The 53159-nt window shown below is 69.9% G+C and carries 52 protein-coding genes, 1 tRNA gene and 6 pseudogenes; 39 read left to right on the forward strand and 20 right to left on the reverse strand.

Features of this window, described 5'->3' with window-relative positions; genetic code table 11:
* The 4 genes from ACIDOCELLA78_RS000000108945 to ACIDOCELLA78_RS000000108960 all read right to left on the reverse strand — a co-directional run.
* Positions 1 to 1507, reverse strand: a 1507-nt coding sequence (locus ACIDOCELLA78_RS000000108945) for a valine--tRNA ligase (protein WP_201729289.1), incomplete at its 3' end; no start/stop codon positions are given.
* Between the two features lie 51 nt (positions 1508 to 1558).
* On the reverse strand, positions 1559 to 2125 hold the full coding sequence (locus ACIDOCELLA78_RS000000108950) for a DUF2497 domain-containing protein (protein ID WP_201729290.1): 567 nt from the start codon (positions 2123 to 2125) through the stop codon (positions 1559 to 1561).
* A complete protein-coding gene (locus ACIDOCELLA78_RS000000108955) occupies positions 2122 to 3630 on the reverse strand; it encodes a TolC family outer membrane protein (protein ID WP_249676324.1) in 1509 nt (502 codons plus the stop codon). The genes ACIDOCELLA78_RS000000108950 and ACIDOCELLA78_RS000000108955 overlap by 4 nt, the downstream gene beginning before the upstream one ends.
* Positions 3631 to 3721: 91 nt before the next feature.
* Positions 3722 to 4384, reverse strand: coding sequence for a protein-L-isoaspartate O-methyltransferase (locus tag ACIDOCELLA78_RS000000108960; RefSeq protein ID WP_201729292.1), 663 nt, complete (start codon positions 4382 to 4384; stop codon positions 3722 to 3724).
* Positions 4385 to 4506: 122 nt separating this feature from the next.
* Between ACIDOCELLA78_RS000000108960 and ACIDOCELLA78_RS000000108965 the strand changes: the two genes are divergently transcribed.
* Positions 4507 to 4580 (forward strand) — tRNA-Cys (locus ACIDOCELLA78_RS000000108965).
* Positions 4581 to 4711: 131 nt separating this feature from the next.
* Positions 4712 to 6606, forward strand: a pseudogene (locus ACIDOCELLA78_RS000000108970) (AMP-binding protein).
* A gap of 55 nt (positions 6607 to 6661) precedes the next feature.
* Here ACIDOCELLA78_RS000000108970 and gloB read toward each other — a convergent pair.
* On the reverse strand, positions 6662 to 7393 hold the full coding sequence (gene gloB, locus ACIDOCELLA78_RS000000108975) for a hydroxyacylglutathione hydrolase (RefSeq protein WP_201729293.1): 732 nt from the start codon (positions 7391 to 7393) through the stop codon (positions 6662 to 6664).
* A gap of 32 nt (positions 7394 to 7425) precedes the next feature.
* Here gloB and ACIDOCELLA78_RS000000108980 point away from each other — a divergent pair, with 32 nt between their 5' ends.
* Positions 7426 to 8130 carry a methyltransferase domain-containing protein gene (locus ACIDOCELLA78_RS000000108980; protein ID WP_201729294.1) on the forward strand — a complete coding sequence of 235 codons (705 nt, stop codon included), beginning with the start codon at positions 7426 to 7428 and terminating at the stop codon, positions 8128 to 8130.
* A 7-nt stretch (positions 8131 to 8137) separates the two neighbouring features.
* Here ACIDOCELLA78_RS000000108980 and ACIDOCELLA78_RS000000108985 read toward each other — a convergent pair whose 3' ends face one another.
* Positions 8138 to 8659: a Spy/CpxP family protein refolding chaperone gene (locus tag ACIDOCELLA78_RS000000108985; RefSeq protein ID WP_201729295.1), complete on the reverse strand. Its 522-nt coding sequence runs from the start codon at positions 8657 to 8659 to the stop codon at positions 8138 to 8140.
* 203 nt (positions 8660 to 8862) lie between these two features.
* Between ACIDOCELLA78_RS000000108985 and ACIDOCELLA78_RS000000108990 the strand changes: the two genes are divergently transcribed.
* Genes ACIDOCELLA78_RS000000108990 through rimI form a run of 4 tightly spaced genes read left to right on the forward strand, consistent with a single transcriptional unit; the run spans position 8863 to position 11178 of the window.
* Positions 8863 to 9420, forward strand: a complete 558-nt coding sequence (locus ACIDOCELLA78_RS000000108990) for a NifU family protein (RefSeq protein WP_201729296.1) — start codon at positions 8863 to 8865, stop codon at positions 9418 to 9420.
* A gap of 57 nt (positions 9421 to 9477) precedes the next feature.
* Positions 9478 to 10062 (forward strand): malonic semialdehyde reductase, encoded by a 585-nt coding sequence (locus ACIDOCELLA78_RS000000108995; protein WP_201729297.1) that lies wholly within the window; start codon positions 9478 to 9480, stop codon positions 10060 to 10062.
* A 1-nt stretch (position 10063) separates the two neighbouring features.
* The gene (tsaB, locus tag ACIDOCELLA78_RS000000109000) at positions 10064 to 10735 is read left to right on the forward strand and encodes a tRNA (adenosine(37)-N6)-threonylcarbamoyltransferase complex dimerization subunit type 1 TsaB (protein ID WP_201729298.1); all 672 of its coding nucleotides are present in this window, start codon (positions 10064 to 10066) and stop codon (positions 10733 to 10735) included.
* Positions 10736 to 10773: 38 nt separating this feature from the next.
* Positions 10774 to 11178: a ribosomal protein S18-alanine N-acetyltransferase gene (gene rimI, locus ACIDOCELLA78_RS000000109005; RefSeq protein WP_201729331.1), complete on the forward strand. Its 405-nt coding sequence runs from the start codon at positions 10774 to 10776 to the stop codon at positions 11176 to 11178.
* Here rimI and ACIDOCELLA78_RS000000109010 read toward each other — a convergent pair.
* Complete coding sequence (locus ACIDOCELLA78_RS000000109010; protein WP_201729332.1) at positions 11159 to 11422, reverse strand: sulfurtransferase TusA family protein; 264 nt, start codon at positions 11420 to 11422, stop codon at positions 11159 to 11161. The genes rimI and ACIDOCELLA78_RS000000109010 overlap by 20 nt on opposite strands.
* Before the next feature lie 158 nt (positions 11423 to 11580).
* Here ACIDOCELLA78_RS000000109010 and ACIDOCELLA78_RS000000109015 point away from each other — a divergent pair, with 158 nt between their 5' ends.
* Both ACIDOCELLA78_RS000000109015 and ACIDOCELLA78_RS000000109020 read left to right on the forward strand, forming a co-directional pair.
* Positions 11581 to 12027, forward strand: coding sequence for a MucR family transcriptional regulator (locus tag ACIDOCELLA78_RS000000109015; protein ID WP_201729299.1), 447 nt, complete (start codon positions 11581 to 11583; stop codon positions 12025 to 12027).
* A gap of 169 nt (positions 12028 to 12196) precedes the next feature.
* Complete coding sequence (locus ACIDOCELLA78_RS000000109020; protein ID WP_201729300.1) at positions 12197 to 12991, forward strand: DeoR/GlpR family DNA-binding transcription regulator; 795 nt, start codon at positions 12197 to 12199, stop codon at positions 12989 to 12991.
* 211 nt (positions 12992 to 13202) lie between these two features.
* Here ACIDOCELLA78_RS000000109020 and ACIDOCELLA78_RS000000109025 read toward each other — a convergent pair.
* Positions 13203 to 13867, reverse strand: a pseudogene (locus ACIDOCELLA78_RS000000109025) (alpha/beta hydrolase).
* Positions 13868 to 14347: 480 nt separating this feature from the next.
* Here ACIDOCELLA78_RS000000109025 and cysE point away from each other — a divergent pair.
* The 7 genes from cysE (at position 14348) to ACIDOCELLA78_RS000000109060 (ending at position 20361) form a co-directional block, all read left to right on the forward strand.
* Entirely contained in the window at positions 14348 to 15067 is a 720-nt protein-coding gene (gene cysE / locus ACIDOCELLA78_RS000000109030; protein ID WP_201729301.1) for a serine O-acetyltransferase, read from the forward strand.
* Complete coding sequence (locus ACIDOCELLA78_RS000000109035) at positions 15042 to 16208, forward strand: cysteine desulfurase family protein (RefSeq protein WP_201729302.1); 1167 nt, start codon at positions 15042 to 15044, stop codon at positions 16206 to 16208. Before cysE ends, ACIDOCELLA78_RS000000109035 begins: the two co-directional genes overlap by 26 nt.
* Positions 16209 to 16260: 52 nt before the next feature.
* A complete protein-coding gene (locus ACIDOCELLA78_RS000000109040; RefSeq protein WP_201729303.1) occupies positions 16261 to 16593 on the forward strand; it encodes a ferredoxin family 2Fe-2S iron-sulfur cluster binding protein in 333 nt (110 codons plus the stop codon).
* Positions 16594 to 16597: 4 nt separating this feature from the next.
* Positions 16598 to 17635, forward strand: coding sequence for a tRNA 2-thiouridine(34) synthase MnmA (gene mnmA, locus ACIDOCELLA78_RS000000109045; RefSeq protein WP_201729304.1), 1038 nt, complete (start codon positions 16598 to 16600; stop codon positions 17633 to 17635).
* Between the two features lie 240 nt (positions 17636 to 17875).
* Positions 17876 to 18187 (forward strand): RNA chaperone Hfq, encoded by a 312-nt coding sequence (hfq, locus tag ACIDOCELLA78_RS000000109050; protein WP_201729305.1) that lies wholly within the window; start codon positions 17876 to 17878, stop codon positions 18185 to 18187.
* 6 nt (positions 18188 to 18193) lie between these two features.
* On the forward strand, positions 18194 to 19504 hold the full coding sequence (gene hflX, locus ACIDOCELLA78_RS000000109055) for a GTPase HflX (protein ID WP_201729306.1): 1311 nt from the start codon (positions 18194 to 18196) through the stop codon (positions 19502 to 19504).
* Positions 19505 to 19530: 26 nt separating this feature from the next.
* Positions 19531 to 20361, forward strand: a complete 831-nt coding sequence (locus tag ACIDOCELLA78_RS000000109060) for an inositol monophosphatase family protein (RefSeq protein ID WP_249676327.1) — start codon at positions 19531 to 19533, stop codon at positions 20359 to 20361.
* A gap of 45 nt (positions 20362 to 20406) precedes the next feature.
* Here ACIDOCELLA78_RS000000109060 and mazG read toward each other — a convergent pair whose 3' ends face one another.
* Complete coding sequence (gene mazG, locus ACIDOCELLA78_RS000000109065) at positions 20407 to 21189, reverse strand: nucleoside triphosphate pyrophosphohydrolase (RefSeq protein ID WP_201729308.1); 783 nt, start codon at positions 21187 to 21189, stop codon at positions 20407 to 20409.
* Between the two features lie 99 nt (positions 21190 to 21288).
* Between mazG and msrP the strand changes: the two genes are divergently transcribed.
* Positions 21289 to 22287, forward strand: a complete 999-nt coding sequence (msrP, locus tag ACIDOCELLA78_RS000000109070) for a protein-methionine-sulfoxide reductase catalytic subunit MsrP (RefSeq protein WP_201729309.1) — start codon at positions 21289 to 21291, stop codon at positions 22285 to 22287.
* Here msrP and ACIDOCELLA78_RS000000109075 read toward each other — a convergent pair.
* Positions 22280 to 22717, reverse strand: a complete 438-nt coding sequence (locus ACIDOCELLA78_RS000000109075; RefSeq protein ID WP_201729310.1) for an NUDIX hydrolase — start codon at positions 22715 to 22717, stop codon at positions 22280 to 22282. The genes msrP and ACIDOCELLA78_RS000000109075 overlap by 8 nt on opposite strands.
* Positions 22714 to 24777 (reverse strand): ATP-dependent DNA helicase RecG, encoded by a 2064-nt coding sequence (gene recG, locus ACIDOCELLA78_RS000000109080; RefSeq protein ID WP_201729311.1) that lies wholly within the window; start codon positions 24775 to 24777, stop codon positions 22714 to 22716. The genes ACIDOCELLA78_RS000000109075 and recG overlap by 4 nt, the downstream gene beginning before the upstream one ends.
* A 42-nt stretch (positions 24778 to 24819) precedes the next feature.
* Between recG and ACIDOCELLA78_RS000000109085 the strand changes: the two genes are divergently transcribed.
* From ACIDOCELLA78_RS000000109085 to ACIDOCELLA78_RS000000109100, 4 genes and pseudogenes are all read left to right on the forward strand, one after another.
* A complete protein-coding gene (locus ACIDOCELLA78_RS000000109085) occupies positions 24820 to 25128 on the forward strand; it encodes a succinate dehydrogenase assembly factor 2 (protein ID WP_201729312.1) in 309 nt (102 codons plus the stop codon).
* A pseudogene (gene mfd / locus ACIDOCELLA78_RS000000109090) lies at positions 25125 to 28558 on the forward strand (transcription-repair coupling factor). Before ACIDOCELLA78_RS000000109085 ends, mfd begins: the two are co-directional and overlap by 4 nt.
* 213 nt (positions 28559 to 28771) lie before the next feature.
* Positions 28772 to 29188 carry a DUF4168 domain-containing protein gene (locus ACIDOCELLA78_RS000000109095; RefSeq protein ID WP_201729313.1) on the forward strand — a complete coding sequence of 139 codons (417 nt, stop codon included), beginning with the start codon at positions 28772 to 28774 and terminating at the stop codon, positions 29186 to 29188.
* A gap of 281 nt (positions 29189 to 29469) precedes the next feature.
* Positions 29470 to 30360 (forward strand): N-formylglutamate amidohydrolase, encoded by an 891-nt coding sequence (locus ACIDOCELLA78_RS000000109100; protein WP_201729314.1) that lies wholly within the window; start codon positions 29470 to 29472, stop codon positions 30358 to 30360.
* Between the two features lie 10 nt (positions 30361 to 30370).
* Here ACIDOCELLA78_RS000000109100 and ACIDOCELLA78_RS000000109105 read toward each other — a convergent pair whose 3' ends face one another.
* Positions 30371 to 32338, reverse strand: coding sequence for a sigma-54-dependent Fis family transcriptional regulator (locus ACIDOCELLA78_RS000000109105; RefSeq protein WP_201729315.1), 1968 nt, complete (start codon positions 32336 to 32338; stop codon positions 30371 to 30373).
* A gap of 285 nt (positions 32339 to 32623) precedes the next feature.
* Here ACIDOCELLA78_RS000000109105 and adh point away from each other — a divergent pair, with 285 nt between their 5' ends.
* The 7 genes from adh (at position 32624) to ACIDOCELLA78_RS000000109140 (ending at position 38762) form a co-directional block, all read left to right on the forward strand.
* Positions 32624 to 34156, forward strand: coding sequence for an aldehyde dehydrogenase (adh, locus tag ACIDOCELLA78_RS000000109110; protein WP_201729316.1), 1533 nt, complete (start codon positions 32624 to 32626; stop codon positions 34154 to 34156).
* A 2-nt stretch (positions 34157 to 34158) separates the two neighbouring features.
* The gene (locus tag ACIDOCELLA78_RS000000109115; RefSeq protein WP_201729317.1) at positions 34159 to 34554 is read left to right on the forward strand and encodes a DUF779 domain-containing protein; all 396 of its coding nucleotides are present in this window, start codon (positions 34159 to 34161) and stop codon (positions 34552 to 34554) included.
* Between the two features lie 62 nt (positions 34555 to 34616).
* Complete coding sequence (locus ACIDOCELLA78_RS000000109120; RefSeq protein ID WP_201729318.1) at positions 34617 to 36329, forward strand: methanol/ethanol family PQQ-dependent dehydrogenase; 1713 nt, start codon at positions 34617 to 34619, stop codon at positions 36327 to 36329.
* Between the two features lie 166 nt (positions 36330 to 36495).
* A complete protein-coding gene (locus tag ACIDOCELLA78_RS000000109125) occupies positions 36496 to 37218 on the forward strand; it encodes an ABC transporter substrate-binding protein (RefSeq protein WP_249676330.1) in 723 nt (240 codons plus the stop codon).
* 27 nt (positions 37219 to 37245) lie between these two features.
* The gene (locus ACIDOCELLA78_RS000000109130; protein ID WP_201729320.1) at positions 37246 to 37686 is read left to right on the forward strand and encodes a c-type cytochrome; all 441 of its coding nucleotides are present in this window, start codon (positions 37246 to 37248) and stop codon (positions 37684 to 37686) included.
* Between the two features lie 315 nt (positions 37687 to 38001).
* Positions 38002 to 38655, forward strand: coding sequence for a hypothetical protein (locus tag ACIDOCELLA78_RS000000109135; RefSeq protein WP_249676333.1), 654 nt, complete (start codon positions 38002 to 38004; stop codon positions 38653 to 38655).
* Positions 38595 to 38762 carry a response regulator transcription factor gene (locus ACIDOCELLA78_RS000000109140; RefSeq protein WP_249676338.1) on the forward strand — a complete coding sequence of 56 codons (168 nt, stop codon included), beginning with the start codon at positions 38595 to 38597 and terminating at the stop codon, positions 38760 to 38762. Before ACIDOCELLA78_RS000000109135 ends, ACIDOCELLA78_RS000000109140 begins: the two co-directional genes overlap by 61 nt.
* A 30-nt stretch (positions 38763 to 38792) precedes the next feature.
* Here ACIDOCELLA78_RS000000109140 and ACIDOCELLA78_RS000000109145 read toward each other — a convergent pair whose 3' ends face one another.
* The 6 genes from ACIDOCELLA78_RS000000109145 to hemF form a co-directional block, all read right to left on the reverse strand.
* Positions 38793 to 39527, reverse strand: coding sequence for a hypothetical protein (locus tag ACIDOCELLA78_RS000000109145; protein ID WP_249676341.1), 735 nt, complete (start codon positions 39525 to 39527; stop codon positions 38793 to 38795).
* A 160-nt stretch (positions 39528 to 39687) separates the two neighbouring features.
* Positions 39688 to 40233, reverse strand: coding sequence for a 2,4'-dihydroxyacetophenone dioxygenase family protein (locus ACIDOCELLA78_RS000000109150; protein ID WP_201729321.1), 546 nt, complete (start codon positions 40231 to 40233; stop codon positions 39688 to 39690).
* Positions 40234 to 40314: 81 nt separating this feature from the next.
* Positions 40315 to 40467 carry a hypothetical protein gene (locus ACIDOCELLA78_RS000000109155; protein ID WP_374223261.1) on the reverse strand — a complete coding sequence of 51 codons (153 nt, stop codon included), beginning with the start codon at positions 40465 to 40467 and terminating at the stop codon, positions 40315 to 40317.
* A gap of 4 nt (positions 40468 to 40471) precedes the next feature.
* Complete coding sequence (locus tag ACIDOCELLA78_RS000000109160; protein ID WP_249676353.1) at positions 40472 to 40753, reverse strand: hypothetical protein; 282 nt, start codon at positions 40751 to 40753, stop codon at positions 40472 to 40474.
* Positions 40754 to 40839: 86 nt separating this feature from the next.
* On the reverse strand, positions 40840 to 41631 hold the full coding sequence (locus ACIDOCELLA78_RS000000109165) for a hypothetical protein (protein WP_249676343.1): 792 nt from the start codon (positions 41629 to 41631) through the stop codon (positions 40840 to 40842).
* Positions 41632 to 41649: 18 nt separating this feature from the next.
* On the reverse strand, positions 41650 to 42549 hold the full coding sequence (gene hemF, locus ACIDOCELLA78_RS000000109170) for an oxygen-dependent coproporphyrinogen oxidase (protein WP_201729334.1): 900 nt from the start codon (positions 42547 to 42549) through the stop codon (positions 41650 to 41652).
* A 136-nt stretch (positions 42550 to 42685) separates the two neighbouring features.
* Between hemF and ACIDOCELLA78_RS000000109175 the strand changes: the two genes are divergently transcribed.
* The 10 genes and pseudogenes from ACIDOCELLA78_RS000000109175 to ACIDOCELLA78_RS000000109220 form a co-directional block, all read left to right on the forward strand.
* Positions 42686 to 42895, forward strand: a complete 210-nt coding sequence (locus tag ACIDOCELLA78_RS000000109175; protein ID WP_201729322.1) for a hypothetical protein — start codon at positions 42686 to 42688, stop codon at positions 42893 to 42895.
* Positions 42896 to 42897: 2 nt separating this feature from the next.
* Positions 42898 to 44082 (forward strand): cytochrome b N-terminal domain-containing protein, encoded by a 1185-nt coding sequence (locus ACIDOCELLA78_RS000000109180; RefSeq protein ID WP_201729323.1) that lies wholly within the window; start codon positions 42898 to 42900, stop codon positions 44080 to 44082.
* Positions 44082 to 44813: a cytochrome c1 gene (locus ACIDOCELLA78_RS000000109185; RefSeq protein ID WP_201729324.1), complete on the forward strand. Its 732-nt coding sequence runs from the start codon at positions 44082 to 44084 to the stop codon at positions 44811 to 44813. The genes ACIDOCELLA78_RS000000109180 and ACIDOCELLA78_RS000000109185 overlap by 1 nt, the downstream gene beginning before the upstream one ends.
* Positions 44810 to 45697 (forward strand): S-methyl-5'-thioadenosine phosphorylase, encoded by an 888-nt coding sequence (locus ACIDOCELLA78_RS000000109190; protein ID WP_201729325.1) that lies wholly within the window; start codon positions 44810 to 44812, stop codon positions 45695 to 45697. The genes ACIDOCELLA78_RS000000109185 and ACIDOCELLA78_RS000000109190 overlap by 4 nt, the downstream gene beginning before the upstream one ends.
* A gap of 145 nt (positions 45698 to 45842) precedes the next feature.
* Complete coding sequence (locus ACIDOCELLA78_RS000000109195) at positions 45843 to 46490, forward strand: peroxiredoxin (protein ID WP_201729326.1); 648 nt, start codon at positions 45843 to 45845, stop codon at positions 46488 to 46490.
* A gap of 141 nt (positions 46491 to 46631) precedes the next feature.
* The gene (gene pstB, locus ACIDOCELLA78_RS000000109200) at positions 46632 to 47435 is read left to right on the forward strand and encodes a phosphate ABC transporter ATP-binding protein PstB (RefSeq protein ID WP_201729327.1); all 804 of its coding nucleotides are present in this window, start codon (positions 46632 to 46634) and stop codon (positions 47433 to 47435) included.
* Positions 47436 to 47445: 10 nt separating this feature from the next.
* A complete protein-coding gene (gene phoU, locus ACIDOCELLA78_RS000000109205; protein WP_201729328.1) occupies positions 47446 to 48165 on the forward strand; it encodes a phosphate signaling complex protein PhoU in 720 nt (239 codons plus the stop codon).
* A 14-nt stretch (positions 48166 to 48179) separates the two neighbouring features.
* Complete coding sequence (gene phoB / locus ACIDOCELLA78_RS000000109210) at positions 48180 to 48890, forward strand: phosphate regulon transcriptional regulator PhoB (protein WP_201729329.1); 711 nt, start codon at positions 48180 to 48182, stop codon at positions 48888 to 48890.
* A gap of 238 nt (positions 48891 to 49128) precedes the next feature.
* Positions 49129 to 49263: pseudogene (locus ACIDOCELLA78_RS000000109215) on the forward strand (DUF1275 family protein); the annotation flags it as partial.
* A gap of 103 nt (positions 49264 to 49366) precedes the next feature.
* Positions 49367 to 49564, forward strand: a pseudogene (locus tag ACIDOCELLA78_RS000000109220) (DUF1275 domain-containing protein); the annotation flags it as partial.
* Positions 49565 to 49929: 365 nt separating this feature from the next.
* Here the strand turns inward: ACIDOCELLA78_RS000000109220 and ACIDOCELLA78_RS000000109225 are convergent.
* On the reverse strand, positions 49930 to 50478 hold the full coding sequence (locus ACIDOCELLA78_RS000000109225; RefSeq protein WP_201729330.1) for a GXWXG domain-containing protein: 549 nt from the start codon (positions 50476 to 50478) through the stop codon (positions 49930 to 49932).
* Between the two features lie 1209 nt (positions 50479 to 51687).
* Here ACIDOCELLA78_RS000000109225 and ACIDOCELLA78_RS000000109230 point away from each other — a divergent pair.
* The gene (locus ACIDOCELLA78_RS000000109230) at positions 51688 to 52092 is read left to right on the forward strand and encodes a DUF4334 domain-containing protein (RefSeq protein WP_283770856.1); all 405 of its coding nucleotides are present in this window, start codon (positions 51688 to 51690) and stop codon (positions 52090 to 52092) included.
* 49 nt (positions 52093 to 52141) lie between these two features.
* On the opposite strand, the pseudogene ACIDOCELLA78_RS000000109235 reads toward ACIDOCELLA78_RS000000109230, so the two are convergent.
* Positions 52142 to 52920: pseudogene (locus ACIDOCELLA78_RS000000109235) on the reverse strand (YoaK family protein).
* Positions 52921 to 53159: the final 239 nt, after the last annotated feature.

A 53159-nucleotide genomic window follows, 5' to 3' on the forward strand; every position in this document is an offset into this window, starting at 1 on the left:
TGATGTCGAACCCCGTCACCAGCACGTCGCCCGGATAGTAGCGCGCCAGCTCCGCCGTCGTCTCCGGCCAGCCGAGCGTGGAGAACGGCCACAGCGCGGAGGAGAACCACGTATCGAGCACGTCCTCGTCCTGCCGCAGTGCCACCGCCGCGCCGAACCGCGCCTCGGCCTGCGCCCGGGCCTGCGCCTCGGTCTCGGCGACGAACACGCTCCCATCCGGCGCATACCAGGCCGGAATCCGGTGCCCCCACCAGAGCTGGCGCGAGATGCACCACGGCTCGATGTTGCGCATCCAGGCGAAATACGTGTTCTCCCACGATTTCGGCACGAACTGCACCCGCCCGTCCTCCACCGCCGCGATCGCCGGCCCCGCCAGCGCCTCGGCGTTGCAGAACCACTGCTCGGTCAGCAGCGGCTCGATCACCGCGTTCGAGCGGTCGGCGTGCGGCACCGCGTGCACATGCGGCTCGATCGTCTCCAGCGCGCCGGTCTCCTCCAGATGCGCCACGATCCGCCGCCGCGCCTCGAACCGGTCGAGCCCGTCAAGACTGTCGAGAAACGCCGCGTCTTGCGGCGCGCATTCGGCGCGGATCTCGGCCAGCGTGATCCGCGCCTCGCGGTCCAGCACCGAGGGCATCGCCAGCCCATGCCGCTGACCCACGCCGAAATCGTTGAAATCATGCGCCGGCGTGATCTTCACCGCGCCCGAGCCCTTCTCCGGGTCGGAATGCTCGTCGGCGACGATCGGCACCCGCCGCCCGGTGATCGGCAGGATCACGGTGCGGCCGACGAGGTCGGCATAGCGTTCGTCGGTCGGGTGCACCGCCACCGCGGTATCGCCGAGCATCGTCTCCGGCCGCGTCGTCGCCACCGTGATGGTCCGCGCCGTCCCCTCGATCGGGTAGCGCAAATGCCAGAGATTCCCCTTCACCTCGCGCATCTCGACCTCGAGGTCGGAAATCGCCGAGCGGAACACCGGGTCCCAGTTCACCAGCCGCTTGGCGCGGTAGATCAGCCCGTCATTGAACAGCCGGACGAAGATGGTCCGCACCGCCTGCGACAGCCCCTCGTCCATGGTGAAGCGCTCGCGCGACCAGTCCGGCGAGGCGCCGAGCCGGCGCAGCTGGCGGGTGATGTTGCCGCCCTGCTCGGCCTTCCAGCTCCACACCCGCTCCAGGAAGGCGTCGCGGCCGATCTCCTGGCGCGATGTGCCCTCGCGCTGGAGTTCGCGCTCCACCATCAGCTGGGTGGCGATGCCGGCATGGTCGGTCCCCGGCTGCCACAGCGCGTCCCGCCCGCTCATCCGGTGATACCGGATCAGCGCGTCCTGCAACGTCATCGTCAGCGCATGGCCGACATGCAGGCTCCCCGTCACGTTGGGCGGCGGGATCATGATGGTGAAGGGTGCGGCCGCGCGCGAGGGATCGGCGGCGAAGGCGCCGGCGTTTTCCCAGATTTCATAGAGCCGCGTCTCGAACGCGGCGGGGTCGAAAGTCTTGTCCAGCATGAGGCTCTTATGCGCGAAACCGGGCAGGGGCGAAAGCCCGCCAGGCGCGCCTTACGGGCCGTCCTCGCCGATCAGCCGCTCGATTTCCGACCGCACGATCCGCTCCACCACATTGGGCAGATGATCGTCGAGCCAGGCCTTCAGCAGCGGCCGCAATTCCGCCCGCACCATCTCCTCGATGGTGATGTCGCCGCGCCCGAGTGCGAGCCCCCGCTCCGGTGCGACCGTGCGGCGCAGCGCGCCGATATGCTCGGCGGCGCGCTGCGCGGCCTCGGGGCTGACCAGCCGCTCGGGATCGCGCAGCGACACCGCGGCGGCGTCGATCGTCTGGTCCAGCGCCATGCCCGGCGGCGTCGCGCCCGACAGCACCGCCCCCGCCGCCATGGCGCCGCCCTGTGCGAGCGCGTCGCCCGTCTCCGGCTTCGGGGTGACGCGCCCTTCCGCGACCATCATCGTCGGGTCGAGGTCGAGCACCGGCCCGGCGGCCGGGGCCGCCGCCGTCTCCGTCTCCGCCGCCGGCATGGCGACGGCGTCATCGTCCTTGAGGATGCGGCGGATGGAGGAAAGGATTTCGTCCATCGAGGGTTCGGCCGCTTGATCCGTTGGCGTTCCGCTCATGGGTGAGTGTCCCCTGGCTTGATGTGCAGTTCGCTGGGCCCGTCCGGCGCCGTTTTGGGCCGGGCGAGCAGGGTGCCGTCCGGCGCGATGCCGGCATTGCGGAAGGCGACGTTGCCGTTGCCGAACAGCGCGCCCTTCACGGTGTCGTAATATTTGAGGTCGTCATACTGCGTGACCGGCAAGGCGAGGTCGCTCGCCGTCAGCCGCCCGATCGCCGCCGCGATCGCGTAGGATTCGTCAACCTCGGAGGCGATGTTCTGGATCTGCGTCGTCTGCGCGTTGAACAGCTGCTGCTGCGCGTTCAGCACGTCGAGCGTGTCGCGCGTGCCGACGATCTCCTGCCGCTCGGTGCCGTCGAGCGCGATCGCGTCGGCCCGGATCTGCGCCCGGCTGCTGGCAATCGCCGCCCGCGCCGCCTTCAGCCCCTCGAAGGCCTGGGTCGCCTGCTGCACGGCGGCGCGCTGCGCGTCGATCACCCCGGCATAGGCGTATTGCACATTGTCCCGCGCCTGGCGGATCGCGGCATATTGCTTGCCGCCCTGGTAGAGCGGGATGGTGAGGTTGGCGAGGATCTGCCCGCCGGTGGTGCGCGAATGCGGCCCGCTGGGGTTCGATTCGTCGAAGGCCGAGGCCGAGAGCGAAAGCTGCGGCCCGAGCCCGGCCACCGCCGCATCCATCGAATCCTTCTTCGACGCCATGGTGAACAGCGCCGCCACCACCGTCGGGTTGTTGGCCAGCGCCGCGCGGGCGAGCGCCTGCTTGCCCGCGCGCCCAAGGGCGAGCGGCTGCGGCGGCACCAGCGTCTTCGCCGGATAGGCGCCGACCAGCTGGCGGAAATTCTCGTCGGCGATATGCAGGTTGCCCCGCGCCACCGCGATCTGCTCCTGCGCCCCGGCCAGCGAAGCCTCGGCCTGCGCCACCGAGGTCTCGGTGATCTCGCCGACCTTGAACTGGTCCTTCACCGCCCGCAGCTGCTGCGCCAGCACCGCCTCGTTGCTGCGGTCGAGCGCCAGCAGATGCCGGTCGGTGATCACCGTGACATAGGCGTTGACCACCTTGCCGAACACGCTCTGCTCGGTCGCGAGCAGTTGCGCCCGCGCGGCATAGACCTCGTTCTTCGCCTGGTGCACCTTCGCGATCGTCAGCCCGCCATCGAAGATCGACTGGTTGACGGTGATCTGCCCGATCGCGTCGTTGCGCGCCGCGGTCAGCGTCGAGCGCGTCAGCTGGGTCTGGCCAAGCGCGTTGACCGCGTTGAACGCGCTCTCGGTGGTCTCGTCGACCCGCCCGGCCGAACCCTGGATGGTGATCGTCGGCCGCCAGCCGGCAAGCGCCGCCGGCACGTTCTCGTCGGTCGCGCGCAGCGTCGCCCGCTGTTCCTGCAAGGTCGGGTTGTTGGAATAGGCCTGCGCCAGCGCCGCGGTCAGCGTCGCCGGGCGCCCGTCGCCCGCCGCCCGCGCCGCCGGCGCGGCCAGCAGCGCCGCCACCGGCAATGCCGCCGTCAACGCCGCCCGAATCCGCCGGTTTCCCGGCCGTGCCCGTCCTGTTCGCAAAGGGGCTGTCTCCTCAAATGAGAACATCAAATCCATCATGATATCAAAAACTGAATGCAATCTTACGTTCGAAGGCCGCAAGCGCCGGCATGTTGCAATCCGCCATGGCCCGGTGGGCGAACCGCCCGCCAACCGCCTCGGCCACCACCAGCCGGCCGATGCCGCCCTCGCGCAGCACGCCCACCAGCTTTCCGCCCGGCGCGAGCTGCGCGGCGAAGCCCTCCGGCAGCGCGTCCACCATGCCCTCGATCACGATCACGTCGAACGGCGCCTCCGCCGGCGCGCCCGCGGCGAGCGCGCCGCCGATCAGCCGCACCTCCGGCGCCTCGGCGGCCAGCGCCGCCGCCGCCGCCGCGCGCAGGCCCGCGTCCTCCTCCAGCGCCGTCACGCGCGCGCCGCACGCCGCCAGCACCGCCGCGCCGTATCCGGTGTTCGCGCCCACCACCAGCACCCGCGCGCCGGGGGAGGGGGCGGCGAAATAGGCCAGCCGCGCCACGCCGAGCGGCGCCGGCATGAACCGCCCGCCGCCGAGCGGCAGGTCGGCGTCGGCATAGGCAAGGCCCGCCTGCGCCGCCGGGCAGAACCGCTCGCGCCGGATCGTGCGCATCGCGATGATGATCCGGTCGTCCGCGATATTGTTGGGCCGGATCTGGCCGTCCACCATCATCGTGCGGGCGGCGCGGAAATATCCTTCTTTGTCCGACATCGGAGATCCTCTACGCTGAAGCCGCCCCTCTATAGGACGCGCGGCCCGATCCGGCAAAGCCATCGATCCCCGGGGCTTGACCGCCGCCGGTCCCGGCCCGATAAGCCGGGTTCAGCCGCGCCGGTCCGGTGGCAGAGTGGCTATGCAGAGGACTGCAAATCCTTGGATGTGGGTTCGATTCCCGCCCGGACCTCCAGCAGCGCGCAATCCCGCGCCGCGGCGCTCATCTCCGCCCCGATCCGCCGTCCCCCCCGATTGCCCGCGGCACCGCTTGCTCCTAGTCTCTCCGGCAACGACCGGCCAACGGAACCGACGGGAGCGAAAGACATGTCCAGCCACTACCAGGCGCGCTACGATTCATGGCACGAAGCCCCGGAGGCCTACTGGCACGAGGCCGCAAGCCGCATCGACTGGATCACCCCCTATGAAAAAGTGTTCGACCCCGCGCAGGGCCCGTTCGGCCGCTGGTTTCCCGGCGCCACGCTGAACACCGCCGCCAACTGCCTCGACCGTCACATCGCCGCCGGCGCCGGCGAGCGCATCGCCCTGATCTGGGACAGCGCGATGGAAGGCCGCATCGCCCGCTACACCTACCGCGCCCTGCGCGACCGGGTGGCGAAACTCGCCGGCGCGCTCGCCGCCCGCGGTGTCGCGAAGGGCGACCGCGTGGTGATCTACATGCCGATGGTCCCCGAAGCGGCGATCGCGATGCTCGCCTGTGCGCGGCTCGGCGCCATCCATTCCGTCGTCTTCGGCGGGTTCGCCGCCCCCGAGCTGGCCAGCCGCATCGATTCCGCCGAGCCGAAACTCGTCATCGCCGCCTCCTGCGGCCTCGAACCCGGCCGCGTCGTGCCCTACAAGCCGATCCTCGACGCCGCCCTGGAGCGCGCCGCCCACAAGCCGCGCGCCTGCCTGATCTTCCAGCGCGAGGCCCTGCGCGCCGATCTGGTCCCCGGCCGCGACGAGGATTATCTCGACGCCGAGGCCGCCGCCGCCCCGCACGATCCCGTCCCCGTCGCCGCGACCGACCCGCTCTATATCCTCTACACCTCCGGCACCACCGGCCGGCCCAAGGGCATCGTCCGCGACAATGGCGGCCACGCCGTCGCCCTCGCCGCCACCATCCCGATGATGTACGACGTCCACCCCGGCCCCGGCTCCGCCAGCGAGGTGATGTGGACCGCCTCCGATGTTGGCTGGGTCGTCGGCCACACCTATATCGTCTACGCGCCGCTGCTCGCCGGCGTCACCACCGTGATGTACGAGGGCAAGCCCGTCGGCACGCCGGATGCCGGCGCCTTCTGGCGCGTCTGTGCCCAGCACGGGGTGAAAACCCTCTTCACCGCCCCCACCGCCCTGCGCGCGATCAAGCAGCAGGACCCCGCGGGCGCGCTCACCCGCCAATATGATCTCTCGAAGCTCGAAGCCCTGTTCCTCGCCGGCGAGCGCTGCGACCCGCCGACCGCCGAATGGGTCGCCGCCCTGCTCGGCAAGCCGGTGATCGACAACTGGTGGCAGACCGAAACCGGCTGGCCGATCTCCGCCCGCTTCCGCGGCCTTGGCCTCACCGCGTTCAAGCCCGGCTCCGGCGGCCGCCCCTGTCCCGGCTACGACGTCCAGGCCCTCAACCCGAGGGCGGGCTCATGCCCCAGGGCGAGGTCGGCGCCCTCGCCATCCGCCTGCCGCTGCCCCCCGGCTGCGCCCCCACCCTCTGGCAGGACGACGAGGGCTACCGCCGCGCCTATCTCGACGCCTTCCCCGGCTGGTACCGCACCGGCGATGCCGGCATGGTCGATGCGGATGGCGATATCTGGGTGATGGGCCGCACCGACGACATCATCAACGTCGCCGGCCACCGCCTCTCGACCGGCGCCATGGAAGAGGTCCTCGCCGCCCACCCCGATGTCGCCGAATGCGCGGTGATCGGCCGGCAGGACGCGGTGAAGGGCGAGGTGCCGCTCGGCCTCGTCGTGCTGAAATCCGGCGTCGCCCGGCCGGATGCCGAAATCGCCGCCGAACTCGTCGCCCTGGTGCGCGAGCGCATCGGCCCGGTCGCCGCCTTCAAGGACGCGCTGGTGGTCCAGCGCCTGCCCAAGACCCGCTCCGGCAAGATCCTTCGCGCCACGATGAAGCAGATGGCCAACGGCGCGCAGCCCGTCATCCCGCCCACGATCGAGGACGCCGCCGTGCTCGACCAGATCGCCCCGCTGCTCTCGCCCTGATCTTTGCCCCGGCCCGCCGCCTTGGTCAGACTCCTGCTCCGGCCCGCGGCCGGGATCAGAACCTGTCCTTGGCGGCGCGCAGCCGGGCGAATTCCTCGGCCGAGGCGGCGCGAAGAAACGGGTTGGCCGCCAGCTCGTCGGCAAGCCGCACCGGCAGCGTCGGCGCGCCCGCCGCCCGCAGCCGCTCCACCTCCGCCGCCCGCGCCGCGAGCGCGGCGTTGTCGGGGTCGACATGCCGGCCGAACCGCGCGTTCGACAGCGTATATTCATGCCCGCACAGCATCAGCGTCTCGGGGTCGAGTGCCGCCAGCGCCTGCAAGCTCGCATGGAACTGCGCCGGCGTGCCCTCGAACATCCGCCCGCAGCCGAGGCTGAACAGCGTGTCGCCGCACGCCGCCGCCGCATCGCCGAACACGTAGGTCACATGCCCGACCGTATGCCCCGGGGTCGCGATCATCCGCACCGCCGCCCCGCCGAGATCGATCGTCTGCCCCGGCGCCAGCGCTACGTCGAGTTTCGGCAGCCGCGCCGCATCCGCCGCGTTGCCGGCGATAAGCGCGCCGAACCGCGCCGCGAGCGCCACCGCCCCGGCGATGTGATCGTCGTGATGATGCGTCAGCAGCACCCAGTCCAGCCGCCCGCCCGCGTCCTCCACCGCCCCGATCGCCGCCGCCGCGTCCGCCGGATCGACGAAGGCGGACGCGCCGCCATGCGCCACCAGCCAGGCGTAATTGTCGGCGAGCATCGGCACCCGCGTGATCGTGAAGCCGCGATGGGAAATGGCCATGCTCCGTCCTTCTCACATGCTATAGGGGAGGGATGCGTCTCGATGCGCCCTCGATCGCCGATTTCTACGCCACGCCGCGCGGCGCCGCCACCGCACGGCTGATCCGCGCCCGGCTGCGCGATTTCTGGCCCGAGGCGCGCGGCCATGAGGTGCTCGGCCTCGGCTATCCCGCCCCCTATCTGCGCCTCTGGCGCGACCAGGCGGCGCGCTGCATCGCCGCCGTGCCGGCGCAGATCGGCGCCGCCCCCTGGCCCATCGCCCGCCCCGGCCTCAGCGCGCTGGTCGAGGACGATGCCTTGCCCTTCGCCGATGTCAGCATCGACCGGCTGCTGCTGATCCACGGTCTCGAACACGCCGAAACCGCCCGCCGCCTGCTGCGCGAGGCCTGGCGGGTGCTGCGCCCCGAGGGGCGGATGATCGTGGTCGTGCCCAACCGCGCCTCGTCCTGGGCCTATCTCGACCGCACGCCCTTCGGCCACGGCCAGCCCTATTCGCCCTCCCAGCTCGGCCGCATGCTCGCCGATTCGCTGTTCCGGGTCGAACGGCGCGACGCCGCGCTCTTCCTCCCCCCGCTCGGCGGCCGCGCCATCCTCCGCGCCGCCCCGCTCATCGAGCGCGCCGGGCGGCGCATCGCCGCCCAGGCCGGCGGCGTCGTCATCACCGAGGCGACGAAGGACGTCGCCGGGCTCATCCCGCTGCGCGCCGGCCGCCGCCGCCTCGTCCTCGCCGAGCGCTGAGGGGGCGTCAGCCCTTGGCGCGTAGCTTCCGGTGATGCGCCATGTGGTGCTCGGCATAGGTCCGGAACATGGAATCGACCGTCTTCTGCTGCGCCGCGTCCAGCTTGCCGTAGAGCGTCTGGAACGCGGCGGTCAGCTTGTTCATGTTGTCCGCCTGCTTCGCCTGGATCGCGGCGAAGGACTCCATGTTCTGCACCGCGTTCATCGTCGCGAGATGCGCGGCCCGGCTCTGGTAGAGCGTCGCGATCGAGGTCGCGTTGTCGCGCGAGACCTGGGCGAAGCCGTGCCACGCGTCCTGCTCGGAAGCGGTGATCCGCAGCTTCGCCTTCAGCGCCGCGAGCCGGTGATCGACATGCGCGAGCATGCGCGACTGCGGGGCAGGGGTGGCCGTGGTCGTGGTCTTGCTCTTGCTCTCGGGTGTCGCCGCCCTTGCATGCGGCAGGGCGATCGCGGCGATCGAGGCGCCGGCCATGGTCGCGGCCAGCAATGCGGCGGGCGCGTGGGCGCGGAGGGAGCGGATCGGCTTCATGTCGGAACTCCGGTTGGTTGAACCACCCCGCTCTAGCCCGCCCTTCATGACGCGATGCTGGCGCCGCCGTGTCGGAATCATGGCCTACGGCGATTTCATCCGCGGTTTCGCCCTGCGTCAGCCCCCCTTGTTCTTTGCCCCGATCGGGACGATGTTGTGCCGGAGAGGACCGCACAGGTCCGGTTTGACGACGGAGACCGCCAATGTTCATCGAAACCGATGTCACCCCCAACCCCGCCACGCTGAAATTCCTCCCCGGCCGCGAGGTGCTCGGCCAGGGCTCGGCCGATTTCGACACCGCCGAGGCGGCTGGCGCGAGCCCGCTGGCCGCGGCCCTGTTCGCGCTGCCCGGCGTCACCCGCGTCTTCCTCGGCGGCGATTTCGTCTCCGTCACCAGCGACGATCCCGGCGCCTGGCCCTCGCTCAAGCCGCAGGTTCTCGGCGCGATCATGGAGCACTACCTCTCCGGCCGCCCGGTGATGGACAGCGCCCAGGACGCGGCGGCGGAGGATGTCGACCCGGCCGACCGCGAGATCGCCGACCAGATCAAGGAACTGCTCGACATGCGGGTCCGCCCGGCGGTCGCCGGCGATGGCGGCGACATCGTCTTCCGCGGCTTCCGCGACGGCGTGGTCTCGCTGCACATGCAGGGCGCCTGCTCCGGCTGCCCCTCCTCGACGGCGACCCTCAAGATGGGTATCGAGAACCTGCTCAGGCATTACGTCCCCGAAGTGAAATCGGTGCAGCAGGTGATGGCCTGAGCCGGCCGGCGGCCTGACCGGGCCGCCCCGACGTCCCGAACCCAACGGAGTGTCCGCATGACCCTCGATGCCGGCGCGCTCGATGCGCTGTTCCGCACCGCCCGCACCAAATCCGCCTGGACCGGCGCGCCGGTCCCGGACGACACGCTGCAAGAACTCTACGACCTGCTGAAATACGGCCCCACCTCGGCCAATTGCTCGCCCGCGCGCTTCCTCTTCCTGCGCAGCCCCGAATCGCGCGAGCGGCTGAAACCCGCCCTCAACCCCGGCAATATCGACAAGACGATGGCCGCCCCAGTCACCGTCATCGTCGCCCACGACCCGCAATTCTACGAGCACCTGCCGAAGCTCTTCCCCCATGCCGATGCCCGCGCCTGGTTCGCCGGCAACCCCGACCTCGCCGAGGAAACCGCCTTCCGCAACGGCACGCTGCAAGGCGCCTACCTCATCATGGCCGCCCGCGCCCTCGGGCTCGATTGCGGCCCGATGTCCGGGTTCGACAAGGCGAAGGTCGACCAGACCTTCCTCTCCGACCAGGGCTGGCGCTCGAATTTCCTGATCAATCTCGGCTACGGCGAGCCGGCGGACCCGTTCCCCCGCGCCCCGCGCCTCGGGTTCGACGAAGCCTGCGTCCTGCTCTGACATGGCGCCGCCCGCCGCGCGCCTGCTGGTGCTCGACGCCGCGTTGAAATCCGCCCGCGCCGGCGTGATCGCGGGCGATCGCGTGCTCGCCGCGCGCGAGGGCGCGCCCGAAACCGGCCTGGCCGACCTGCTGCCGCTCTGGGCAGCGGATTGCCTGGCCGAATCGGGGCTTGCCGCGGCGGCGCTCGACGGCATCGCCGTCACCATCGGCCCCGGCAGCTTCACCGGCCTGCGCGCCTCCCTCGCGCTTGCCCAGGGAATCGGCGTCGCCGCCGGCGTGCCGGTTCACGGCGTCACCGTGGGCGAGGCGATGGCGGCGATGCTGCCCGGCCTCGGCCGCCCGCTCTGGGTCGTCACCACGGCGCGGCGCGGCCGGCTTTTCCTCGAACGAAACGGCGCCGCCAGCGCCGTCGACGAGCCCGACCTGCCGGCGCCGGAGGGCCCGATCGCCATCGCCGGCGACCGCGCGGCCGACATCGCCGCCCGCCTCGCCGCGGCCGGGATCGATGCCGTGCCCACCGGGATCGACGCCTGCACCATCGCCGGCATCGCCATCGCCCTGCGCCAGCGCCTCGCCGCCGGGCTGCCGCCGCGCGCGGCCGCCCCGCTCTATGTCGACCCGCCCGAGGCCCGCCTGCCCGCCGCCGGCCTGCGCCCGCCGCCGCGCCGCTGAGCGTGCCCGCCCCGCTGCCCGCCCCGTTGCCCGCCACAATGGCCCATGCGGCGTCCCTCGCCGCGATCCACGCCGCCGCCTTCCCGGACAATCCCTGGCCGGATACCGCCTTCGCGGCCCTGTTCCAAAACCCGACGACCTTCGGCTTCATCGACCCCGCCGGCGGCCTCGTCATCGCCCGCGCGGTCGCCGGCGAGGCCGAGATCCTGACCATCGGCGTCGCCCCGGCCGCCCGCCGGCGCGGCATCGCCCGCGCCCTGCTCGCCGCCGCCCTGGCGGCGGCGCGGGGCAGGGGGGCCGAGACCGTCTTTCTCGAAGTCGACGCCGCCAATGCCGCCGCCGCCAGCCTCTATCGCGAAGCCGGCTTCCGCCCCGCCGGCAGCCGGCGCGACTATTACGGCGCCGGGCGCGACGCGCTGCTGTTCAGTCTTCCGCTTTCCTGATCACGACAACGGCGCTGCCATCGGGCAGATCGAACATGTCGAGCAGGTCGTGCCCCTGGTCGGCGGCGGCGCGCGGCACGTTCGCCCGCGGCTCGGCGCCGCGCAGCCGCACCAGCAAAATCTCCCCCGCCGCCATCGAATCGAGCGCCAGCCTGGTCCGCACATAAGTCATCGGGCAGGTCTCCGCAGTAATGTCGATGGCCCGGTTATGGGCGGGAAGTTCCATGACTTTCGTATCCTGGATTACCATTTTCTAACCGTTTTCAAAAAATGGAACAGCGTTGAGCTAAATTACCTGCGCCTTTCGGACGAATTTCAAAGGTAAATTCTTGCAATTTACATCAAAATGCTCCAGATCAAGTCTAAGGTAAATGATCAAGTAGAGGCGAAGAAGGACCAGTGATGCCGGATAGCCAGGACACTCAACAACTCCTACAACTCACTGCGCAGATTGTGTCGGCGCATGTATCGCACAATTCGGTTTCAGCCGAAATGCTGCCCGCGCTCATCCGGGATGTCTATATGAGCCTCAGCGGAACGGATCAGCCTGTCGAAGAGCCGCCGCCGCCGCTCGAGCCGGCAGTCAATCCAAAGAAATCCGTCTTCAACGATTATATCGTCTGTCTTGAGGACGGTAAAAAACTCAAGATGCTTCGCCGTCACCTTAAATCCGCTTACAATCTGACACCCGAGCAGTATCGCGAGCGCTGGGGATTGTCGAGCGACTATCCGATGGTCGCGCCCGCCTACGCCAAGCAGCGCTCCACCCTCGCCAAGAAAATCGGCCTCGGCACCAAGACCGCCGGTTCGACCCCTTCCGGCTCCGCCCGCGGCAAGAAGGGCGAGTAGCCCGCTCCACCGGTTCCGGCCAAACGCCCGGCGGCAAACCCGCCGGGTTTTTTGCGTCTGCCTGCCCGCCCGTGCCGCCCGATTGCCTTTTCGCGCGCCCTGGTCCAACAATATTCGCAATCGAAACGCCGCCCTCTTTTCGTTTCGTATGCAATATAAGGAACATCGCGTGTCGGATCATGCCGCATCCATCAGCCGGCGGGCGGAAATCGTCGCCCTGGTCGAACAGAACGGCTTCCAGACGATCGAGGCGCTGGCCCGCCATTTCGACGTCACGGTGCAGACCATCCGCCGCGATCTCAACGCGCTCGCCGCCGATGGCAAGCTCAGCCGCTACCGCGGCGGCGCCGGCCTGCCGTCGAGCATCGAGAACATGGAATACAACCGCCGCCGCGTGGTCCATCTCGAAGCCAAGCTCCGCATCGCCGACATGGTGGCGGCGGACATTCCCGAGCACGCCTCGCTTTTCATCAATATCGGCTCGACCACCGAACAGGTCGCCCGCGCCCTGCTCGGCCATCACGACCTGTCGGTGATCACGAACAATCTCAACGTCGCGCGGATCATGAGCGAAAGCACCGATTTCCGCGTCATCGTCGCCGGCGGCATGGTCCGCAACCGCGATGGCGGCATCACCGGCCAGGCCACCCGCGACATGTTCGACCGTTTCCGCGTCGATATCGGCATCATCGGCGTCTCCGGCATCGACGCCGACGGCGCGCTCTACGATTTCGACATGGACGAGGTGATCTGTTCGCAGGCGATCATCCGCAACGCCCGCCGCGTCGTCCTCGTCACCGACCATTCCAAGTTCGGCCGCCCGGCAATGGTGCGGATCGGCACGCTCGCCCAGGTCTCCGCCCTCTATACCGACCTGCCGCCGCCCCCGCCCATCGCCGCGCTGATCGGCACGCTCGGCATCGAACTGCACGTCGCCGAGCCGGCAACGCCGCCGCTCGCCTGATCGCGCGCATCAAAAACGCCCGGTCCCTCGCGGGGCCGGGCGTTTTCTCGTCGTATCGCGATCCCGCTTTCTTGCCGTATCGCGATCCCGCTTTCTTGCCGTATCGCGATCCCGCTTTCTTGCCGTATCGCGATCCCGCTTTCTTGCCGTATCGCGATCCCGCTTTCTTGCCGTATCGCGATCCCGCTTTCTTGCCGTATCGCGATCCCGCTCAGTCGGCCGCCAGCGCCATGTGCTTGCGCGCGATCTCGCCGCTGACATAGGTCTCCACCGCCTCGCCGATCGCCTCGGCATGGTTGGCGAACACGTGGTCGGCGCCTTCCAGCACGCGGTAATCGACGGCGACACCCTTCTGCGTGTTCAGCTTGTCGACCAGCTTGCGCACCGAATTCTCCGGCACCAGTTCGTCGGCGTCGCCGTGGATCATCAGCCCGCCGCAAGGGCAGGGGCGAGGAAGCCGAAATCGTAATGCGCCGCCGGCGGCGCAACGCTGATCCAGCCCGAAACCTCCGGCCGGCGCATCAGCAGCTGCATGCCGACGAAGGCGCCGAACGAATAGCCCGAAATCCACAGCCCGCCATGCCCGGGGTTCAGCGCCTGCATCCAGTCGAGCGCCGCGGCCGCGTCGTTGATCTCGCCCATGCCGCCGTCATAGCTGCCCTGGCTGCGCCCGACGCCGCGGAAATTGAACCGCATCACCGAGAAGCCCAGCCGCTGGAACACCTGATACATCGTGTAGGTGATGCGGTTGTTCATGGTTCCGCCATGCAGCGGATGCGGGTGCAGCACCAGCGCCAGCGGCGCCCCCCGGTCCTTGGCATGGTGATAACGCCCTTCGAGACGGCCATCCGGCCCGGCAAACATAACTTCAGGCATGGTCTTGTCTGGTCTTTCCCAATCGATCGTCACATCACCCGGCCTTGATCGTCGCCGGATGCAGGAATGTTCCCCCGTCGGCGGCCTGCCGCCGCCCTCGCGCCCTCAGGTGCCGCCGGAGCCGGGGAAACGGCTTCGACACTTATATATAGGTTGCCTCCACGAATGATTGACCGGTCCGGTATGCATACCTACTCTCCCCGTCATGACGCGCGCGACGACCCGCAAGCATGGCCCCGAAAGCCGGCCCCAAAACCGCCTGTCCGGCATGCGGATCGCGGTTGTCCAGCCCTCCCGCGGCACACCGCGTCGCGCTGTTGCCATGAACACCGGGGAAGCCGTGCGCCAAAACTTCGTCTCCCGCCCGAAAAATCGTATCCCGGGGCCCGCTAGAGCTTTCATTTCCTCCATCCGGCGCCAATATCGCCGGAGAGGCACACAGATAACGGATGGCATCCAGATTTTCCACGGAAATGTCGCATGAGCTCAATGTTTTTGCGTGAAACCATCCGGGCCTACCGCCAGCGCGATCCGGCCGCCCGGTCGGATCTCGAGGTTCTGCTGTGCTATCCGGGCCTGCACGCCATCCTGCTGCACCGCGTCGCGAACTGGCTCTGGCGGCACCGGCTGCGCCTCGCCGGCCGCTTCCTCTCGCATCTCGCCCGGGTGGCGACGGGAATCGAAATCCATCCGGGTGCGACGATCGGCCGCCGCTGCATGATCGATCACGGCATGGGCGTGGTCATCGGCGAAACCGCCGTGCTGGGCGACGATGTCTATCTCTACCACCAGGTCACGCTCGGCGGCACGTCGAGCGAGCGCGGCAAGCGCCACCCGACGCTGGCCAACAACGTCATCATCGGCGCCGGCGCCAAGGTGCTGGGCAACATCCTGATCGGCGAGAACGCCCGCATCGGCGCCAACGCGGTCGTGGTCGCCGATGTGCCGGCGAATACCACCGTGGTCGGCATCCCCGCCCGCCCGGTCGAGCGCGGCACCGCGATCCGCCCGCCCAAACCCCGCTTCGATCCCTACGGCACGCCCTGCGATCCCTGCATCGACCCGCTGCTGAGCGAGATGGAGCGTCTGCGTGCCGAACTAACCGATCTCGAAGCCCGCGTGGCCCGCGCGGAGTCGCGCGCGCAGTATCAGGCGGACTCGCGCGAAACCGATCATGACGCCCCCATCGCCCGGCGCTGATCCCGGCCTCTATCTCGACGCCAACGCGACCGAGCCGCTCCGCCCCGCGGCCCGCGCGGCGGTCCTCGCCGCCCTCGATCTCGTCGGCAACCCCGCCTCGGTCCATGCCGAGGGCAGGGCGGCGCGCAAGCTGCTCGAATCCGCCCGCGCCACCCTCGCCGCGCGTCTCGGCGCCCGCCCGGAAAACGTGGTCTTCTGCGCCGGCGCCACCGAGGCGAACGCGATGGCGATCCACGGCCTCGCCGCCGGCGGCGGCATCGTCATCGGCGCCACCGAGCACGACGCCGTCCGCGCCGCCGCTCCGGATGCCGTCATCGCCCCGGTCGATGAAGCCGGCCGGCTCGACCATGCGGCCTTCGCCGCGTGTCTCGCCGCGCACCGCCCCACGCTCGCCTGCGTCATGGCGGCCAACAACGAAACCGGCGTGCTGAACGACATCGCCGCCATCGCCGCCCTCTGCGCCGCGAGCGGCACGATGCTGCATGTCGATGCCGTGCAGGCCGCCGGCCGCGTGCCCAACCCGGACTATCTCGCCCAGGGCGCGTCCAGCGTCGCCGTCTCCGCGCACAAGCTCGGCGGCCCGAAAGGGGTGGGCGCCCTGCTGCTCGCCGCCGATGCCGCGTCCCGCCTCGTCCCGCTGGTCCGCGGCGGCGGGCAGGAACAGGGCCGCCGCGGCGGCACCCACAACCTGCCCGGCATCGCCGGCTTCGCCGCCGCCCTCGATGCCGCGCATGCGACCCCGCGCCCCGACCAGCGCCCCGACCCGCGCCTCGCCGCCCTGCGCGACGCGATCGAGGCCGGCGCGCGCGATTGCGGCGCAATCATCGCCGGCGCCGGCGCGCCCCGCCTCGCGAACACCACCTGCCTCGTCCTGCCCGGCCTTGCCGCCGAAACCCAGGTCATCGCGCTCGATCTCGAAGGTATCCGCATCTCCGCCGGTGCCGCCTGCTCCTCCGGCAAGGTCGCCCGCAGCCACGTCCTCGCCGCGATGGGCCTGGGCGATCTCGCGTCCAGCGCCATCCGCGTCTCGCTGCCCTGGAACGCGCCGGCGGATGCGCCGGCCCGCTTCCTCGCCGCATATCGGCGTCTTGCCGCCCGCGCCTTGCGCAAATCCGCGCATGTCTCTACCTCCGCAGCGTGAACGGCGCCCGGATCGCGCGCCTTCGTCAACGCAACCGGATCAAGGGTCTCACATGCCGAACATGACTTTCATCGAGCGCGACGGCACGCGCCGGACGGTGGACGCCCCGTCCGGCCTGTCGGTGCTCGAAATCGCCCACAAGCACGGGATCGACATCGAAGGCGCCTGCGAGGGCTCGCTCGCCTGCTCCACCTGCCATGTCATCGTCGAGCCCGACTGGTTCGCGAAGCTCGCCGCCGCCTCGGAAGACGAGGAAGACATGCTCGACCTCGCCTTCGGCCTCGAAAAGACCTCCCGCCTCGGCTGCCAGATCGTGATGTCCCCGGCGCTGGACGGGCTCGTCGTGAAGCTGCCCGCCGGCGTGCGGAACGCGCAGAACGGCTGAGATCGTGCGCGTCGTCGTCGCCATGTCCGGCGGGGTGGACAGTTCGGTCGTCGCCGGGCTGATGCACGAGGCCGGGCACGAGGTGATCGGCGTCACCCTCCAGCTCTACGATCACGGCGCCGCCACCGGCCGCAAGGGTGCGTGCTGCGCCGGGCAGGACATCCACGACGCCCGCAACGTCGCCGACCGTCTCGGCATCGCCCATTACGTGATCGATGCCGAAACCGCCTTCCGCAGCGCGGTGATCGGCGATTTCGCCGATGCCTATGCCGCGGGCCGCACCCCGGTCCCCTGCGTGCGCTGCAACCAGCACCTCAAATTCGGCGACCTGCTCGGCCTCGCCCGCGATCTCGGCGCGGCGGCGCTGGCCACCGGCCACTATGTCCGCCGCGAGGAGGGGACGCACGGGGCCGAGCTTCACCGCGCGGTCGATGCGCGGCGCGACCAGTCCTGGTTCCTCTTCGCCACCACGCGCGACCAGCTCGAATTCTCCCGCTTCCCCCTCGGCACCATGCCGGACAAGGACGCCGTCCGCGCCGCGGCCGCGCGGATGCACCTGCCCGTCGCCGAAAAGCCGGACAGCCAGGACATCTGCTTCGTCCCCTCCGGCACCTATGCCGACATCGTCGCGAAGCTCCGCCCCGATGCCGCCGCCCCCGGCGAAATCGTCACCGAGGACGGCGCCGTGCTCGACCATCACCAGGGTATCGCCCGCTACACGGTCGGCCAGGCGAAGCGCCTCGGCGCCGCCTCCGGCCATGTCGTCACCAGGATCGACGCCGCCCGCCGCCGCATCGTCGTCGGCCCGCGCGGCGCCGGCGGCCGCGAGGTGAGGATCGCCGAGCCGAACTGGCTGATCGATCCGCCCGCCGCCCCGTTCCGCGCCAGCGTCAAGCTCCGCGCCGGCGAGGCGCCGCACCCCGCCGAGATCGACATCGCCCGCAACCTCGTCACCCTCGACACGCCTGCTTTGGCCGCCCCCGGCCAGGCCTGCGTCGTCTATCAGGACTCCCGCGTTCTGGGCGGCGGCTTCATCTTGTGATCTTGTGATCTTGTGATCTTGTGATCGACACCACGGCCGCCACGGTCGTTTTTTTCGCCCATCGCCGGCAAGCCTGATTGGTTTCGCGGCCGCGCCGGTCTATATCCACATCGGCGCCATCCGTCTGCCCGCAGTCCGGCGGGCCGGAGCCGCTCTCGCGTGCCGGATCTCCCGGAAGCGGGTCGACGCAACCACGCCATGGCACAAGCCATGCACGGCAAGAAAAAAAGGATTCCACACGTGGCCAACGAAAAATCGCAGAACGTGCAGGATGTGTTCCTCAATCACGTTCGCAAGAGCAAGACCCCGGTCACCGTGTTCCTGGTGAACGGCGTGAAGCTTCAGGGCGTCATCACCTGGTTCGACAATTTCTCCGTCCTCCTCCGCCGCGACGGGCATACCCAGCTCGTCTACAAGCACGCGATCTCGACCGTGATGCCTGGCGCGCCGATCCAGCTCTTCGACGCGGCCAAGGCCGATGCGCCGGCCAGCGCCAGCGGGGCGACCCTCACCCTCGGCCGCGCCGGCGATGCCGATCGCGACGCCGAGTAGGCCGGATTGAGCATACCGACAAAGGCCGCGCCCACCCGCGCCGCCATCCTGCTGCCCTGGGAGCATGGCGGGCGGCGCAACGGCCCGCGCGAGGCCGAGGCCCGGCTGGCCGAGGCCATCGGCCTCGCCGCCTCCATCGGTCTCGTCATCGCCCATGACGAGATCGTCCAGCTCCGCGCCCACCGCCCCGCCACCCTGTTCGGCGAGGGCCAGGTGAGCCGCATCGCCGAGTCCATCGCCGAGGCCGAAATCGACGTCGCCGTGGTCGATTCCGTGCTCAGCCCGGTGCAGCAGCGCAATCTCGAACGTGCCTGGAAATGCAAGGTCATCGACCGCACCGGCCTGATCCTCGACATTTTCGGCGAGCGCGCCCGCACCGCCGAGGGCGTGCTCCAGGTCGAACTCGCGCATCTCGCCTACCAGCGCTCCCGCCTCGTCCGCTCCTGGACCCATCTTGAGCGCCAGCGCGGCGGCTTCGGCTTTCTCGGCGGCCCCGGCGAAACCCAGATCGAGGCGGACCGCCGCCTGATCACCGACCGCATCGCCCGCCTCCGCCGCGAGCTTGACGAGGTCCGCCGCACCCGCGCCCTGCACCGCGCCGCGCGCAACCGCGTGCCCTATCCCGTCATCGCCCTGGTCGGCTACACCAATGCCGGCAAATCCACCCTGTTCAACGCGCTCACCGGCGCCACCGTCCACGCGCAGGACCAGCTCTTCGCCACCCTCGACCCGACGATGCGCCTCATCGTCCTGCCCTCCGGCCGCCATGCCATCCTGTCGGACACGGTGGGCTTCATCTCCGACCTGCCGACCGAACTCGTCGCCGCCTTCCGCGCCACGCTCGAAGAGGTCGCCGCCGCCGACATCATCCTCCATGTCCGCGACTGCGCCCACCCCGACAGCGCCGCCCAGCGCGCCGACGTCATCTCGGTGCTCGATGGCATGGCCCGCTCCGGCATGATCGACGAGGGCTGGTCCTCCCGCTGCATCGAGGTGATGAACAAGATCGACCTGCTCGATCCCGCCACCGCCGACCTGCCGGGCCCCGCCGCCATCGCCGTCTCGGCGCTGTCCGGCGAAAATCTCGAAACCCTGCGCGCCGCGATCGACGCCCGCCTCGCCGGCGCCATGCAGGTCGCGACCTACTGGCTCGCCCATGCCGACGGCGCCGCCCTCGCCTGGCTCTACCGCCACGGCGAGGTGCTCTCCCGCGCGGATGGCGAGGAGTCGATCGCCATCGAGGTCCGGCTCCGCCCCGAAGACCGCGCCCGCTTCGAGCGCGACCACGAAGCCGCGCTGCACGCCCCGTCGCCCTGACCCATCGTCCCGGAATCCCGCCCATGATGCCTGACAGATCCGATCTTTCCGCCATCGCGGCGCTGCTGCGCGAGGTCGCCGGCAGCATCGTGATGCCGCGCTTCGGCCATATCGGCCCGGCCGACATGCGCACCAAATCCGGCCCGCTCGACCCCGTCACCGTGGCCGACGAGGCGGCCGAGCGCGCGCTGACCGCGGGCCTGCGCGCCCTCTTCCCCGATGTCGCGGTGATCGGCGAGGAATCGGTCGCCGCCGATCCCGCGCTGCTCGGCGCGGTCGCCGGCCCCGGCCCGGTCTTCGTGATCGACCCGATCGACGGCACCCAGAACTACGCCGCCGGCCTGCCGCTGTTCGGCCTGATGATCGCCCTGGTCGAGGGCAACGAGACCATCGCCGGGCTGATCCACGACCCGCTGCGCGACGACACCATGCTCGCCACGCGCGGCGCCGGCGCCTTCCTGCTCCGCGGCGCGGCGGAGCGTGCCGAATTCCTGCCTTTGCGCGTCGCATCCCCGGCGCCGCTCGCGCAGATGATCGCCTCGGTCTCCTGGCAATACATGGAGCCGGCCGAAAAATCCCGCGTGCTCGGCAGCCTCGCCGCAATCGGGCAGACGCCCAACCTGCGCTGCGCCGCCGCCACCTACCGCGCCATGGCCTCCGGCCACATGCACGCCGCGGTCTCCCGCCGCACCCTGCCGTGGGACCATGCCGCCGGCACGCTGATCGTCGAGGAAGCCGGCGGCCATGTCCGCCGGCCGGATGGCGAGGCCTGGCGCCCCGCCGATATCGATGGCGGCCTCATCGCCGCCGCCGACCGCGACACCTGGCACCGCCTGCGCGACGCGCTCTATTTATGAATAAGTTAGAGCACGTTCCGATCCTTTCGGATCGGGTTTCGTGCTCTAGCCCTCCCGCTTCACCGCCTGCCAGAGCGCCTCCATCTCGGCGAGCCCGGCCGCCTCCGGCGTCGTCCCGGCGGCAGCGAGCCGCGCCTCCACCGCGCGGAACCGGCGCTCGAACTTCGCGTTCGCCCGCGCCAGCGCCTGCTCGCCATCGCAGCCGAGCTTGCGGGCGAGATTGACCATCACGAAGAACATGTCGCCCAGCTCGTCCTCGATCCGCGCCGGGTCCGCCCCCGCCAGCTCGGCGCGCAGCTCCGCCGTCTCCTCGTCGAGCTTGTCGAGCACCGAATCGGCATCCGGCCAGTCGAAGCCGACCCGCGCCGCCCGCCCCGCGAGCTTGCGCGCCCGCATCAGCGCCGGCAGCGTGGTGGCGATGCCATCCAGCACGCCGCTCTCCGCCCGCGCCGCCCGCTCGCGCGCCTTGTCCGCCTCCCAGGCCCGCGTCTGCGCCGCCTGATCCCGCGCCTCGGCATCGCCGAACACATGCGGATGCCGGCGGATCATCTTGTCGGCAATCCCGGCGGCGACCTCGTCGAAGCCGAACCAGCCGCGCTCCTCCGCCATCCGCGCGTGATAGACCACCTGGAACAACAGGTCGCCCAGCTCGTCGCGCAGCGCGGCCGCGTCGCCTTTTCCGATCGCGTCCGCAACCTCATAGGCCTCCTCGACCGTATAGGGGGCAATGGTGGCGAAATCCTGCTCGCGATCCCACGGGCATCCGGTCTCCGGATGCCGCAGTGCGGCCATGACGGCGATGAGGCGGTCGATCGGTCTGTCGGTCATGCGGTCCCGAAGCTGTGATGGGTGATCCCGCCGCGGTCACGGCGGGTTGATGAATGGCCTTCGCGCACCAGAGTAATCTATCGCCCGAGGAGAACAACCATGCACGTCATCCGCACACCGGACTGGTCCCTGCCCGAGCGGGATGCAACACCCCCGCATCTCGCGCTCAACCGCCGCGCCGCCCTCGCCACGCTGGGCGGCGCCATGCTCGGCTTCGGCCAGATCGGCGCCGCGCTGGCCGACGCCAAACCGGGCGATCCTCTCAACATCGCGCTCGCCGACGCCAAACCGGGCGATCGCATTGCCGACTATCCGCCCTCCGCCGCCCGGTTCGACCCCGCGCGCGGCCTCACCCCCCGCCACAACACCGAAACCTACAACAATTTCTACGAATTCGGCCTGCACAAGGACATCTGGCGCAAGGCCCAGAAACTCCCCACCGAACCCTGGACCATCCGGATCGACGGCATGGTCGAAAAACCCTTCACCCTCTCCTTCGACGACCTGATGAAGAAGGTCAGCACCGAAACCCGCATCTACCGCCATCGCTGTGTCGAGGCCTGGTCCCTCGTCGTCCCCTGGGAGGGCTTTCCGCTTGCCGAGCTGGTGAAACTGGCGAAGCCGCTCTCGGGCGCGAAATATCTCCGCTTCACCTCGCTCGCCGACCCGAAGGTGATGCCGGGCCTGTCGATTCCCTTCTTCCCCTGGCCCTATCACGAGGGCCTGACCATGGCGGAGGCGATGAACGAGCTCGCCTTCGTCGGCACCGGCATGTACGGCGCGAAAATGCCAAAGCAGGACGGCGCGCCGATCCGCGTCGTGCTGCCCTGGAAATACGGCTTCAAATCGGCGAAATCCCTCGTCCGCATCGAGTTCCTCAAGGACCAGCCGGTGACCTTCTGGGAAAAGACCAGCCCGGACATGTACGGCTTCTGGGCCAATGTGAACCCGAACTACCCCACCCTGCGCTGGAGCCAGGCGCGCGAGCGCGTCATCGGCACCGGCGAGGTGGTGCCGACGCAAATCTACAACGGCTACGGCAAATGGGTGGCCCCGCTCTATGCCGGCATGAAGCAGGACCGCAAACTCTTCATGTAGCAACGCCGAGCAGCCGGCGGGCGATGCCGATCACCCGCCGCGCCTCGCTCCACAATTCGTAGCGGTCGAATTCCGCCGCCCTGGCCCAGGCGATGTCGGTCACGTCATCCCCCGCCACCGCCTCGCCACCCTGATACAGACCGGCGAAATCGAGAATGGTGTAATGGAACTCGATGCGCTGCGCCGCGTCGCGATGGATCGAGTCGACATGCGCCGCCAGAATCAGCGCCCCGACTTCGAGCCCGGTCTCCTCGCGCAATTCCCGCCGCGCCGCCGCCTCCGCCGTCTCGCCCAGCTCCTGCCCGCCCCCCGGCAGGCTCCACGCCCCCAGCGCCGGCTTGCGGCCGCGGCGGATCAGCAGCACCTCCTCGCCGCGCAGCAGCACCACCCCGATGCCGACGCGCGGCGCCTCCGGATAGGCCCGGCTCATCCGGCCACCAGCGCGCGGATCGCGCGGTCCTGCCCGAACAGGTGCAGCAGCACCCGCGCCGCCCGCCCGCGCCTGGTTTCGAGCTGCGGGTCGGTATCGAGCAGCAATGTCGCGTCCTTCTGCGCCATCGGAATCAGGTCCTCGTCGCGTTCCGCGTCCGCCAGCCGGTAGCCGGGCAGGCCGGACTGTTTCGCCCCCAATATGTCACCGCCGCCGCGCAGCCGGAAATCCTCGTCGGCGATGCGAAACCCGTCCTCCGTCTCCCGCAGGATCGCCAGCCGCCGCCGCGCCGCCTGGCTCAGCTCGTCGCCGTGCAGCAGCAGGCAGAAACTCGCCGCCGCCCCACGCCCCACCCGCCCGCGCAGCTGGTGCAGCTGCGCCAGCCCGAACCGGTCCGCATGCTCGATCACCATCACATTCGCCTCCGGCACGTCCACCCCCACCTCGATCACCGTGGTCGACACCAGGATATCCGCCTCGCCGCGGGCGAAGCGCTCCAGCGCCGCCGCCCGAATCTCGATCGGCTGGCGCCCATGCGCCAGCACCACCCGCGCGCCGAACCGCTCTGCGAGTGCCGCGAACCGCGCCTCGGCGGCGGCGATGTCCATCGCCTCGCTCTCGGCGACCAGCGGGCACACCCAATACACCCGCCCGCCCTGGCGGATCATCCGCGCCACCGCGGCGACGATCTCCTCCATCCGCCCCGTCGGGTGCAGCGTGGTGCGGATCGGCTGCCGCCCCGCCGGCTTGGCGAGAATCCGGCTCACGCTCATCTCCCCCCAATGCGAGAGCAGCAGCGTGCGCGGAATCGGCGTCGCCGTCATCACCAGCATGTCCGTCGCCCGCCCCTTGGCGCCGAGCGCGAAGCGCTGCCCGACGCCGAACCGGTGCTGCTCGTCGATCACCGCGAGGCCAAGATCGTGGAACGCGACGCTCTTCTGGAAAATCGCATGGGTGCCGACCACGATCGGGATCGACCCGTCGGCGAGCCCTTCCAGCACGCGCCGCCGCTCTGCGGCCTTGAGCGAGCCGGTCAGCAGCGCGACCGGCACCGGGCAGAGTTTTTCCAGTGTCGCGAGATGCTGGCGCGCCAGCAATTCGGTGGGGGCGAGCAGCGCGGCCTGCGCCCCGGCCTCGACCACGCGCAGCATCGCCAGCGTCGCCACCAGCGTCTTCCCCGCGCCGACATCGCCCTGCAACAGCCGCAGCATCCGGTGCGGTGAAGCGAGATCGGCGTCGATCTCGGCGAGCGCCTCGTCCTGTGCCGCGGTCGGCGCGAAGCCGAACCGCGCCAGCGCCGCCGCCCGCAGCCTTCCATCGCCGGCAAAGGCGCGCCCCTTCCGCCGCCGCCGCCGCGCGCGGATCAGCGCGAAGGCGAGCTGCCGCGCCAGCAACTCGTCATAGGCCAGCCGCCGCGCCGGGCCATCGCCGGGCATCGCGGCCGGCGCGTGCAGCGCCCGCAGCGCCGCGGCAAAGCCCGGCCAGCCCCGCTTTTGCAGCACGGAGGGCAACAGCCATTCCGGCAGCTCCGGCAGCCGGGCGAGCGCGCCTTCGACCGCCCGCGCCATCACCCGCGCCGAAAGCCCCGCCGTCAGCCCCCGCACCGGCTCGATCGCCGGCAGGCTCGCCGCCTGCGCCGCCGCCAGCACGTAATCGGGATGGGGCAGGGTAGGGCGGTCGGCGAACCGCTCGACCTTGCCCGACAGCAGCAGCTTCGCCCCCAGCGGAAACTGCCGCAGCCGCCCGGGGTGGAACAGCACCACCTCGCCGAAGCCGCTGGCGTCGCGAATCACCACCCGGTGCGGCTGCCCTTGCCGCGCCGGCGCCTCGTGCCGCACCACCTCGACCATCACCGTCGCGACCATCCCCGGCTCCGCCTCCGCCAGCGTCGAATGCCGCGATCGGTCGATGAAATGCAGCGGCAGATGAAACAGCACGTCGCCAACGCTCGGCCCGCCCACGGCGCGCGCGATCAGCGCCGCGAGCTTCGGGCCGATTCCCGGCAGGCTGGCAAGCTCGGCCCGCAACGGCGCCAGCGACTCGGAGATGTTGGTGGTCACGGGCTGACAGTGGCGGAGCACTCCACTATATCGCAACCCATCATGACCGAAGTATCGACCGAGGCGCTGGCACAGCGCCGCCGCCGGCTGCTCTACCGGGCCACCCATCGCGGCACGTATGAAAACGACCTGATGATCGGCGGCTTCGCCCGCAAATATATCGGGTCGATGGACGATGACGCGCTCGACGCGCTGGAGGCGGTGATGGAACACCCCGACGCCGAGCTGGCGGACTGGCTGACCGGCCGCAAGCCGGTCCCGGCCGAGGCCGAGTCGGACATGCTCCGCCGCATCCGCGACGAGGCGGCGGAGATCGCCCAGGGCGAGTTCGGCGCCAAGCGCGGGCGATGAGCCTGCTTCCCGTCTACGGCGCGCCGGAAGGGTTCGACGCCGACCTGATCGCCCGCCGCGCCGCCGAGGCCGGCACGGTGCTGCACATCGCGCGCGACGATGCCCGCCTCGCCCGGCTGGAGGACGCGCTCGCCTTCTTCGCCCCCGCCGCCGAAATCATCCGCTTCCCCGCCTGGGACTGCCTGCCCTACGACCGCGTCTCGCCCAACCCGGCCATCGTCTCCGATCGCGTCGCCGCGCTGGCCCGGCTGCTGGAGCCGGCCAAGGGCACCCGCATCGTGCTGACCACGGTGAACGCCGCACTCCAGCGCACCCCGCCGCGCGCCCGCTTCGCCGGCGCCAGCCGCACCATCGCCCCCGGCGGCGCCGCCGCCCCGGACGATCTCGCCCGCTTCCTCGAACAGCGCGGCTATCACCGCGTCGGCACCGTGATGGAGCCCGGCGATTTCGCCGTGCGCGGCGGCATTTTCGACGTCTGGCCCGCCGGCGAGCCATCCCCCGCCCGCATCGACCTGTTCGGCGACACGGTGGACACGCTCCGTCGCTTCGATCCCGGCACCCAGCGCAGCGGCGAGGCGCTGGCGCAGCTCACCTTCCGCCCCGCCACCGAACTGCCGCTCGATGCCGAGGCGGTCAGCCGCTTCCGCACCGGCTTTCGCGAGATGTTCGGCGCCGAGGCGCAGGCCGACCCGCTCTACGAGGCCGTCTCCGAGGGCCGCCGCCAGCCCGGCATGGAGCATTTCGCCCCGCTCTTCTGCGAGACGATGGAAACCGTGTTCGACTATGCGCCCGGTGCCGCCATCAGCCTCGACCACCAGGCCGAGGAGGCCGCCGCCGCCCGCTTCGAGATGATCGCCGATCATTACGAAGCCCGCCGCGCCCCGCCCCGCGCCGGCGAGGCGCCCTACCGGCCGATTCCGCCCGCCAGCCTCTATCTCGACCGCGCCGGCCTCGATACGCTGCTCCGCGCCCGCGGGGCCACGGTGTTCTCCCCCTTCGCCCGGCCCGACGGGGCCGAGGGTGTCGAAGCCGGCGGCCGTCCCGGCGCCATCCTCGCTTCCGCCCAGGGCATCGCCTCGGTCTATGACGAATTCCGCCTGCTCGCCGCCCGCTGGCGCGAGGCCGGGCGCCGCGTCGTCCTCGCCGCCTGGTCCGCCGGCTCGCGCGACCGTCTCGCCGCCCTGCTGCGCGACCACGGCATGCGGTCGATCCCGATCGACAACGCCGCCGAGGCCCGCATCGCCCAGGGCGACGCCGTGCTGCTCGCCGTTCTCGGCCTCGAACGCGGCTATGTCGCCGACGATCTCGCCATCGTCGCCGAGCAGGACCTGCTCGGCCAGCGCATCGCCCGCCCGCCGCGCCGCCGCCAGCGCGCCGACCAGTTCATCGCCGACGCCACCGAAATCGCCGAGGGCGATCTCGTCGTCCATCAGGATCACGGCATCGGCCGCTACGATGGTCTGGTGACGCTGAGCGTCGAGGGCGCGCCGCATGACTGCCTGCGCATCCTCTACGATGGCGACCAGAAGCTCTTCCTGCCGGTCGAGAACATCGACATGCTCTCCCGCTTCGGCAGCGAGACCGCCGGCGTCGGGCTCGACCGCCTGGGCGGCGCCTCCTGGCAGGCGCGCAAGGCCAAGGCCCGCAACCGCATCCGCGACATGGCGGCCGGCCTCATCCGCATCGCCGCCGAGCGCAAGCTGCACGACGCCGCGATCCTCGCCGCCGACGATGGCGCCTTCGCCGAATTCTGCGCCCGCTTCCCCTACACCGAAACCGAGGACCAGGCCCGCGCCATCGCCGACGTCATGGAAGATCTCGCCGCCGGCAAGCCGATGGACCGCCTGGTCTGCGGCGATGTCGGCTTCGGCAAGACCGAGGTCGCTCTCCGCGCCGCCTTCATCGCCGCGATGTCCGGCGCCCAGGTCGCCGTGGTGGTGCCCACCACGCTGCTCGCCCGCCAGCACTACCGCCTGTTCTCCGAGCGTTTCGCCGGCCTGCCCATCCGCGTCGAGCAGCTCTCCCGCCTCGTCTCCGCCAAGGACACCGCGAAGGTGAAGGCCGGCCTCGCCGACGGCACGGTGAACATCGTCGTCGGCACCCACGCGCTGCTCTCCAAAACCATCGCCTTCGCCGATCTCGCCCTCCTCATCGTCGACGAGGAGCAGCATTTCGGCGTCGCCCACAAGGAACGGCTCAAGCAGCTCAAGGCGGACATCCACGTCCTCACCCTGACCGCGACGCCGATCCCCCGCACCCTCCAGCTCGCGCTCACCGGCGTGCGCGACCTCTCGCTGATCACCACCCCGCCGGTCGACCGCCTCGCCGTGCGCACCTTCATCATGCCGTGGGACAAGCTGGTGATCCGCGAGGCCATCGCCCGCGAGCGCTTCCGCGGCGGGCAGATCTTCTGCGTCGTCCCGCATATCGAGGATATCGACCGGATGCGCGAGCGCCTGGCCGAGATCGCGCCGGACCTGCGCACCGCCACCGCCCATGGCCGCCTGCCGCCCACCGAGATCGAGCGGGTGATGACCGAGTTCAGCGAGGGCAAGCACGACGTCCTGCTCGCCACCAACATCGTCGAATCCGGGCTCGACATGCCGGCGGTGAACACCATCCTGATCTGGCGCGCCGATCTCTTCGGCCTCGGCCAGCTCTACCAGCTGCGCGGCCGCGTCGGCCGCGGCAAGCAGCGCGGCTACGCCTATCTCACCTGGCCCGCCGCGCACACGCTCGCCGCCTCCTCGCAGAAACGCCTCGAAGTGATGCAGACGCTCGATACCCTCGGCGCCGGCTTCACCCTCGCCTCGCACGATCTCGACCTGCGCGGCGCCGGCAACCTGCTGGGCGACGAGCAGTCCGGCCATATCCGCGAGGTCGGCATCGAGCTTTATCAGCAGATGCTGGAGGATGCGGTGGCCGAGCTGCGGGCTGCCGGCGGCGGCGAATCGCGCGAGGCCGCGCGGGACTGGACGCCGAATATCAGCCTCGGCCTGCCCGTCCTCATCCCCGAGCCTATGTCGCCGACCTGCCGGTCCGCCTCGGCCTCTACCGCCGCATCGGCGGGCTCGCGACCGACGCCGAGAGCGAGGCGCTCGCCGCCGAACTGGTCGACCGCTTCGGCCCGATGCCCGAGGAGGTGGAAAACCTGCTCGCCACCGTGGCGCTCAAGCGCGCCTGCCGCGCCGTCGGCGTCGAGAAGCTGGAGGCCGGGCCGAAGGGCATGGTCGTCGCCTTCCGCGGCAACGAATTCGCCAATCCCGGCGGCCTCGTCTCCTGGCTCGCCACCCGCGCCGGCCTGCTCCGCCTGCGCCCGGACCACAAGCTGGTCATGGTCCGCGAGATGGACGTGAAGGCCCGCCTCGCCGCCGCGCGGGACATCGTGGCCAATCTCCAGCGGATTCTCGACCAGTCGAAAGCCGCATGATCCGGCGGCGTAACTAAACAAATCGAAACTTGTCCCGGCGGCCCCGGTCCTCATCTTTGCGTGAGGAAGGCGGCCGCTCCTCGGCCGCCCCGGTCCACGGCCGCGCGGCGGCCGTGCGGCCCGCCGCCGCCGCGCGGCCGTGAAGTTCGCTGCCGCGCGCCGGAAGCTGCTCTCACTGCCCGACCGCGGCGGACACTCCACGGAGGATCTGCCATGACAGACCAAACCCTTTTCCGCGCCGGCGCCGTCGCCCTGTTCGCCGCCGCCCTCGGGGCATCCCCCGCTTTCGCCGCGACCGCGCCGCAAAGCGCCCCCACCCCGATGCCGGCGCCCACCACCGGCTCGATGCAAGCCGCCCCCGCCGCCTCGCCGCAAACCGTCGCCAAGGCCGGCAAGGCGCTGCACCAGGTGCTCGACATCAATCACACCTATGGCGCGAAACTCGCCCAAACCACCGATCCCGCCGGCAAGCAGCGCCTGATCGCCGCCGCGAAGGACAAGGCGAGCGCCGCGATCACCGCGCAGGGCCTTACGGTACGGCAATACGACCAGGTGCTGGCCGAGGCCCGGCAGAACCCGGCTTTGCGCGCCCGGCTCTTCGCCGCAGCCGGACTCTCCCCCCAGAAATGACCGCCTGACGCCCTGATCGCCGCGCCCGCGCCGCTGGAAGCTGGCGCCGGCCCGGCGGTCGCCGGCGCCGCTTGATCTGCGCCGGTCCGGCGGTCGCCGGCGCCGCTTGATCTGCGCCGGCCCGGCGGTCGCCGGCGCCGCTTGATCTGCGCCGGCCCGGCGGTCGCCGGCGCCGCTTGATCTGCATCGGCCCGGCGGTCGCCGGCGCTGCTTGATCTGCATCGGCCCGGCGGTCGCCGCGTCATTGACCGCGCGCCGCCGCATCGGCTTTATGATCCGTCATGGATCTGGCTTCCCCGCGCTCCGAACCCGCCGCCGCCCGCGCCGATGCGGACCCCGGCCCCTGCATCCTCACCCGCCCGCCGCGCCAGACAGCCCCGCTCGTCATCGCCTCGCCGCATTCCGGCCGCGCCTATGCGCCCGATTTCCTCGCCCTCTCCCGGCTCGATTCCCGCGCCCTGCGCAAGAGCGAGGACTGCTTTGTCGACGAGCTGTGCGCCGGCGCCCCCGGCCTCGGCCTGCCGCTGCTCGCCGCCCGCTTCCCCCGCGCCTGGTGCGACGTCAATCGCGAGCCCTGGGAGCTCGACCCGGCGATGTTCGCGGATAAGCTGCCGCCCTATGTCAACGTGGCCAGCCCCCGCGTCGCCGCCGGCCTCGGCACCATCGCCCGCGTCGTCGCCTCCGGCGAGCCGATCTACCGCGGCAAGCTCCGCTTCGCCGAGGCGGTGGCGCGGATCGAAGCCTGCTGGCGCCCCTATCACGCCGCCCTTGCCGGGCTGATCGCCGAAACCCGCGCCGCCTTCGGCGCCTGCCTCCTGCTCGACATCCATTCGATGCCGCGCCTGCCCGGCATCGCCCACGGCCACGGGCCTGACATCGTGGTGGGCGACCTGCACGGTGCCGCCTGCGCCCGGCCGATCGTGCAGCTGGTCGAACAGGCGCTGCGCGGCGAGGGCTTCATCCTCCGCCGCAACGATCCCTATGCCGGCGGCTATGTCACCCGCCACTATGGCCGCCCGCGCGAGCACGTCCATGTCGTGCAGATCGAGATCGCCCGCGCGCTCTACATGGACGAGGCGGAACTCCTCCGCGGCCCCGGCTTCGCGGCGCTGCAAGCGGGCCTCACCCGCCTGTTCGCAACCCTCGCCGCCGCCATCCCCGCCCTGCTGTAGGGCGTCGTCCTCAGCCCGTGGCGCGGATCTGCGCGAGCCGGCGATAGAGCGTGTTGCGGCTGATGCCGAGCCGCCGCGCCGCCCGGCTCATGTTCCCCTCCGCCGCCTCGATCGCGCGCAGGATCAGCTGGTCCGACCCCTCGCGCAGCGACGCCGCCCCGCCCGTCGCCATCCGGCCCGCCGCCATCATCGCGTCGGACCCGGCCCCATCCTGCCCGACCCCATCCTGTCCGCCCGCCGCGCCGCCGCGCAGCTCCTCGGCCACGTCGTCCGGCAGATGCTCCCAGCCGATCTCGCTCTCCTCCGGATCGCACATCGACTGGCCGATCCGCAGCACATTGGCGAGCTGGCGGATATTGCCCGGCCAGTGATAGGCGCCGAACGCCGCGCGCAGCGACGGTGCCAGCCGCCGCGCCCCGGCCTCGCCCTCGCCGCCGAGAATCCGCCCGATCAGCGCGTCGAGGTCGGCGCGCTGGCGCAGCGGCGGCAGGGTGATGCCGAGCCCGTTGATCCGGTAGAACAGGTCGGCGCGGAACCGCCCCTCGGCCACCGCCCGCCGCAGGTCGCGGTTGGTGGCGCAGAGCAGCGCGAAATCCACCGCCACCGGCTTGCCGCCCAGCGGCGTCACCACCCGCTCCTCCAGCACCCGCAGCAGCCGCGTCTGCATCGCCAGCGGCATGTCGCCGATCTCGTCGAGGAACAGCACGCCCCCCGCCGCCTCGCGGATGCGCCCCGGCGCGCCCTCGCGCCGCGCCCCGGTAAAGGCGCCGGGCCCGTAGCCGAACAGCTCCGCCTCGATCATCGTCTCCGGCAGCGCCGCGCAGTTGACGGCGACGAACGGCCCGCCCCGCCGCGGCCCCGAGGCGTGGATCGCCCTTGCCATCACGTCCTTGCCCACCCCGGTCTCGCCATGGATCAGGATCGGGATCGCCCGCCCCAGCGCCCGCCGCGCCTGGCCGATCGCCCGCGCCACCAGCGCATCGCCGGTCTCCAGTGCGGCCAGCGCGTCGCTCGGCCAGATCGTCGCCGCCCGCGGCGCCCGCGGCGCGCGCGGCATGTCGATGCGCAGGAACAGCCGCCGCCCGTCCGGCCCGCGCAGCTCCACCGGCTCGCCGCCGCCGCGCCGCTCGCGCGCCAGCAGCGCCTCCAGCGTGTCGTGAAAGAACGCGCTCACCGGCGCCGCCCCCAGATCCTTCCGCCGCAGCCCCAGCATCTCCATCGCCACGCCGTTCGCCCCGCGCAGCGTGCCGTCGCCGCCCAGCGCCACCGCCGCCTCGCCCGGCGTGCCGATCCCCTGCCGCGCCGTGTGAAACCGCAGCTTGATGTCACGCAGATGTGACATCTCGAACATCCTGGTCTCGATCATCTGCGCCGCCGCCCGCACCAGGCCGAACGTGTGCGGATGATACACCCGCTGGTCGCAGGAAATGTCGATCACGCCGAGCAGCTCGCCGGTCGAGGCGATCAGCGGCGAGGCGGCGCAGGCGAGAAAATTGTTCCGCTCCAGGAAATGCTCCGCGCCGTGAACGACGACCGGCGCCGCCTCGATCAGCGCGGTGCCCACCGCGTTGGTCCCCCGGTCCGCTTCCGCCCAGCTCGCCCCCGGCAGCAGCGCCACCTTCGCCGCCCGCCCGGTGAAGCTCGCATCGCCCACCGCGTCCAGCAGGAACCCGTCCGGGCCCGACAGCAGCACGACGCAGCCGGAATCCCTGATCTGCCCGTAGAGATAGTCGATGATCGGCCGCGCCCGCAGTGCGAGGTCGGAAACCCGCTCGCGCGCCTCGCGCAGCTCCACCCCGTCCAGATGCGGCGCCTCCCGCGCGCCGAGATCCGGCGCCAGCCCGGCGCTGACGCAGCGCTGCCACGAGCGCGCCAGCAGCGCGTTCGGCGCCGCCCCGTCCAGCCCGGCGCAGAGCCGCTCCTTGCCGGCCCGCAACCGCGCCGGCCTGTCCTCGTGTTGTGCGGAATGATGGTCCATCGGCGGCGTCCGTCCTGCGTTTCCTCGCTCGCGCGGCCTTTTCGCGGCCGCGTCATGTTTGCCTGACACTAGGCCCGGCGTCCCGGCGGCGCAACGGAACAATGCGACACGTCCCGTTTTGGGACAGTGTCCCCGATCGGGACGTCCCGCCGCCCCGGCATCGCCGCTCCCGGCCGCCAAACCCCCGCGCCGCGCCATGTCGCGGCTTTGGCACGGCATTTGCTCATCATCCTGCGAAACAATCGGCGCGGCCCGTCCCGAGGCCGCCAGAAGGAGGACCAGACCATGCCCGACGGCGCCATCCGTCCCTCGCCCGGAACCGCTCCCGGCGGCTTCGCCTTCAAGCCCCGCTACGACAATTTCATCGGCGGCCGCTTCACAGCCCCGCTCGACGGGCGCTACTTCGCCAACGTCACCCCGGTGACCGGCCACCCCTTCACCGAGGTCGCCCGCTCCGGCGAGGCGGACATCAACCTCGCCCTCGACGCCGCCCACGCCGCCGCCGATGCCTGGGGCCGCACTGCCCCGGCCGAGCGCGCGCTGATGCTCAACCGCATCGCCGACCGGATGGAGGAAAATCTCGCCCTCCTCGCCTATGTCGAGACGATCGACAACGGCAAGCCGATCCGCGAGACCACCGCGGCCGACATCCCGCTCGCCATCGACCATTTCCGCTATTTCGCCGGCTGCATCCGCGCCCAGGAAGGCTCGCTCTCGGAAATCGACCACAACACCGTGGCCTATCACTTCCACGAGCCGCTCGGCGTCGTCGGCCAGATCATCCCCTGGAACTTCCCGATCCTGATGGCGGTCTGGAAGCTCGCCCCGGCGCTGGCGGCGGGCAACTGCGTCGTCCTCAAGCCCGCCGAGCAGACCCCGGTGAGCATCCTCGTCCTCGTCGAGCTGATCGCCGACCTGCTGCCCCCCGGCGTGCTCAACGTGGTCAACGGCTTCGGTCTCGAAGCCGGCAAGCCGCTCGCCTCCTCGCCGCGAATCGCCAAGATCGCCTTCACCGGCGAGACCACGACCGGCCGGCTCATCATGCAATACGCCAGCCACAACCTCATCCCGGTCACGCTGGAACTCGGCGGCAAGTCGCCCAACATCTTCTTCGCCGACGTCGCCGCCGAGGATGACGACTTCCTCGACAAGGCGCTGGAAGGCTTCGCGATGTTCGCGCTGAACCAGGGCGAGGTCTGCACCTGCCCCTCGCGCGCGCTGATCCACGAAAGCCTCTACGACCGCTTCATGGAGCGCGCCGTCCCCCGCGTGCAGGCGATCCGCCAGGGCAGCCCGCTCGATGCGGCGACGATGGTCGGCGCCCAGGCCTCCAGCGAGCAGGTCGAGAAGATCCTCTCCTATCTCGACATCGGCCGCCAGGAAGGTGCCGAAGTGCTCACCGGCGGCGGCCGCGCCGCCCTCGGCGGCGAGCTGGCGGACGGGTTCTACATCCAGCCCACCATCTTCCGCGGCCACAACCGGATGCGGATCTTCCAGGAGGAAATCTTCGGCCCCGTCGTCTCCGTCACCACGTTCAAGGATGAGGACGAGGCCCTCGCCATCGCCAACGACACGCTCTACGGCCTCGGCGCCGGGGTGTGGACGCGCGATGCCAACCGCGCCTACCGCTTCGGCCGCAACATCAAGGCCGGCCGCGTCTGGACCAATTGCTACCACCTCTACCCGGCGCACGCGGCCTTCGGCGGCTACAAGCAGTCCGGCATCGGCCGCGAAACCCACCGGATGATGCTCGACCACTACCAGCAGACCAAGAACATGCTGGTCAGCTACGACCCGAAGAAGCTGGGCTTCTTCTGACCATGACAGGACCGGATCATCCCCCGCGCGTGATCGCGACGCCATCGGCCCTCGCGCTGATCGCCGAACTCACGGCGCGCCATGGCCCGGTCCTGTTCCACCAGTCGGGCGGCTGCTGCGACGGTTCGGCGCCGATGTGCTACCCGCAGGCGGATTTCGTCGTTTCCCCGGACGATATCTGCCTCGGGAGCATCGGCGGCGCGCCGTTCCATATCGGCGCGTCGCAGTTCGAGTACTGGCGTCACACCCAGCTCGTCATCGACGTCGTCGCCGGCATCGGCGGGATGTTCTCGCTCGACAACGGCACCGGGCTGCGCTTTCATGTGCGCTCGCGGCTGTTTCCGAACGAGGCCGCCGCGGCAAACGTCGCCGCCGCCGCCCGGGCTCCCCAAGCCTGACGGCGCGCAGAAGCGCCGCTCCTTCAACCCTCACAACACCAGAAACTCTTAGGGAGACCTTCATGAAGTCACGACTCGCCAGAACCGGAACCGCGCTGCTCGGCGCGCTCGCCGGCACGCTGCTCGCCGCCGGCGCCGCCGCGGCCCAGCCCGCCTATCCGAGCGTCACCCAGGCCCGGCTCGATGGCGCCTCCGCCTCCAATGGCTGGCTGATGTACAACCGCAGCTACGCCGGCGACGACTACGCGCCCTTCGCGCAGATCAACACGAAGAACGTCCACAACCTCAAGGCCGCCTGGTCGTCCGCGAAAATCGACATCCCCGACGGTTTCGAAGGCACGCCGATCGTCAATGGCGACTACATGTTCGCCACCACCCCGCTCGATCATCTCATCGCCTTCAACGCCAAGACCGGCCAGAAACTCTGGGAATACGACTACGATCTTCCCAAGGCCGCGCTGAAGACGATCTGCTGCGACACCAACAATCGCGGCGTCGCCGTCTATGGCAACGAAGTCTTCATGGGCACGCTGGACAATCACGTCCTCGCCTTCGATGCGAAAACCGGCAAGGTTCTGTGGAACGTCGCCCTCGAAAAGCCGGGTATCGGCTACTCGATCTCCGAGGCCCCGCTGGTCGTCGACGGTAAAGTGATCATCGGCGCCGGCGGCGGCGAATACGGCGCCCGCGGCTTCATCGTCGGGCTCGACGCACAGACCGGCAAGCTGCTCTGGAAAACCCACACCATCCCCTCGCCGACCGAGCCCGGCGGCAAGACCTGGCCGGCCGGCGCCTACAAGCATGGCGGCGGCAGCCCGTGGATGACCGGCACCTACGATCCGAAAACCAAGGAACTCTTCTGGGGTGTGGGCAATCCCGGCCCGTGGCTCGCCTCGATGCGCCCCGGCCACAACCTCTATTCCGACAGCGTCATCGCGATCGACCCCAACACCGGCGCGATCAAGTGGCACTACCAGTACACCCGCAACGACACCTGGGACTATGACGGTGTGAACACCGCCCAGCTCGCCGACATCACCGTCAAGGGCAAGCCCTACCACGCCCTGGTCGAGGCGAACCGCAACGGCTATTTCTACGCGATCAACCGCGAGACCGGAAAGCTGATCTACGCCGTGCCCTTCGTGCACGACACCTCGATCACCGGGATCAAGGATGGCCACGCCGTCAACAACCCGAAACTCCAGCCCGCGCTCGACAAGCAGATCTTCACCTGCCCGAGCTTCCTCGGCGGCAAGAACTGGTGGCCCGGCGCGGTCGATCCCGCGACCAACATGGCCTATGTCCCCACCCTGCACGCCTGCATGACGATGAAGGGCGCGCCGGTCAGCTACGCCGCGGGCCTGCCCTATCTCGGCGAAACCTTCGAGATGAAGCCCGACCCCGCCTCGCCGCACCACATGGGTTCGATCCAGGCGATCAACCTGTCCACCGGCAAGCAGGTCTGGCAGCACGCCACCAAGGAGCCGTGGGATGGCGGCGCGATGGCGACCTCCGGCGGCCTCGTCTTCTCCGGCACGACCGACGGTCACCTCTACGCCTTCAACGCGAAAACCGGAAAAATCCTCTGGAAGAGCCCCTATCTCGGCTCCGGCGTGATCGCCAATCCGATCTCCTACAAGGTCGACGGCAAGCAGTATGTCGCGGTCTGGTCGGGCTGGGGCGGCGTGTGGCCGCTGTGGTCGGGCAAGCTCGGCGCCTCGCTCGCCAAGGCGCCGCGCGGTGGCCAGCTCCACGTCTTCGCGCTCAATGGTTGATCGTCTGTCACCCCGGCCGCTTCGGCGGCCGGTTTTTCGCTCCGCCCTCCGGCCGCTCCTGCGGCCGGTTTTTCGCTCCGCCCTTCGGCCGCTCCTGCGGCCGGTTTTTCGCTCCGCCCTCTGGCCGCGTCAGCGGCCGGGTCATCTCCGCACGGCGCTGGCCGGCTTGCTGCTCGCGGCCGCCGGCATCGCCCCGGCGCTCGCCTCGTCCGGCCCCTCGGTCTGCATCGACCGCGCCAATCCCCTGCACGGGGTCGATCGCGCGCTCGCCGCCGCCATCGGCCGGATCGAGGGCGCCACCCCGCGAATCGTCTCCATCGACACGCGCGATGGCTCCGATGCGCTGAACGCGAAGAAGCCCCGCTTCTTTGCCGGGCTGGTCAAGCGCTGCGACCTGGTGATGGGTTTCCCGGTCGAGACCGGCCATCCGGTTCTGCCGCCCGGCGTCGCCGCCACCCGCCCCTATCTGCGCACCGGCTTCGTCATCGCCGGCGCAACCCCGCCGCCCGCTTTCTCCAGCCTGAAGCCGGGCACGCAGGTCGGCGTCGTCTATCTCACCGTGCCGACGACCTATTTCAGCGCGGGCCCCGGCGCCCGCCTCGCCGCGCACCAATATTCCACGCCCGCGAGCGTGCTCGCCGCCCTCGGCCGGCACGAGGTCGCCTACGCCCTGCTCTGGCAGCCGCTGCTCGAACAGGCGCTGGCGAAAAACCACATGCCGCTCCACCAGCGCGCCCTGCGCCAGCCGCACGCGAACTGGTCGGTCGTCGCCCTCCACGCGCCGACTCCCGCCGGCCGCGCCGTCGCGCACCGATTCGATGCGGCACTCGCCCGCCTCGCGAAAGCCGGCACCCTGGCCCGCCTGATCGCTCCCTACCACACGCCCTGACGCCTTCCGCTCGAAAGGACTGCCCCGATGCTCGAACGTCTCTCCCGCTCCCTGCGCCGCCCGCATGCGCGCCTGCTCGCCGGCCTCGTGGCCGCCACCGGCAGCGTCGCCATCGCCGCCGCGGCGCCGTTGCCCGCGCTCTACACCAAGGCCCAGGCCGCCGCCGGCCACGCCACCTTCGAAGCCCATTGCTCGATGTGCCACGGCGCCAACCTCCAGGGCATCAGCGGTCCCGCCCTGGTCGGCCAGGGCTTCGCCAGCGCCTCGAACAACTACACCGTCGCCGCGATCTTCGACGAACTGTCCCAGCAGATGCCCGCCGGCGCCCCCGGCAGCCTCTCGCACAAGGACTATGCCGACATCATGGCCTTCATCCTGAGCCGCAACGGCTACCCCGCCGGCGGCACGGCGCTCACCTACGCCGCCGCCGGCGCCTCGACTGCGAAGCTGGTCTCGCAGGTCAAGTAACCCACGCACCGCCCCGCCGCCCGCCCGGCGCGCCGGGCGGCGGCGCAATCCTTCACTTCGCCCAATCCTCCACTTGGAGCCTCATCCTTATCGGGTCACCCGCGGCGCTCCCGCCGCCCGCCACCCTCGCCGGACAGCCGCCGCCCCAATCCGCGCCGCGCGCGGCCGAGATGTCATCCTCTGTCACCAAGACTTACAATTTTTCATCCCATTACTGAAAATATTATTATATATTGATACGAGATCGAAAGATCGAAACATATTGATCATTCATGTGAATCATCTGGTTTCCGCAATCATCGAAGGTGAGCCGACATGCAACGGAATGACATGGAGCAGGAGCGCGGCGAGCAGCCGTTTGTCCCCTTTCTCGCGCGCGCGAACGAGCGGTCCCGGCCGCAACCCGTCCCGCTGCCGCGCCCCGTCGCCCGCGTGCGGGTCGGGCTTGTCGATTCGTCGCGGCTGACGCGTGAATGCCTCGCCGGCGCGCTCGGCGCGGCGGGCAACGATTTCGCGGTGCAGGGCTTCACCACCGCCGCCGAATGCATCGGCGCCGCCGGTGCCGGATATGACCTGCTGCTCTGCCACGCCCATGGCGAGGGCAGGGCGGCGATGCCGGTCCTCGCCGATATCGGCGCGCTTCATTCCGCCTGCCCCGAAACGCCGATCGTCGTGCTGCACGATTCCGCCGAACCGACCGATCCCTGTTTCGTCCGCCGCCTGTTCGGCGAGGGCGCGCAGGGCTTCGTCCCCACCAGCCGGATCGGCCTGCCGCTCGCCGCGGCGGCGCTGCGCTTCGTCCAGGCCGGCGGCCGGTTCGCCCCCGTCGAACTCCTGCTCGACGATGCGGCCGACCGTCCCCCGCCGCCCTCGACGACGATGATTTCCTCACCCCCCGCCAGCGCCTGGTGTTCTCCTATCTGCGCCGCGGCAAGGCCAACAAGATCATCGCCTACGAACTCGGCGTGAGCGAAAGCACGGTGAAGGTCCACATCAAGAACATCATGCGCAAGATCGGCGCGACCAACCGCACCGAGGCGGTCTACAAGGCGCAAACCGCCCTGTTGCGCGCCTGATCGCCCGACCCCGCCTTGCGCCTGCGTGCTCTAATCGGGCAGGTCGAGATCGCCGTCGATGATATGGGTGTTGCCACAGACGAACCCGCCCTCCGGCGTCATCGCCGGCGTGCCGGGCGCATAGCTCGCCTGCCCGGCGCCGAACGGGGCCGGATTGTCGATCGTCTGCGGCGCCGGGCTGAACCCCGCCTCGCACTGGCGCGACAGGGTAGTGACCGAAAGCCCGGTCGCCGCGAGAAAGACGCGGTTGAACGCGTAGCCGTCGCGGAACTCCGCGCCGCTCGCGCCCGGCCCCGCGAAACTGCCGGTATTGGCCATCATCACCGCATAGATCGACGACGCGCCATAACGCCGTTCCACGATCATCCGCCCGTCGGTGAACGGCGCCGCACTCACCGGCCCGTCCGGCCCGGCGATCCCGTCGGCGCCGCAGGCATAGGCGGGAAACGCCCAGTCGCCGGCCGCGCCCCCCGCCGGCATCTGGCAGAACGCCTTGCCGGTGCCGCCCGATTGCGGCGCCACCGCCACCGGGGCGATGCTCAGCGCGATGGCGTTGCCGGTCAGCCCGCTCAGCTCCGCGCCGGACCACAGCGTCGCGAACGCGATCACCACCGCGGCGAGAACGCTCAGCGGGTCCGGCGTCGCCCCCAGCCGGCGCGTCACTTCCCGCCGAACCGCCACCAGCGCGCCCATGGCCCGCCACGACATCAGATTGGGATTGCCGATGCTCATCCGCTCGTCAGGCTGTGCGACCTCGTAACTCATTGCTTAAAATTAACACCAGATTTATCTAAACAACAACTAAAAATATCAATTAATCAAAAAATTCGCCTTAACCGTGTGCGGTTAAGGCGTTGCTTCATGATCCCGGCTTAAAGTACTGACAGCGGCTTGTTTCCCCACCGCCTCCCGATCGGCATAAGCCTCAACGCAGGTAACGATCGGCATGAGCCGCCCCGAGCCCGACCGCCTCGTAATGCCGCCGCGCCGCCGCCAGCTTGGTGAACACGTCCTCATAGCCGAGCGCCTTGCCGTAGGGATCGACATAGGTATAGCCGCCGGTGACGTGGAACAGCGTCGCCATCTCGTCCACCCCGTCGGGCACCACGAGCGTATGCGTCTCGCCCGGCGGCTCGAAGGCGTAGTCGCCGGCATTGGCGACCCAGTCATGCTCCAGATACCGCCAGGTGCCGCGCAGGGTGAAGGCATGCACCGGCCCGCTATGCCGATGCCGCGACAGCACGCCCGCCGCCCGCACCCGCAGGATATTGATGTAATAGCCCTGGCTCACGCACAGGATCAGCGGCCGGAACGACACATCCGCCGTCTGCGGCACCCATTCGCGCGGATCGCCGCCATCGAGATCGATCCCGCCGCCCACGAAAATATCCGCCAGCATCCCGCCCGGCTGCGGCAGCTGATACGCCACCTTGCTCATATCCGGCACGGCGCCGGCCTCGTTCACATCCATTGTTGCTCCTCCCGCGCGGCCCGCGCCGCGTCACGCCCCGACTGTACCCCAATTCCCCCGCCCCGCCACCGCCCCCGCGCGTCAGCCGGAAAGCAACAGGGCAGGGGAGTCTCCCGCCTCATCGGCCTCCGCCAGCGGCGCCGCGCCCGAAGCCGCCAGAAACGCCGCGATCCGGTCGAACTCCGCCGGTGGTCTTGTCCCGTCCCCCGCATCGCCGGGCGGAACAAAAATCACCGTCTCAAACCGCGCCCGGGAGAGCAGGACCCGATAGGTATTCACCTGCCACGAAGCGGCCTCCTTGTGGCGGATCTCCTCCCACCGCGTGCCGCGAAAGCGCCGCGCGCGGCACGTTGTCGCGCAGGAAGCCGAGCAGCGGCTGAATCGCGCTGTCCAGCCGGTGGTTCGCCGCCCGCAGCGACACGCCGGGCCCCTTCGCATCCCGCGCCAGCGCCTCGCGCAATACATGCACGAGCGGCAGGTTGCCGGTCAGGAACGCCGCAGGTGCGGCGCTGCGGAACACCGTGTTCAGCCCGCACAGAGCATCATCCGATCAGATGGAGTCATCTGATCGGATAAAGATGCTCTGTTTATCAATATCATAGAGCACTACATCCGATCCGGATGGATCGGAAAGTGCTCTAGCGTCTTGCCCGCGCCCGGAATCCCGGTGACGAACACCACAACCCGCTCGCCCGCCGCCAGGGCCCGGTCGACCGCGCGGCCGATCGCCTCGGTCGTCCGCGTCAGGTTGCTCACATCCGCCCGCGCCGCCGCGATCTCCTCCACCCCGTGCCGCCGATACAGCATCGTCGCCGCCTCGACGATCGTCGGCACCGGCCGATACGCCCCCGCCTCCCAGGCCGCCGCGTCGATCGCCGCCGCCGGCGCCGGCAGCATCGCCTCGGTCGCCGCGATCAGCCCGCCGAGCGATGCTTCATTCGCTTCCATCACCGGCATGATCGGCTGCGCCAGCAGTGGCGGGGTCGCCGCGCGCGCCGGCGCATCCGGGGCGACCAGCACCGGCACGATCGGATGGCGCCGGCTTTCCGCATGAAAATCGAACAGGTCGAGCGCGTAATCCTCGACCTGCAACCGGTCGGCATTGGCGAACCGCGCCGCCCCGATCTTGAATTCGAGCACGAAAATCCCGCGCTCTCCCAGCACGACGGCATCGATCCGCCGCCCCAGCCGGATCAGCGGATATTCCAGCAGCACCCGCCAGCCCGGGCACCCGGCCAGTGCTGCGGTCAGGATCGGCAGCTGCGCCCGCCAGGCGCGGATCTGCTCCTCATGGTTGAGCGTATGGGTCTCGACCAGCCTTCGGGCGAGGGCGCCGATCACCGCCTCCTGCGCCGCCGCGGCGAGTTCCCCCGCCGTGCCGGACCACCACGCCCTCACGGCGCTTTCACGCCGCCGTCACGGCCATTTGACCTCGGGCGGCATGCTCATCAGGATCGCCTCGGTATTGCCGCCGGTCTTCAGCCCGAACGTCGTGCCGCGGTCATAGAGCAGGTTGAACTCGACATACCGCCCCCGCCGCACCAGCTGCGCCTCGCGCTCCTCCGGCGTCCACGCCTCGTCCATCCGCCGCCGCACGATCGCCGGATAGGTTTCGAGAAACGCGAGGCCGACATCGCGGGTAAACGCGAAATGCCGCTTCGGCTCGGTCTCCAGATAATCGTAGAAAATCCCCCCCGCACCCCGCGTCTCGCCGCGATGCGGCAGAAAGAAATACTCGTCGCACCATTTGCTGAAGCGCGGGTAATAGTCGGGGTCATACCTGTCGCACGCCGCCCGGAACCCGGCATGGAACAGCGCCGCGTCCTCGGCCGCCGCCGCCGTCCCCGGCTGCAACGGCGTCAGGTCGCCGCCGCCGCCGAACCATCCCTTCGTCGTCACGATCATGCGCGTGTTCATGTGCGCCGCCGGCACCCGCGGCGAGTGCATGTGCGCGACCAGGCTGATCCCCGCCGCCCAGAAGCGCGGGTCCTCCGCCGCGCCGGGAATGTTCTTCGCGAATTCCGGGCTGAACGCGCCGCCCACCACCGAGATGTTCACCCCCACCTTCTCGAACACCCGGCCGCGCATCAGGCTCATCTCGCCGCCGCCCTCCAGCCGGTTCTGCCCGTCCGGCGAGCGCGTCCACGGCGTGCGGACGAAGCGGCCCGGCGCGCGGTCCGCCAGCATCCCGCCATGCGCGTCCTCGATCGCCTCGAACGCGGCGCAGATCCGGTCGCGCAGCGTGCGGAACCAGTCGCTCGCCGCCGGCTTCAGCGCCTCGTGCGCGGGCGGCGGGGCAGGGGGGGCGGGGCGGATGGCGCATGCATATCTGTCATGCCCGTCATATTACATCATCGCCGCTTCCCTTCCAGCGCGCCCGCGCGCCGTTACGGGATTGAATTTTCCACGGTTTGCCGCCATCCAAAGGCGACAGCTCGAAGGGAGACAATTCATGGCTGCGGTTGCCGCATCCGGCGCGTCCGGCGCCGGGGAACACAATGACGGTCGGCAGGATTTCGCCCGGATCCTGTTTGCGACCATTTCGCTGATGGGCCTCGCGGTGCTGCTGTGGTGCTTCGCCTCTTCCCTCGCGCCCTCCCGCGCCGCCGAGGCGCCGGGCGCCGCCCCGCTGCCCCACGCCATGATGAACGGGTTGCGCTGACCATGAGCGCGAACCCCCAACAGGGCTGGCTCGAAACCCGCCTGCCGCTCTGCGCCGCCTATCGCCGCCACTGGAGCGAGGCGCTGGTCCCCGCCGGCCTGCCGCTGTCCTGGTCGGTCGGCCCGCTGGTCGGCGTCGCCCTCGCGGTGCTGACGCTCTCGGGCATCTGGCTCGGCCTCGCCTATCAGCCGAGCCTGTCCGGCGCGGCGCTGTCGATCGCCGACTACACCCGCAACGTCCCCTATGGCTGGCTGATCCGCGACCTGCACCGCGTCGGCACCACCATGCTGTTCGGCGTGCTGTTCGTCGAGCTGTTCCGCGGCGCCTTCTACGGCACCTACCGCAACGGCCGCGAACTGGCCTGGATCGTCGAGATCCTCCGCCTCTTCGCCTGCATGGCGGTCGGCTTTCTCGGCTTCGCGATGACCGGCGGCCCCGCCGCCCAGGGCGCGCTGCTGGCGATGGACGCGCATCTCGCCGCCATCCCGCTCTTCGGTCACCTGCTCGGCCCGGCCTTTCTCGGCGGCGCCGGGCTCAATGCCGCCACCGCCCCGCGAGTCGCGATGGCGCATGAGGCGATCGGCTTTCTCGTGCTGCTGATCGCGGCGCTCACGGTCGTCGCCTCCCACGCCGCGCCGCAAGCCCATCCCGATGGCCTTACCACCCCCGATCCGCGAACGATGACGCCGCGCCAGGCTCAGGCCGGGCGCTATTTCACCGCCTTCCTGATCTTCGCGCTCGTCTTCGCCGTCATCCTCGCCTTCGATCCCGGCCTCGGCACGCCGAAAACCCCGGTCCTGCCGGCGGCTCTGGCCATTCCGGTGCGGGTGACGCCGCCGTGGTATCTGCTGGTCTTCCACGGCTTCGCCCGCGTCGCCGGCACCCCCGGCGGCGGCGCGCTGCTCACCGTGGTCGCCTTCCTGCTGCTCGGCGCGCTGCCCTGGCTCGATCGCGGCGCGGTGGCGAGCTGCCGCCGCCGCCCGGTCTATGCCGGCTTCCTGGTCCTCCTCGCGGTCGATCTCGTGCTGCTCGGCATCGCCGCCGGCGCGCCCGGCGGGCTGTGGGCGACCGTCGCCGAACTCGCCACGACCTACGCCTTCGCCCATTTCCTCATCATCACGCCGCTGGTCACCATGCTGGAAACCCCGCGCGACCCGGCGGCGTCCCCTTCGCGGAGGATCGTCTGATGCGCCGCCTGCTCGCCCTTTGTCTCACCGCCGGCGCGCTGCTGGCCGCCGGCCCGGCGCTGGCGAAGGGGCCCGGCTTCGGTTTCCTCTCGCCCTTCGGCGGCTATGACAACGCGACGCTGCAAGCCGGTTTCGCGGTCTACCGCGCCGATTGCGCGAGCTGCCACGGGCTCAACCTCGTGCACTACCGCGACCTCGCCGGCATCGGCCTGTCCGAAAAGGACATCGCGGCGATCACCGCGCAAATCAGCCAGCCGGACGGCGTCGGCGCCAACGGCAAGCCGCGACTGGTCAAGGCCACGCCGGATGCCGTCATGACCTGGTCCTACGCCGGTGATGCGGCCGCGAAAGCCGCCAATCACGGCGCCCTGCCGCCCGATCTCTCGCTCTTCGAGTCCGGCCGCGCCAACGGCGCCGCCTATGTCCAGGCGCTGCTGCTCGGCTACCGCGCCGCCCCGCCGAACCTCACGCTGCTGCCCGATCATCATTACAACGTCGCCTTCCCCGGCGGGCAGATCGCGATGGCCCCGGCGCTGAAGCCCGGCTCGGTGACGCTGGCTGACGGCAAGCAGCCGGACGCGGCGCAGATGGCGCACGACGTCGCCGCCTTCCTCGCCTGGACCGCCGATCCCCATCGCGACGACCGCAAGATCGACGGCATCGCCGCCATCCTGTTCCTGCTCGTGCTCGGCCTGGTCGGCGCCGTCGCCTTCGGCCGGAGGCGCGCATGAGCGGCGCCGAACCCCGCCGCCCGGTCATCGGCGTCATCGGCGGCTCGGGCCTCTACGATATCGAGGGGATCGAGGACAAGCGCTGGGAGCGTGTCGCCACACCCTGGGGCGAGGCGTCGGACGAGCTGATGTTCGGCACGCTCGAAGGCGTTTCGGTCGTCTTCCTGCCCCGCCACGGCCGCGGTCACAAGCTCTCGCCGACCGACCTGAATTACCGCGCGAATATCGACGCGCTGAAACGCGCCGGCGTGACCGACATCCTCTCGATGTCCGCCGTCGGCAGCCTGCGCGAGGATCTGCCGCCCGGCCATTTCGTCATCGTCGACCAGTTCATCGACCGCACCTTCGCCCGCGCGAAGAGCTTCTTCGGCGCCGGCTGCGTCACCCATGTCTCGATGGCCGAGCCGGTCTGCGCCCGGCTGGGCGACGCGCTGGAACACTCCGCCCGCGCGCTCGACCTGCCGGTCACCCGCGGCGGCACCTATCTCGCGATGGAAGGCCCGCAATTCTCCACACGGGCGGAAAGCCATCTCTACCGCGCCTGGGGCTGCTCGGTGATCGGCATGACCAACATGCCCGAGGCCAAGCTCGCCCGCGAGGCCGAGCTTTGCTACGCCACCGTCGCCATGGTCACCGACTATGATTGCTGGCACGAGGATCACGAGGCGGTCACGGTCGAGCAGGTGGTCAAGGTGCTGCTCGGCAATGCCGACCGCGCCCGCGCCCTGGTCCGCGCCGTCGTCCCCGGCCTCGGTGCGCCGCGCCCCGCCTGCACCGCCGGGTGCGATCACGCGCTCGACCACGCGATCATCACCGCCCCCGCCGCGCGCGACCCCGATCTTGTCGCCCGGCTCGACGCCGTCGCCGGCCGCGTCCTCGGCTGATCCCCCCGCGCGGAAATTAACCCGCGCGGCAGGCCCGCGCGGGTGCCCTTTGCGCCGCGCCGCATCCCGCCCTATGTGTCGGCCAGCGCCGCCGGCCCGCCCGCGCGGCCACGTCTCACGCCATCAGCGACGGAGGACCACCAGCATGGCTCTGCAACTCGGCCAGATCGCGCCGGATTTCGAACAGGACAGCTCCGAGGGGCGCCTGAAGTTCCACGACTATCTCGGCTCGTCCTGGGGCATCCTGTTCAGCCACCCGAAGGATTTCACCCCGGTCTGCACCACCGAGCTGGCCGAGGCGGCGCGGCTGATGCCGGAATGGACGAAGCGCAACGTCAAGCCGGTCGGCCTCTCGGTCGACACCGGCGAGAACCACAAGGGCTGGGCCGCCGATATCGAGGAAACCCAGGGCCAGAAGCTCAACTTCCCGGTCATCGCCGATCATGACCGCAAGGTCTCCACCCTCTACGACATGATCCACCCCGCGGCCGACCCCACCGTCACGGTCCGCTCGGTCTTCATCATCGACCCGCAGAAGAAGATCCGCCTGATCATGACCTACCCGCCGGCGACGGGCCGCAACTTCGCGGAAATCCTCCGCGTGATCGACGCCCTCCAGCTGACCGACGGCTACAAGGTCGCCACCCCGGTGAACTGGACCGACGGGCAGGACGTCATCATCGTCCCCTCGCTTTCCGACGACGAGGCGAAGCAGCGCTTCCCCGAGGGCTTCCGCACGCTCAAGCCCTATCTGCGGATGGTGAAGCAGCCGAAACTCCCCTCGGCGAGCTGATCCCGCCACTGTCATGAAAGCTTCATGCGGCTGTCACAATGGTTGCATGATAGTCCGCTATCGCGAAACGGTGATTTCGCCGGAACGTCCCGCGGCCTGCAAGGGCCGCGGGCGCCGTTTTCAGGAACAGGTCATTTCGAGATGCCCGACGCAACCGCAAACGTGAAATCCGAGCCGGCGGCGGCGCTGGCCGAGCCGCGCGTGTCCATCCGCAACCTCGATTTCTTCTACGGCGCGACTCGCGCCCTCAAATCCGTCTCGATCGACTTCCCCGACCGCCAGACGATGGCGATGATCGGCCCCTCCGGCTGCGGCAAATCCACCCTGCTGCGCGTCATCAACCGGATGTACGACCTCTATCCCGGCCAGCGCGCCGAGGGCGAGGTGATCCTCGACGGCGAGAACATCCTCGCCCCCGGCACCGACATCAACCGCCTGCGCCGCCGCGTCGGCATGGTGTTCCAGAAACCCACGCCCTTCCCGAAATCGATCTACGAGAACATCGCCTTCGGCGTGCGCCTGCACGAGCGCCTCTCCCGCGCCGCGATGGACGAGCGGGTCGAATCCGCCCTGCACAAGGCGGCGCTGTGGAGCGAGGTGAAGGACAAGCTGCACGCCTCCGCCAGCGCGCTCTCCGGCGGCCAGCAGCAGCGCCTGTGCATCGCCCGCAGCATCGCCGTCCGCCCGCAGGTCCTCCTGCTCGACGAACCCACCTCCGCGCTCGACCCGATCTCGACGCTGCGGATCGAGGAGCTGATCGCCGAGCTGAAGCAGGATTTCACCATCGTCATCGTCACCCACAACATGCAGCAGGCCGGCCGCTGTGCGGATCGCGTCGCCTTCTTCTATCTCGGCGAGCTGGTCGAGGTCGCCGACGCGACGCAGATGTTCACCGCCCCGCGCGAGAAGCGCACGCAGGAATACATCACCGGCCGGTTCGGCTGAGGAGGTCTCGATGCCCGAAGACAGCAAGCACATCCTGAGCAGTTTCGAGGCCGACCTCGCCCGCCTGCGCGACATGATCGCCGCGATGGGCGGCCTCGTCGAAACCGAGCTGGCCGACGCCATCACCGCGCTCCTCACCCATGACAGCGCGATCGCCGCAAGCGTCGTCGAGATGGACGCGAAGGTCGATGCCGATGAACGCGCGATCGAGCAGTTCGCCGTCCGCGTCCTCGCCCTCCGCCAGCCCGTCGCCGACGATCTCCGCCAGGTCGTCGCCGCGCTGAAGGTCACGACCGACATCGAGCGCATCGGCGACTACGCGGCGAATGTCGCCAAGCGCACCCTCGTGCTCAACCAGTCCGGCACCACCTGGCCGCTCGCCAGCCTCTCGCAGATGTCCCGCCTCGTGCAGGAAAGCCTCAAATCCACGATCGATGCGATCAGCGAGGCCGATCCGGTGAAGGCGATCTCGGTCTGGCGCGCCGACCAGATGATCGACGATCTCTACACCACCATCTTCCGCGAGCTGATCACCTACATGATGGAAGATCCGCGCAACATCACCGCCTGCACGCATCTTCTCTTCATCGCCAAGAATCTCGAGCGCATCGGCGACCACGCGACCAACATCGCCGAGCTGACCTATTACGCCGCCACCGGCCAGACCCTGCCCGATGCCCGGCCCAAGGGCGATCTGTCGGCGAGCCCCGCGCCTGGCGCCGCCCCCTGAGGAGAGACAGCGAAATGAGCGAGACGGCGAAGCCGTATGTGCTGGTGGTCGAGGACGAGGCCCCGCTGGTCACCCTGCTGCGCTACAATCTCGAAAAATCCGGCTTCCGGGTCGATGAGGCCGGCGATGGCGGCGAGGCGCTCGCCCGCATCAACGAGGCGATGCCCGACATCGTCCTGCTCGACTGGATGCTGCCCACCATGTCCGGCATCGAGGTCTGCCGCCAGCTCCGCCGCAAGCCCTCCACCCGCCATCTGCCGGTGATCATGATCACCGCCCGCGCCGAGGATCAGGACACCGTCCGCGGCCTCGAAACCGGAGCGGACGACTACATCACCAAGCCCTTCTCGCCCGAGGCGCTGATCGCCCGCATCCGCGCCCTGCTGCGCCGCAGCGGCACCGTCCCGGCCAAGTCCCCGCTGGTCTTCCACGATCTCGAGCTGGACCCCGCGACCCACCGCGTCACCCGCGGCGGCCGCCTGCTGCATCTCGGCCCCACCGAATTCCGCCTGCTCGAATTCTTCATGCGCCACCCCCGCCGCGTCTTCTCGCGCGAGGACGTGCTGAACGCCGTCTGGGGGCGGGACATCCATGTCGAGCCCCGCACGGTCGATGTCCATATCCGCCGCCTGCGCAAATCCATCAACACCGCGACCGACATCGATCTCGTCCGCACCGTCCGCGCCGCCGGATACGCGCTCGATCTCGATCCGGTCGAGGCCTAAGGGCCTCGCCCTTTTTTTCCTTGGGCCTAAGGGCCTCGCCCTTTTTCTCCTTGGGCCTAAGGGCCTCGCCCTTTTTCTCCTTGGGCCTAAGGGCCTCGCTCTTTTCTCCTTGGGCCTGACCTGCCATCCCTTCGCCCGCGTCCACCCTGAGGCCGGCCCGGCGCCCTTCCCGATCCCGCCGGATCGGATATTGTGCGCGGCCTTCCGATGCCCGGCCCCACCCCGACAGGACACGATGATGGACCACGCCAACGCCACCTTCCTCACCGCGGCCGATCTCACCCTCGCCGCCCTCGCCTTCGTCTCGGGCAGCGCGGACATCTTCGCCTTCCTGAAATTCCATGACGTCTTCACCTCGGCGATGACCGGCAATACCGCCCTGCTCGGCCTCGCCCTCGGCCAGGGGCACATCCTCGCCGCCCAGCGCTCGCTCGCCGCCCCTGTTCGGCTTCTGCTGCGGCAGCATCGCCGGCACCATCGCCAACGAGGCCGCCGCCCGCCACAACCGCGCCCGCCGCCTCCGCCTGCTGATCGGCGCCGAGGCCACCTGCCTCGCTTTGGTGCTGGTCCTCTGGGCCATCACCCGCCACCCGGTCTATGGCCCGCTGCTCTATGTCATGATCCTCACCGGCGCCTTCGCCATGGGCCTGCAAAGCATCGCGGCGCGGGAAATCAACATCCCCGGCATCAACACCGTCGTCGTCACCAACACCCTCACTTTGGTGATGAGCCGCGGTCGGCGGCCGCGCTGCGCCGCTCGCTGCGGCAGGGCAGGGCGGATGTCTCGCCCTTCACCCCGGTCGTGCTGCGCCAGTCCGGCATGCTCGGCATCTATCTCGCGGCGCCGCCCTCTCCGGCCTGCTCGCCGAAACCCTGCCCTCCCTCATCGCCATCCGGCCCTCGCCGCCGTGCTCCTCGCCCTCGTCACCGCCAGAAGCTTCCCGCGACAAGCCGCGCCAGAGCATCATCCGATCAGATGGAATCATCTGATCGGATAAAGATGCTCTGTTTCTCAATGTGATGCTCTAGATTTTACCGGTCACTCCCGGATCAGCCTGAAGAAATACGGCTGCTCCATGCCCTTGAAGTCCATCCACCCCATCACCCGGTCGTCGTCGATCCGGGCGAACACGTCGTTGATCGGCTTCGCGTCGTAAAGCATCGCCGCGTGCAGCCGGCCGCGGAACAGAATGCTGCGCAGCCGCGCCCGGTGCCGCCGTGTCGCGAGCAACGGCCCGGCCAGCGGAAACACCGCCCGCAGGATCGCGTCGCGGAACGGCATCGCCGTCGTCGCCCGGATCGCCAGCAGCGCCGGGTTCACGCAATAGAGCCCGCCGCCGAGGCCGCGATGCACCAGCGGATGCACCGCATCCGGCCCGTCGAACTTCTTCCCGTGCCAGCGCGTCGCCTCCAGCATCCCGTCCATCGCGTGCCCGGTGCGTATGCCCTCGCCCCGCCAGCGCCCGGTCATCATCTCCGCCGGCGCCGGTTCCAGCCGGTCGAACAGCGCCACCGCCGCCGCCGTGGTCATCTCCGTCGCCGTGGCGGCGGTCGCCGCCGCCGCCTCCCTCTCCGTCAGCTGCGTCATCGTCCACCCTCCCTGTGAGCGCCCTCCGATCCATCCGGATCGGACATTGTGCTCCATGATATTGATCGATGGCGCATCTTCACCCGATCAGATGGAGCCATCCGAGCGGATGACGCTCTGAAGCCGCACCGTTGATTGCCGTCACTCTCGCCAGTTTCGAAAGACTTTTCCAGTTATTTGAACGCGACGTTTCGATGACGCCCCTCTCGCCACCCGCCACCCGCCACCCGCCACCCGCCACCGGCGCGAAACGCCTTGCCCACCCCGGATGTTTGTGGTTCAAACATCACCATGACTGAAAATGACGAAATCGCCCGCCGTCTGGCCCGCATCCTCGCCGGGCTGACCGCGCTTGTCGCCGCAACCGGCCTTGCCGCCGGGCTCGCCGGGCCGTTTCTCGTCGGCATCGCCCGCCGCCTGTCCGCCTCGGCGCCCGCTTCGCCGCCGCCGCCCGCGCCCCGGCCAGACCGTCCCGTCCCGCCGCGCCTGCGGCAAACAGAAGTCCCGCCGCGTATGCGGCGAGCGCGGCTTACGCCCAGCCTGCGGCGAGCGCGGCTTACGCCCAGCCTGCGGCAAGCGCGGCTTACGCCCTGCCTGCGGCGAGCGCGGCTTACGCCCAGCCTGCGGCGAGCGCGGCTTACGCCCAGCCTGCGGCAAGCGCGGCTTACGCCCTGCCTGCGGCGAGCGCGGCGGCAAGGCCGGTTGCGGCGACAAGCGCGGTCAGCCCGGCGAGGATGCGGGCCAGACGGCGGGCGATTTCGTCATTTTCAGTCATGGTGATGTTTGAACCACAAACATCCGGGGGTGGGCAAGGCGTTTCGCGCCGGTGGCGGGTGGCGGGTGGCGGGTGGCGGGTGGCGAGAGGGGCGTCATCGAAACGTCGCGTTCAAATAACTGGAAAAGTCTTTCGAAACTGGCGAGAGTGACGGCAATCAACGGTGCGGCTTCAGAGCGTCATCCGCTCGGATGGCTCCATCTGATCGGGTGAAGATGCGCCATCGATCAATATCATGGAGCACAATGTCCGATCCGGATGGATCGGAGGGCGCTCACAGGGAGGGTGGACGATGACGCAGCTGACGGAGAGGGAGGCGGCGGCGGCGACCGCCGCCACGCGACGGAGATGACCACGGCGGCGGCGGTGGCGCTGTTCGACCGGCTGGAACCGGCGCCGGCGGAGATGATGACCGGGCGCTGGCGGGCGAGGGCATACGCACCGGGCACGCGATGGACGGGATGCTGGAGGCGACGCGCTGGCACGGGAAGAAGTTCGACGGGCCGGATGCGGTGCATCCGCTGGTGCATCGCGGCCTCGGCGGCGGGCTCTATTGCGTGAACCCGGCGCTGCTGGCGATCCGGGCGACGACGGCGATGCCGTTCCGCGACGCGATCCTGCGGGCGGTGTTTCCGCTGGCCGGGCCGTTGCTCGCGACACGGCGGCACCGGGCGCGGCTGCGCAGCATTCTGTTCCGCGGCCGGCTGCACGCGGCGATGCTTTACGACGCGAAGCCGATCAACGACGTGTTCGCCCGGATCGACGACGACCGGGTGATGGGGTGGATGGACTTCAAGGGCATGGAGCAGCCGTATTTCTTCAGGCTGATCCGGGAGTGACCGGTAAAATCTAGAGCATCACATTGAGAAACAGAGCATCTTTATCCGATCAGATGATTCCATCTGATCGGATGATGCTCTGGCGCGGCTTGTCGCGGAAGCTTCTGGCGGTGACGAGGGCGAGGAGCACGGCGGCGAGGGCCGGGATGGCGATGAGGGAGGGCAGGGTTTCGGCGAGCAGGCCGGAGAGGGCGGCGCCGCCGAGATAGATGCCGAGCATGCCGGACTGGCGCAGCACGACCGGGGTGAAGGGCGAGACATCCGCCCTGCCCTGCCGCAGCGAGCGGCGCAGCGCGGCGCCGACCGCGCTCATCACCAAAGTGAGGGTGTTGGTGACGACGACGGTGTTGATGCCGGGGATGTTGATTTCCCGCGCCGCGATGCTTTGCAGGCCATGGCGAAGGCGCCGGTGAGGATCATGACATAGAGCAGCGGGCCATAGACCGGGTGGCGGGTGATGGCCCAGAGGACCAGCACCAAAGCGAGGCAGGTGGCCTCGGCGCCGATCAGCAGGCGGAGGCGGCGGGCGCGGTTGTGGCGGGCGGCGGCCTCGTTGGCGATGGTGCCGGCGATGCTGCCGCAGCAGAAGCCGAACAGGGCGGCGAGCGAGCGCTGGGCGGCGAGGATGTGCCCCTGGCCGAGGGCGAGGCCGAGCAGGGCGGTATTGCCGGTCATCGCCGAGGTGAAGACGTCATGGAATTTCAGGAAGGCGAAGATGTCCGCGCTGCCCGAGACGAAGGCGAGGGCGGCGAGGGTGAGATCGGCCGCGGTGAGGAAGGTGGCGTTGGCGTGGTCCATCATCGTGTCCTGTCGGGTGGGGCCGGGCATCGGAAGGCCGCGCACAATATCCGATCCGGCGGGATCGGGAAGGGCGCCGGGCCGGCCTCAGGGTGGACGCGGGCGAAGGGATGGCAGGTCAGGCCCAAGGAGAAAAGAGCGAGGCCCTTAGGCCCAAGGAGAAAAAGGGCGAGGCCCTTAGGCCCAAGGAGAAAAGGGCGAGGCCCTTAGGCCCAAGGAAAAAAAGGGCGAGGCCCTTAGGCCTCGACCGGATCGAGATCGAGCGCGTA

Source organism: Acidocella sp. C78 (assembly GCF_907164655.1).

Excerpts from the sequence above, each read along its gene's own strand:
- ACIDOCELLA78_RS000000108950 (WP_201729290.1), bottom strand. The coding sequence starts at position 2,125 with ATGAGCGGAACGCCAACGGATCAAGCGGCCGAACCCTCGATGGACGAA.
- ACIDOCELLA78_RS000000108960 (WP_201729292.1), bottom strand. The coding sequence starts at position 4,384 with ATGTCGGACAAAGAAGGATATTTCCGCGCCGCCCGCACGATGATGGTG.
- gloB (WP_201729293.1), bottom strand. The coding sequence starts at position 7,393 with ATGGCCATTTCCCATCGCGGCTTCACGATCACGCGGGTGCCGATGCTC.
- ACIDOCELLA78_RS000000108980 (WP_201729294.1), top strand. The coding sequence starts at position 7,426 with ATGCGTCTCGATGCGCCCTCGATCGCCGATTTCTACGCCACGCCGCGC.
- ACIDOCELLA78_RS000000108985 (WP_201729295.1), bottom strand. The coding sequence starts at position 8,659 with ATGAAGCCGATCCGCTCCCTCCGCGCCCACGCGCCCGCCGCATTGCTG.
- ACIDOCELLA78_RS000000108990 (WP_201729296.1), top strand. The coding sequence starts at position 8,863 with ATGTTCATCGAAACCGATGTCACCCCCAACCCCGCCACGCTGAAATTC.
- ACIDOCELLA78_RS000000108995 (WP_201729297.1), top strand. The coding sequence starts at position 9,478 with ATGACCCTCGATGCCGGCGCGCTCGATGCGCTGTTCCGCACCGCCCGC.
- tsaB (WP_201729298.1), top strand. The coding sequence starts at position 10,064 with ATGGCGCCGCCCGCCGCGCGCCTGCTGGTGCTCGACGCCGCGTTGAAA.
- rimI (WP_201729331.1), top strand. The coding sequence starts at position 10,774 with ATGGCCCATGCGGCGTCCCTCGCCGCGATCCACGCCGCCGCCTTCCCG.
- ACIDOCELLA78_RS000000109015 (WP_201729299.1), top strand. The coding sequence starts at position 11,581 with ATGCCGGATAGCCAGGACACTCAACAACTCCTACAACTCACTGCGCAG.
- cysE (WP_201729301.1), top strand. The coding sequence starts at position 14,348 with ATGAGCTCAATGTTTTTGCGTGAAACCATCCGGGCCTACCGCCAGCGC.
- ACIDOCELLA78_RS000000109035 (WP_201729302.1), top strand. The coding sequence starts at position 15,042 with ATGACGCCCCCATCGCCCGGCGCTGATCCCGGCCTCTATCTCGACGCC.
- ACIDOCELLA78_RS000000109040 (WP_201729303.1), top strand. The coding sequence starts at position 16,261 with ATGCCGAACATGACTTTCATCGAGCGCGACGGCACGCGCCGGACGGTG.
- ACIDOCELLA78_RS000000109060 (WP_249676327.1), top strand. The coding sequence starts at position 19,531 with ATGCCTGACAGATCCGATCTTTCCGCCATCGCGGCGCTGCTGCGCGAG.
- mazG (WP_201729308.1), bottom strand. The coding sequence starts at position 21,189 with ATGACCGACAGACCGATCGACCGCCTCATCGCCGTCATGGCCGCACTG.
- msrP (WP_201729309.1), top strand. The coding sequence starts at position 21,289 with ATGCACGTCATCCGCACACCGGACTGGTCCCTGCCCGAGCGGGATGCA.
- ACIDOCELLA78_RS000000109075 (WP_201729310.1), bottom strand. The coding sequence starts at position 22,717 with ATGAGCCGGGCCTATCCGGAGGCGCCGCGCGTCGGCATCGGGGTGGTG.
- ACIDOCELLA78_RS000000109085 (WP_201729312.1), top strand. The coding sequence starts at position 24,820 with ATGACCGAAGTATCGACCGAGGCGCTGGCACAGCGCCGCCGCCGGCTG.
- ACIDOCELLA78_RS000000109095 (WP_201729313.1), top strand. The coding sequence starts at position 28,772 with ATGACAGACCAAACCCTTTTCCGCGCCGGCGCCGTCGCCCTGTTCGCC.
- ACIDOCELLA78_RS000000109100 (WP_201729314.1), top strand. The coding sequence starts at position 29,470 with ATGGATCTGGCTTCCCCGCGCTCCGAACCCGCCGCCGCCCGCGCCGAT.
- ACIDOCELLA78_RS000000109105 (WP_201729315.1), bottom strand. The coding sequence starts at position 32,338 with ATGGACCATCATTCCGCACAACACGAGGACAGGCCGGCGCGGTTGCGG.
- adh (WP_201729316.1), top strand. The coding sequence starts at position 32,624 with ATGCCCGACGGCGCCATCCGTCCCTCGCCCGGAACCGCTCCCGGCGGC.
- ACIDOCELLA78_RS000000109115 (WP_201729317.1), top strand. The coding sequence starts at position 34,159 with ATGACAGGACCGGATCATCCCCCGCGCGTGATCGCGACGCCATCGGCC.
- ACIDOCELLA78_RS000000109120 (WP_201729318.1), top strand. The coding sequence starts at position 34,617 with ATGAAGTCACGACTCGCCAGAACCGGAACCGCGCTGCTCGGCGCGCTC.
- ACIDOCELLA78_RS000000109130 (WP_201729320.1), top strand. The coding sequence starts at position 37,246 with ATGCTCGAACGTCTCTCCCGCTCCCTGCGCCGCCCGCATGCGCGCCTG.
- ACIDOCELLA78_RS000000109135 (WP_249676333.1), top strand. The coding sequence starts at position 38,002 with ATGCAACGGAATGACATGGAGCAGGAGCGCGGCGAGCAGCCGTTTGTC.
- ACIDOCELLA78_RS000000109145 (WP_249676341.1), bottom strand. The coding sequence starts at position 39,527 with ATGAGTTACGAGGTCGCACAGCCTGACGAGCGGATGAGCATCGGCAAT.
- ACIDOCELLA78_RS000000109150 (WP_201729321.1), bottom strand. The coding sequence starts at position 40,233 with ATGGATGTGAACGAGGCCGGCGCCGTGCCGGATATGAGCAAGGTGGCG.
- ACIDOCELLA78_RS000000109175 (WP_201729322.1), top strand. The coding sequence starts at position 42,686 with ATGGCTGCGGTTGCCGCATCCGGCGCGTCCGGCGCCGGGGAACACAAT.
- ACIDOCELLA78_RS000000109180 (WP_201729323.1), top strand. The coding sequence starts at position 42,898 with ATGAGCGCGAACCCCCAACAGGGCTGGCTCGAAACCCGCCTGCCGCTC.
- ACIDOCELLA78_RS000000109185 (WP_201729324.1), top strand. The coding sequence starts at position 44,082 with ATGCGCCGCCTGCTCGCCCTTTGTCTCACCGCCGGCGCGCTGCTGGCC.
- ACIDOCELLA78_RS000000109190 (WP_201729325.1), top strand. The coding sequence starts at position 44,810 with ATGAGCGGCGCCGAACCCCGCCGCCCGGTCATCGGCGTCATCGGCGGC.
- ACIDOCELLA78_RS000000109195 (WP_201729326.1), top strand. The coding sequence starts at position 45,843 with ATGGCTCTGCAACTCGGCCAGATCGCGCCGGATTTCGAACAGGACAGC.
- pstB (WP_201729327.1), top strand. The coding sequence starts at position 46,632 with ATGCCCGACGCAACCGCAAACGTGAAATCCGAGCCGGCGGCGGCGCTG.
- phoU (WP_201729328.1), top strand. The coding sequence starts at position 47,446 with ATGCCCGAAGACAGCAAGCACATCCTGAGCAGTTTCGAGGCCGACCTC.
- phoB (WP_201729329.1), top strand. The coding sequence starts at position 48,180 with ATGAGCGAGACGGCGAAGCCGTATGTGCTGGTGGTCGAGGACGAGGCC.
- ACIDOCELLA78_RS000000109225 (WP_201729330.1), bottom strand. The coding sequence starts at position 50,478 with ATGACGCAGCTGACGGAGAGGGAGGCGGCGGCGGCGACCGCCGCCACG.